General features: G+C 65.4%; 53 protein-coding genes, 2 tRNA genes and 1 pseudogene (2 of these 56 running past the window's edge). 26 read left to right on the top strand and 30 right to left on the bottom strand.

The window, feature by feature from the left end:
• From glpD to aauR, 7 genes are all read left to right on the top strand, one after another.
• Window positions 1-556: the final stretch of a glycerol-3-phosphate dehydrogenase gene (gene glpD, locus ACWKWX_RS11255; RefSeq protein ID WP_483827776.1), read on the top strand. Its footprint begins 971 nt before the window's first position; only the last 556 of its 1527 coding nucleotides appear in the window; the start codon falls outside the window, past its left edge; the stop codon is at window positions 554-556.
• Window positions 557-833: 277 nt separating this feature from the next.
• Entirely contained in the window at window positions 834-1739 is a 906-nt protein-coding gene (locus tag ACWKWX_RS11250; protein ID WP_416426248.1) for a glutamate/aspartate ABC transporter substrate-binding protein, read from the top strand.
• A gap of 97 nt (window positions 1740-1836) precedes the next feature.
• Entirely contained in the window at window positions 1837-2583 is a 747-nt protein-coding gene (locus tag ACWKWX_RS11245; protein WP_416426249.1) for an amino acid ABC transporter permease, read from the top strand.
• Window positions 2584-3249 (top strand): amino acid ABC transporter permease, encoded by a 666-nt coding sequence (locus ACWKWX_RS11240; RefSeq protein WP_416426250.1) that lies wholly within the window; start codon window positions 2584-2586, stop codon window positions 3247-3249.
• On the top strand, window positions 3246-3980 hold the full coding sequence (locus ACWKWX_RS11235) for an amino acid ABC transporter ATP-binding protein (RefSeq protein ID WP_416426251.1): 735 nt from the start codon (window positions 3246-3248) through the stop codon (window positions 3978-3980). The genes ACWKWX_RS11240 and ACWKWX_RS11235 overlap by 4 nt, the downstream gene beginning before the upstream one ends.
• A 58-nt stretch (window positions 3981-4038) precedes the next feature.
• Complete coding sequence (gene aauS / locus ACWKWX_RS11230) at window positions 4039-5958, top strand: two-component sensor histidine kinase AauS (RefSeq protein ID WP_483827775.1); 1920 nt, start codon at window positions 4039-4041, stop codon at window positions 5956-5958.
• Window positions 5955-7277, top strand: coding sequence for a two-component response regulator AauR (gene aauR / locus ACWKWX_RS11225; RefSeq protein WP_416426253.1), 1323 nt, complete (start codon window positions 5955-5957; stop codon window positions 7275-7277). The genes aauS and aauR overlap by 4 nt, the downstream gene beginning before the upstream one ends.
• A 110-nt stretch (window positions 7278-7387) precedes the next feature.
• Here aauR and ACWKWX_RS11220 read toward each other — a convergent pair whose 3' ends face one another.
• On the bottom strand, window positions 7388-8140 hold the full coding sequence (locus ACWKWX_RS11220; RefSeq protein ID WP_476299062.1) for a MipA/OmpV family protein: 753 nt from the start codon (window positions 8138-8140) through the stop codon (window positions 7388-7390).
• Between the two features lie 318 nt (window positions 8141-8458).
• On the opposite strand from ACWKWX_RS11220, the gene ACWKWX_RS11215 reads away from it, so the two are divergent.
• The 5 genes from ACWKWX_RS11215 to ACWKWX_RS11195 all read left to right on the top strand — a co-directional run bounded on the left by ACWKWX_RS11215 (window position 8459) and on the right by ACWKWX_RS11195 (window position 14672).
• The gene (locus ACWKWX_RS11215; protein WP_416426255.1) at window positions 8459-9157 is read left to right on the top strand and encodes an MtnX-like HAD-IB family phosphatase; all 699 of its coding nucleotides are present in this window, start codon (window positions 8459-8461) and stop codon (window positions 9155-9157) included.
• Entirely contained in the window at window positions 9150-10547 is a 1398-nt protein-coding gene (locus tag ACWKWX_RS11210; RefSeq protein ID WP_027978733.1) for an aspartate aminotransferase family protein, read from the top strand. The genes ACWKWX_RS11215 and ACWKWX_RS11210 overlap by 8 nt, the downstream gene beginning before the upstream one ends.
• 17 nt (window positions 10548-10564) lie before the next feature.
• Window positions 10565-11389, top strand: a complete 825-nt coding sequence (locus tag ACWKWX_RS11205; protein WP_416427446.1) for an alpha/beta hydrolase — start codon at window positions 10565-10567, stop codon at window positions 11387-11389.
• 143 nt (window positions 11390-11532) lie between these two features.
• The gene (locus ACWKWX_RS11200; RefSeq protein WP_473004118.1) at window positions 11533-13290 is read left to right on the top strand and encodes a sensor histidine kinase; all 1758 of its coding nucleotides are present in this window, start codon (window positions 11533-11535) and stop codon (window positions 13288-13290) included.
• Window positions 13287-14672: a sigma-54-dependent transcriptional regulator gene (locus tag ACWKWX_RS11195; RefSeq protein WP_416426259.1), complete on the top strand. Its 1386-nt coding sequence runs from the start codon at window positions 13287-13289 to the stop codon at window positions 14670-14672. Before ACWKWX_RS11200 ends, ACWKWX_RS11195 begins: the two co-directional genes overlap by 4 nt.
• 89 nt (window positions 14673-14761) lie before the next feature.
• Here the strand turns inward: ACWKWX_RS11195 and ACWKWX_RS11190 are convergent, their stop codons facing one another.
• Window positions 14762-15754, bottom strand: coding sequence for an alpha/beta fold hydrolase (locus ACWKWX_RS11190; RefSeq protein WP_416426260.1), 993 nt, complete (start codon window positions 15752-15754; stop codon window positions 14762-14764).
• 184 nt (window positions 15755-15938) lie between these two features.
• Window positions 15939-16520, bottom strand: a pseudogene (locus ACWKWX_RS11185) (uroporphyrinogen decarboxylase/cobalamine-independent methonine synthase family protein); the annotation flags it as partial.
• A gap of 120 nt (window positions 16521-16640) precedes the next feature.
• On the opposite strand from ACWKWX_RS11185, the gene metR reads away from it, so the two are divergent.
• A complete protein-coding gene (metR, locus tag ACWKWX_RS11180; protein WP_416426261.1) occupies window positions 16641-17558 on the top strand; it encodes a transcriptional regulator MetR in 918 nt (305 codons plus the stop codon).
• Here metR and ACWKWX_RS11175 read toward each other — a convergent pair.
• Window positions 17542-17949: an NUDIX hydrolase gene (locus ACWKWX_RS11175; protein ID WP_483827774.1), complete on the bottom strand. Its 408-nt coding sequence runs from the start codon at window positions 17947-17949 to the stop codon at window positions 17542-17544. The genes metR and ACWKWX_RS11175 overlap by 17 nt on opposite strands.
• A gap of 189 nt (window positions 17950-18138) precedes the next feature.
• Here ACWKWX_RS11175 and ACWKWX_RS11170 point away from each other — a divergent pair, with 189 nt between their 5' ends.
• Entirely contained in the window at window positions 18139-22425 is a 4287-nt protein-coding gene (locus ACWKWX_RS11170) for a DEAD/DEAH box helicase (RefSeq protein WP_483827773.1), read from the top strand.
• A 67-nt stretch (window positions 22426-22492) separates the two neighbouring features.
• Here ACWKWX_RS11170 and ACWKWX_RS11165 read toward each other — a convergent pair whose 3' ends face one another.
• On the bottom strand, window positions 22493-23818 hold the full coding sequence (locus ACWKWX_RS11165) for an APC family permease (protein WP_483827772.1): 1326 nt from the start codon (window positions 23816-23818) through the stop codon (window positions 22493-22495).
• Window positions 23819-23915: 97 nt separating this feature from the next.
• Window positions 23916-24734 (bottom strand): carbon-nitrogen hydrolase family protein, encoded by an 819-nt coding sequence (locus ACWKWX_RS11160; protein WP_416426267.1) that lies wholly within the window; start codon window positions 24732-24734, stop codon window positions 23916-23918.
• 179 nt (window positions 24735-24913) lie between these two features.
• Here ACWKWX_RS11160 and ACWKWX_RS11155 point away from each other — a divergent pair, with 179 nt between their 5' ends.
• From ACWKWX_RS11155 to ACWKWX_RS11145, 3 genes are read left to right on the top strand one after another with little or no spacing between them, the layout of a single operon-like run.
• Window positions 24914-25705: a helix-turn-helix transcriptional regulator gene (locus ACWKWX_RS11155; RefSeq protein ID WP_473004123.1), complete on the top strand. Its 792-nt coding sequence runs from the start codon at window positions 24914-24916 to the stop codon at window positions 25703-25705.
• Between the two features lie 33 nt (window positions 25706-25738).
• A complete protein-coding gene (locus ACWKWX_RS11150; RefSeq protein WP_416426269.1) occupies window positions 25739-27349 on the top strand; it encodes an FMN-binding glutamate synthase family protein in 1611 nt (536 codons plus the stop codon).
• A 39-nt stretch (window positions 27350-27388) separates the two neighbouring features.
• Window positions 27389-27616, top strand: a complete 228-nt coding sequence (locus tag ACWKWX_RS11145) for a YheU family protein (RefSeq protein WP_416426270.1) — start codon at window positions 27389-27391, stop codon at window positions 27614-27616.
• 87 nt (window positions 27617-27703) lie between these two features.
• Here the strand turns inward: ACWKWX_RS11145 and csrA are convergent, their stop codons facing one another.
• The 3 genes from csrA to ACWKWX_RS11130 form a co-directional block, all read right to left on the bottom strand.
• Window positions 27704-27904: a carbon storage regulator CsrA gene (gene csrA, locus ACWKWX_RS11140; protein ID WP_416426271.1), complete on the bottom strand. Its 201-nt coding sequence runs from the start codon at window positions 27902-27904 to the stop codon at window positions 27704-27706.
• Window positions 27905-28083: 179 nt separating this feature from the next.
• A complete protein-coding gene (locus tag ACWKWX_RS11135; RefSeq protein ID WP_416426272.1) occupies window positions 28084-28416 on the bottom strand; it encodes a YnfA family protein in 333 nt (110 codons plus the stop codon).
• A gap of 73 nt (window positions 28417-28489) precedes the next feature.
• On the bottom strand, window positions 28490-29302 hold the full coding sequence (locus ACWKWX_RS11130; protein ID WP_416427447.1) for an SDR family oxidoreductase: 813 nt from the start codon (window positions 29300-29302) through the stop codon (window positions 28490-28492).
• Window positions 29303-29564: 262 nt separating this feature from the next.
• Here ACWKWX_RS11130 and ACWKWX_RS11125 point away from each other — a divergent pair, with 262 nt between their 5' ends.
• Window positions 29565-30704: an OpgC family protein gene (locus ACWKWX_RS11125; protein WP_416426273.1), complete on the top strand. Its 1140-nt coding sequence runs from the start codon at window positions 29565-29567 to the stop codon at window positions 30702-30704.
• Here the strand turns inward: ACWKWX_RS11125 and nadA are convergent.
• Window positions 30701-31759: a quinolinate synthase NadA gene (gene nadA / locus ACWKWX_RS11120; protein WP_483827771.1), complete on the bottom strand. Its 1059-nt coding sequence runs from the start codon at window positions 31757-31759 to the stop codon at window positions 30701-30703. The genes ACWKWX_RS11125 and nadA overlap by 4 nt on opposite strands.
• Window positions 31760-32221: 462 nt before the next feature.
• On the opposite strand from nadA, the gene ACWKWX_RS11115 reads away from it, so the two are divergent.
• Genes ACWKWX_RS11115 through ACWKWX_RS11085 form a run of 7 tightly spaced genes read left to right on the top strand, consistent with a single transcriptional unit; the run spans window position 32222 to window position 38653 of the window.
• Entirely contained in the window at window positions 32222-33247 is a 1026-nt protein-coding gene (locus ACWKWX_RS11115; protein WP_483827770.1) for a glycosyltransferase, read from the top strand.
• A complete protein-coding gene (locus tag ACWKWX_RS11110) occupies window positions 33247-34371 on the top strand; it encodes an NAD(P)/FAD-dependent oxidoreductase (protein WP_483827769.1) in 1125 nt (374 codons plus the stop codon). The genes ACWKWX_RS11115 and ACWKWX_RS11110 overlap by 1 nt, the downstream gene beginning before the upstream one ends.
• Window positions 34355-35839 carry a hypothetical protein gene (locus ACWKWX_RS11105; RefSeq protein ID WP_416426277.1) on the top strand — a complete coding sequence of 495 codons (1485 nt, stop codon included), beginning with the start codon at window positions 34355-34357 and terminating at the stop codon, window positions 35837-35839. Before ACWKWX_RS11110 ends, ACWKWX_RS11105 begins: the two co-directional genes overlap by 17 nt.
• Window positions 35836-36633, top strand: coding sequence for an NAD-dependent epimerase/dehydratase family protein (locus tag ACWKWX_RS11100; RefSeq protein ID WP_483827768.1), 798 nt, complete (start codon window positions 35836-35838; stop codon window positions 36631-36633). Before ACWKWX_RS11105 ends, ACWKWX_RS11100 begins: the two co-directional genes overlap by 4 nt.
• Complete coding sequence (locus tag ACWKWX_RS11095; protein WP_416426280.1) at window positions 36624-37466, top strand: sugar phosphate isomerase/epimerase family protein; 843 nt, start codon at window positions 36624-36626, stop codon at window positions 37464-37466. Before ACWKWX_RS11100 ends, ACWKWX_RS11095 begins: the two co-directional genes overlap by 10 nt.
• A complete protein-coding gene (locus ACWKWX_RS11090) occupies window positions 37463-37819 on the top strand; it encodes an EamA family transporter (protein WP_416426281.1) in 357 nt (118 codons plus the stop codon). Before ACWKWX_RS11095 ends, ACWKWX_RS11090 begins: the two co-directional genes overlap by 4 nt.
• A 21-nt stretch (window positions 37820-37840) precedes the next feature.
• Entirely contained in the window at window positions 37841-38653 is an 813-nt protein-coding gene (locus ACWKWX_RS11085) for a glycosyltransferase family 2 protein (RefSeq protein WP_473004130.1), read from the top strand.
• Between the two features lie 1182 nt (window positions 38654-39835).
• On the opposite strand, the gene ACWKWX_RS11080 is transcribed toward ACWKWX_RS11085, so the two are convergent.
• Genes ACWKWX_RS11080 through ACWKWX_RS11070 form a run of 3 tightly spaced genes read right to left on the bottom strand, consistent with a single transcriptional unit; the run spans window position 39836 to window position 42704 of the window.
• Complete coding sequence (locus tag ACWKWX_RS11080) at window positions 39836-40717, bottom strand: DMT family transporter (RefSeq protein ID WP_416426285.1); 882 nt, start codon at window positions 40715-40717, stop codon at window positions 39836-39838.
• A 2-nt stretch (window positions 40718-40719) separates the two neighbouring features.
• Window positions 40720-41469, bottom strand: a complete 750-nt coding sequence (locus ACWKWX_RS11075; RefSeq protein ID WP_483827767.1) for a 2OG-Fe dioxygenase family protein — start codon at window positions 41467-41469, stop codon at window positions 40720-40722.
• Window positions 41466-42704 carry an argininosuccinate synthase-related protein gene (locus tag ACWKWX_RS11070; protein WP_483827766.1) on the bottom strand — a complete coding sequence of 413 codons (1239 nt, stop codon included), beginning with the start codon at window positions 42702-42704 and terminating at the stop codon, window positions 41466-41468. Before ACWKWX_RS11070 ends, ACWKWX_RS11075 begins: the two co-directional genes overlap by 4 nt.
• 145 nt (window positions 42705-42849) lie before the next feature.
• Here ACWKWX_RS11070 and ACWKWX_RS11065 point away from each other — a divergent pair, with 145 nt between their 5' ends.
• Entirely contained in the window at window positions 42850-43743 is an 894-nt protein-coding gene (locus tag ACWKWX_RS11065; protein WP_416426288.1) for a LysR family transcriptional regulator, read from the top strand.
• A gap of 76 nt (window positions 43744-43819) precedes the next feature.
• Here the strand turns inward: ACWKWX_RS11065 and ACWKWX_RS11060 are convergent.
• The 17 genes from ACWKWX_RS11060 to ACWKWX_RS10980 all read right to left on the bottom strand — a co-directional run.
• Window positions 43820-43895 (bottom strand) — tRNA-Lys (locus ACWKWX_RS11060).
• Between the two features lie 137 nt (window positions 43896-44032).
• Window positions 44033-44108: transfer RNA gene (locus ACWKWX_RS11055), tRNA-Lys, on the bottom strand.
• A 64-nt stretch (window positions 44109-44172) separates the two neighbouring features.
• Complete coding sequence (gene queC / locus ACWKWX_RS11050; RefSeq protein ID WP_483827765.1) at window positions 44173-44847, bottom strand: 7-cyano-7-deazaguanine synthase QueC; 675 nt, start codon at window positions 44845-44847, stop codon at window positions 44173-44175.
• A 94-nt stretch (window positions 44848-44941) separates the two neighbouring features.
• A complete protein-coding gene (gene queE, locus ACWKWX_RS11045) occupies window positions 44942-45589 on the bottom strand; it encodes a 7-carboxy-7-deazaguanine synthase QueE (protein WP_483827764.1) in 648 nt (215 codons plus the stop codon).
• 163 nt (window positions 45590-45752) lie between these two features.
• Window positions 45753-46577 carry a tol-pal system protein YbgF gene (gene ybgF, locus ACWKWX_RS11040; protein ID WP_416426291.1) on the bottom strand — a complete coding sequence of 275 codons (825 nt, stop codon included), beginning with the start codon at window positions 46575-46577 and terminating at the stop codon, window positions 45753-45755.
• Between the two features lie 6 nt (window positions 46578-46583).
• Window positions 46584-47081 carry a peptidoglycan-associated lipoprotein Pal gene (gene pal, locus ACWKWX_RS11035; RefSeq protein ID WP_027978757.1) on the bottom strand — a complete coding sequence of 166 codons (498 nt, stop codon included), beginning with the start codon at window positions 47079-47081 and terminating at the stop codon, window positions 46584-46586.
• Between the two features lie 52 nt (window positions 47082-47133).
• Window positions 47134-48435, bottom strand: coding sequence for a Tol-Pal system beta propeller repeat protein TolB (tolB, locus tag ACWKWX_RS11030; RefSeq protein ID WP_416426292.1), 1302 nt, complete (start codon window positions 48433-48435; stop codon window positions 47134-47136).
• Window positions 48432-49520 carry a cell envelope integrity protein TolA gene (gene tolA / locus ACWKWX_RS11025; RefSeq protein WP_416427449.1) on the bottom strand — a complete coding sequence of 363 codons (1089 nt, stop codon included), beginning with the start codon at window positions 49518-49520 and terminating at the stop codon, window positions 48432-48434. The genes tolB and tolA overlap by 4 nt, the downstream gene beginning before the upstream one ends.
• Window positions 49517-49969 carry a protein TolR gene (gene tolR / locus ACWKWX_RS11020; protein ID WP_008366529.1) on the bottom strand — a complete coding sequence of 151 codons (453 nt, stop codon included), beginning with the start codon at window positions 49967-49969 and terminating at the stop codon, window positions 49517-49519. Before tolR ends, tolA begins: the two co-directional genes overlap by 4 nt.
• A 14-nt stretch (window positions 49970-49983) precedes the next feature.
• Window positions 49984-50679, bottom strand: coding sequence for a protein TolQ (gene tolQ / locus ACWKWX_RS11015; RefSeq protein WP_027978760.1), 696 nt, complete (start codon window positions 50677-50679; stop codon window positions 49984-49986).
• Window positions 50680-50681: 2 nt separating this feature from the next.
• Complete coding sequence (ybgC, locus tag ACWKWX_RS11010; RefSeq protein ID WP_483827763.1) at window positions 50682-51137, bottom strand: tol-pal system-associated acyl-CoA thioesterase; 456 nt, start codon at window positions 51135-51137, stop codon at window positions 50682-50684.
• Window positions 51138-51273: 136 nt separating this feature from the next.
• Entirely contained in the window at window positions 51274-52332 is a 1059-nt protein-coding gene (gene ruvB / locus ACWKWX_RS11005) for a Holliday junction branch migration DNA helicase RuvB (RefSeq protein WP_416426295.1), read from the bottom strand.
• Window positions 52333-52941, bottom strand: coding sequence for a Holliday junction branch migration protein RuvA (ruvA, locus tag ACWKWX_RS11000; protein ID WP_416426296.1), 609 nt, complete (start codon window positions 52939-52941; stop codon window positions 52333-52335). It lies immediately after the preceding gene.
• Window positions 52942-53037: 96 nt separating this feature from the next.
• On the bottom strand, window positions 53038-53562 hold the full coding sequence (gene ruvC / locus ACWKWX_RS10995) for a crossover junction endodeoxyribonuclease RuvC (protein ID WP_476295378.1): 525 nt from the start codon (window positions 53560-53562) through the stop codon (window positions 53038-53040).
• 109 nt (window positions 53563-53671) lie between these two features.
• Window positions 53672-54418: a YebC/PmpR family DNA-binding transcriptional regulator gene (locus ACWKWX_RS10990; RefSeq protein WP_416426299.1), complete on the bottom strand. Its 747-nt coding sequence runs from the start codon at window positions 54416-54418 to the stop codon at window positions 53672-53674.
• Between the two features lie 196 nt (window positions 54419-54614).
• Entirely contained in the window at window positions 54615-56390 is a 1776-nt protein-coding gene (aspS, locus tag ACWKWX_RS10985; RefSeq protein ID WP_416426301.1) for an aspartate--tRNA ligase, read from the bottom strand.
• Window positions 56391-56484: 94 nt separating this feature from the next.
• Window positions 56485-56510: the final stretch of an FmdB family zinc ribbon protein gene (locus tag ACWKWX_RS10980; RefSeq protein ID WP_027978767.1), read on the bottom strand. The gene runs 196 nt beyond the window's last position; only the last 26 of its 222 coding nucleotides appear in the window; its start codon lies off the right edge, out of view — the gene reads right to left on this strand; its stop codon occupies window positions 56485-56487.

The raw sequence follows: 56510 nt of genomic DNA, 5'->3' as shown, positions 1-56510 counted from the left end.
GGGCGTGCGCCCGCTGTGCAACGACGAGTCCGACAACCCGTCGGCGGTGACCCGCGACTACACCCTGTCGTTGTCCGGCGGCGCCGATGACGCACCGCTGCTGTCGGTGTTCGGCGGCAAGCTGACCACCTACCGCAAGCTGGCCGAGTCGGCCATGGCGCAGCTGGCGCCGTTCTTCAAGCAGATGAAAGGCAGCTGGACCGGCACCGCTACCTTGCCCGGTGGCGAGCAGATGACCACCCCGCAGGCGCTGGCCGAGGCGCTGGTGGCCAGGCACGGCTGGTTGCCCAAGGACCTCGCCCGGCGCTGGGCCATCACCTACGGCAGCCGCAGCTGGCAGCTGCTGGACGGCGTGCAAGGCCTGGCAGATTTGGGCGACCTGATCGGCGCCAACCTGTACAGCCGCGAAGTGGACTACCTGCGCCAGCAGGAATGGGCCGTGGACGCCGCCGACATCCTGTGGCGCCGTACCAAGCTGGGCCTGTTCACCACGGCGGCCGAGCAGCAGAAGCTGGTGGATTACCTCGCCAAGCCGGCCCACACCCAGGCCGCGTGAGGACGCCGTACCCCCGTAGCAGCGGCCGCAGGCCGCGTCCAAACCCGGTCGGCTTTCCGAATGCTCAACGTGCCATCATTCGGCCAGCCGACCGATCAGCCTCGCCACATACCCTTCACCAAAGTTTAATCCCCTTGCCAATCAAGGCCTTGGACCATCGTCCCGGTTTTGGCACGACTCATGCTCTACACTCTCCATCGGAATCAGCGGCACAGACTGCTGAACGAATGAGCCACCAGACGGCTCCATAAAAAAAACAAAGGTCGAGGAGACATAGATGCGCATCATTCACACCCTGTTGGGTGCAGCCATCGCTGCAGCACTGATCAGCAGCCCTGCCATGGGCGAAGAGCTGACCGGCACCCTCAAGAAGATCAAGGATTCGGGCACGATCACCCTGGGCCATCGTGACGCCTCCATCCCGTTCTCCTACATCGCCGATGCATCGGGCAAACCGGTCGGCTACTCCCATGACATCCAGCTGAAAATCGTCGAGGCCATCAAGAAAGACCTCGACATGCCCAACCTGAACGTCAAGTACAACCTGGTCACCTCCCAGACCCGCATCCCGCTGGTGCAGAACGGCACCGTCGACATCGAGTGCGGCTCCACCACCAACAACGCCGAACGCCAGCAGCAAGTGGACTTCTCGGTGGGCATCTTCGAGATCGGCACGCGCCTGTTGGCCAAGAAAGACTCGCCCTACAAGGACTTCCCGGACCTGAAGGGCAAGAACGTGGTGACCACCGCCGGCACCACCTCCGAGCGCCTGCTCAAGGCCATGAACGCCGACAAGCAGATGGGCATGAACGTGATCTCGGCCAAGGACCACGGCGAATCCTTCCAGATGCTGGAATCGGGCCGCGCCGTCGCTTTCATGATGGACGACGCCCTGCTGGCCGGCGAAATGGCCAAGGCCAAGAAGCCCGACGACTGGGCCGTGACCGGCACCGCGCAGTCCCACGAGATCTATGGCTGCATGGTGCGCAAGGGTGACCCGGCGTTCAAGAAGGCCGTGGATGACGCCATCGTCGCCGTGTTCAAGTCCGGCGAGATCAACACCATCTACAACAAGTGGTTCACCCAGCCGATCCCGCCGAAGGGCCTGAACCTTATGTTCCCGGAAAGCGACGAACTGAAGAACCTGATCGCCAACCCGACCGACCAGCCTGCCAAGGACTGATCCGCCCGCACCGTCTAACCTTCAATCATCCACTGGCGCCCTTGCGCCGGTGGATGACTGCAGGTGCCCGTGAATCGCAACTCAAGGGGAGACCCTGATGAATTACAACTGGGACTGGGGCGTGTTCTTCAAGTCCACCGGCATTGGCAACGAGATCTACCTGGACTGGTACATTGCCGGCCTGGGCTGGACCATCGGTATCGCCGTCGCCGCCTGGATCATTGCCTTGCTGCTGGGCTCCGTGCTCGGCGTGATGCGCACCGTGCCCAACCGCTGGGTATCGGCCATCGCCACCACTTACGTGGAAATCTTCCGCAACGTGCCGCTGCTGGTGCAGCTGTTCATCTGGTATTTCGTGATTCCCGACCTGATGCCCCAGGGCTTCCAGGACTGGTTCAAGCAAGACCTCAACCCCACCACCGCCGCCTTCCTCAGCGTGGTGGTGTGCCTGGGCCTGTTCACCGCCGCACGCGTCTGCGAGCAGGTGCGCACCGGTATACAGGCGCTGCCAAAGGGCCAGGAATCGGCCGCCCGGGCCATGGGCTTCAAGCTGCCGCAGATCTACTGGAACGTGCTGCTGCCCCAGGCCTACCGCATCATCATTCCGCCGCTCACCTCGGAATTCCTCAACGTGTTCAAGAACTCCTCGGTGGCCTCGCTGATCGGCCTGATGGAGCTGCTGGCACAGACCAAGCAGACCGCCGAGTTCTCCGCCAACCTGTTCGAGGCCTTCACCCTGGCGACGCTGATCTACTTCACCCTGAACATGAGCCTGATGCTGCTGATGCGCCTGATCGAGAAGAAAGTCGCGGTACCCGGCCTGATCTCCGTGGGGGGCAAGTAAATGGACTTCAGTGGCATCATTCCCGCCCTGCCCGGCCTGTGGAACGGCATGCTCATGACCCTGCAACTGATGGTCATGGGTATCGTCGGCGGCATCGTGCTGGGCACCCTGCTGGCGCTGATGCGCCTGTCGTCGAGCAAGCTGCTGTCGCGGGTGGCGGGCGCCTACGTCAACTACTTCCGCTCCATCCCGCTGCTGCTGGTGATCACCTGGTTCTACCTGGCGGTGCCCTACGTGCTGCGCTGGATCACCGGCCAGGACACGCCCGTGGGCGCGTTCACCTCCTGTGTCGTGGCCTTCATGATGTTCGAGGCGGCGTACTTCTGCGAGATCGTGCGTGCCGGCGTGCAGTCCATTCCCAAGGGCCAGATGGGCGCCGCCCAGGCCATGGGCATGACCTACGGCCAGACCATGCGCCTGATCATCCTGCCCCAGGCGTTCCGCAAGATGACCCCGCTGCTGCTGCAGCAGAGCATCATCCTGTTCCAGGACACCTCGCTGGTGTACACCGTGGGCCTGGTGGACTTCCTCAACGCGGCACGGGCCAATGGCGACATCATCGGCCAGTCCAACGAGTTCCTGATCTTCGCCGGGCTCGTCTACTTCGTCATCAGCTTCTCCGCCTCGCTGCTGGTCAAGCGTCTGCATAAAAGGTTAGCCGTATGATTTCCATCAAGAACGTCAACAAGTGGTACGGGGACTTCCAGGTGCTGACCGACTGCAGCACCGAAGTCAAGAAAGGTGAAGTGGTGGTGGTGTGCGGGCCCTCGGGCTCGGGCAAGTCCACGCTGATCAAGTGCGTCAACGCCCTGGAGCCCTTCCAGAAGGGTGACATCAACGTCGACGGCACCTCCATCGCCGACCCCAAGACCAACCTGCCCAAGCTGCGCTCGCGGGTGGGCATGGTGTTCCAGCATTTCGAGCTGTTCCCGCACCTGACCATCACCGAGAACCTGACCATCGCGCAGATCAAGGTGCTGGGCCGCAGCAAGGAAGAGGCCACGGCCAAGGGCCTGAAGCTGCTGGAGCGCGTCGGCCTGTCGGCCCATGCGCACAAGCACCCCGGCCAGCTGTCCGGCGGCCAGCAGCAGCGCGTGGCCATCGCCCGGGCGCTGGCCATGGACCCGATCGTCATGCTGTTCGACGAACCCACCTCGGCGCTGGACCCGGAAATGGTCAACGAAGTGCTGGACGTGATGGTGCAGCTGGCCCACGAAGGCATGACCATGATGTGCGTGACCCACGAGATGGGCTTTGCGCGCAAGGTGGCCAACCGGGTGATCTTCATGGACAAGGGCCAGATCGTCGAAGACTGCCCCAAGGAAGAGTTCTTCGGTGACGTGAGCGCGCGTTCGGAACGTGCGCAGCAATTCCTCGCCAAGATCCTGCAACACTAAAAGCCCTGCCCGGGTGCCCTCACCGGCACCCGGCGCTGGCAGGCCCCAAGGCACTGTGATGAAATGCGACCCTGATCACTCCCGTGCGACCTCGCCTGCCCTAGCCGTGAAACCCCGTCTGATTCGCCACCTGTTCCTGCCCCCCCTGATCCTGCTGCTGACCGTGGGCCTGGGCTATGCCGGCTATCGTGCCAGCCTGTACAACGGCATCCGCACCCTGGGCGAGAGCGGCGAGCGCCAGCTGGAACTGAACGGCCGGGCGGTGGAAAGCGAGATCAACAAATACACCTTCCTGCCCAGCCTGCTGGAGCTGGAAGGCAGCGTCTCGACGCTGCTGGGCGACCCCGACGGCGAAGGCCACCGCCAGGCGGTCAACGACTACCTGGAAGGCCTCAACCGCCGCAGCCACAGCAGCGCCATCTACGTGCTGGACACCACCGGCCGGGTGCAGGCCACCAGCAACTGGCGCGATGCCAACAGCTACCTGGGCGAGGACCTGTCCTTCCGCGCCTACTTCCAGGACGCCGTGCGCGGCCAGGACGGGCGCTTCTACGGCATCGGCACGACCACCGGCGAGCCCGGCTACTACCTGGCCCATGGCCTCGAAGAGCACGGCAAGATCGTCGGCGTGGCGGTGGTCAAGGTGCGCATGGAAAGCCTCGAGGAGCGCTGGCAGAAGGCGCAGCTGGAGGCCTTCGTCAGCGACGAGAACGGCATCATCATTCTCTCCAGCGACCCGGCGCGGCGGCTGAAATCGGTCCGCCCACTGACCCCGGACATCAAGGAGCGCCTGGCCCGCAGCCTGCAGTACTACTGGTTCTCGCTCACCGAACTGCAACCCCTGGAGCGCGAGACCCTGGCCGAAGGCGTGGAGCGCCTGAGCTTCCCCGGCCCCGCCACCCGCACCGGCAGCCCCCGCCAGGTCAGCTACCTGGCGCAGACCCGCGAGCTGAAAGACACGCCCTGGCACTTTACCCTGCTCACCCCCCTGCAGGACCTGCGCCGCGAGGCCATGGTCCAGGGCGTGCTGGTAGCGGTGGCGTTTGCCTTCCTGGCGTTCCTGCTGATTGCCTGGAACGAACGGCGCAAGGTCATCGCCACCCGCCTGGCGGCGCGCGAGGCGCTGGAAGAGGCGAACAGCCAGCTTGAGCGGCGCATCGCCGCGCGCACCGAGAACCTGCGCGCCAGCAACGAACGGCTGAAAAGCCAGATTCGCGAACGCCGCCAGGCCGAGGAAACCCTGCGCCACGCCCAGGACGAACTGGTGCAGGCCGGCAAACTGGCGGCCATCGGGCAGATGTCCACCAGCATCGCCCACGAGCTGAACCAGCCGCTGGCGGCGCTGCGTACGCTGTCCGGCAACACCGTGCGCTTCCTCGAGCGCGGCGCCCTGGACACGGCCAGCACCAACCTTGCCACCATGAACCAACTGATCGACCGCATGGGCCGCATCACCGCCAGCCTGCGCTCGTTCGCCCGCCGCGGCGAAGACCGTGGCCGCGCCTCGCTGACCCAGGCCGTGGACGCCACCCTGCAGGTGCTGGCCGCGCGCCTCAGCGACCAGGGCGTGCAGGTACACCGGCAGTTCAGCGAGGTACAATTGCCCATGGGCCAGACGCGCCTGGAGCAGATCCTCGGCAACCTGGCCGGCAACGCCCTGGACGCCTTGCAGGGCATCGCCCAGCCGGCGCTGTGGCTGCACGGCGAAACCCTGGACGATGGCCGCTACCGCCTGCGCGTGCGCGACAACGGCCATGGCGTGCCCGCGCAGACGCGCCAGCACCTGTTCGAACCGTTCTTTACCACCAAACCGGGCGAGCAAGGCCTGGGCCTGGGCCTGACGCTTTCCGCCAGCCTGGCGGCCGCCGCCGGTGGCAGCCTGGGCGCCGAGCACCCCGACGACGGCGGCACCGCCTTCGTGCTGACCTTGCCTGCACTCAATGCCCAACCGCCCACTTCACCAGTCGAGCCGTCATGAACACCTCGCTTACCGTTCTGATCGTCGAGGACGATCCCCATGTGCTGCTCGGGTGCCAACAGGCCCTGAGCCTGGAAGACATCCCGTGCCAGGGCGTGGGCAGCGCCGAGGAAGCGCTGGCGTTGATCGGCGACGACTTCGCCGGCATTGTCGTCAGTGACATTCGCCTGCCGGGCATCGACGGCCTGGAGCTGCTGAACCGCCTCAAGGCCCGCGACCCGAGCCTGCCGGTGGTGCTGATCACTGGCCACGGCGACATCAGCATGGCGGTGGGCGCCATGCGCAGCGGCGCCTACGACTTCATGGAAAAGCCCTTCTCCCCCGAGCGCCTGGTGGACGTGGTACGCCGCGCCCTGGAACAGCGCGGCCTGGCCCGCGAGGTCAGCTCGCTGCGCCGCCAGCTGGCCGGGCGCAGCAGCCTCGAGGGGCGCATCATCGGCCGCTCGCCGGCCATGGAGAACCTGCGCGAGCTGATCGCCAACGTCGCCGATACGTCGGCCAACGTGCTGATCGAAGGCGAGACCGGCACCGGCAAGGAACTGGTAGCGCGCTGCCTGCACGACTTCAGCCGCCGCCAGCCGCAGCCCTTCGTGGCACTGAACTGTGGCGGCCTGCCGGAGAATCTGTTCGAAAGCGAGATCTTCGGCCACGAAGCCAACGCCTTCACCGGCGCCGGCAAGCGCCGCATCGGCAAGATCGAGCACGCCAACGGCGGCACGCTGTTCCTCGATGAGGTGGAAAGCATGCCGCTGAACCTGCAGATCAAGCTGTTGCGGGTGTTGCAGGAGCGCACCCTGGAGCGCCTGGGGTCGAATCAGAGCATCGAGGTGGATTGCCGGGTGATCGCCGCCACCAAGGCCGACCTCGACGAACTGAGCCGCAGCAACGGTTTCCGCAGCGACCTCTACTACCGGCTCAACGTGGTGACCCTGGAGCTGCCGCCGCTGCGCGAGCGCCGCGAGGACATCCTGCAGCTGTTCGAGCACTTCCTCGAACAGTCGGCCCTGCGCTTCGACCGCGAGGTGCCCGAACTGGACAGCCAGACCCTGTCGCGCCTGATGAGCCACGACTGGCCCGGCAATGTGCGGGAGCTGCGCAACGTCGCCGAGCGCTACGCGCTGGGCCTGCCGGCGTTCAAGAAAAGCGGCGCCCAGGCCGTGCCGGGGGTGGGCTTCGCCGAGGCCGTGGAGGCCTTCGAGCGCAACCTGCTGAGCGACGCCCTGGCGCGCAACAACGGCAACCTCAGCCAGGCCAGCCAGGACCTGGGCATGGCCAAGACCACCTTGTTCGACAAGGTGAAGAAGTACGGGCTGTCATAAGCTGCACCATCAACCTGCATTGTGGGAGCTGGCTTGCCAGCGAGCTTTTAGGGCCTCAACAGCTCGCTGGCAAGCCAGCTCCCACAAAAACAGCTTCGCCCCCAGGCACCTCAGAACTTGTAGGCCACCGCCGTCTGCACTTCGCCCTGGTTCACCCGCCCGCGCTGGCTGACGATGCTGCTGTCCGCTGCCGAGCCACTCAGGTGCACCCACTCCACGTTGGCCAGCAACGACCAATGGGGCGCCAACGGGAATTGCGCGCCCTGGCTCAGGGTCCAGTTCTGCAGCCCGCCGCTGGCGCGGTAGGCGCCGATGCCGCTGGCCTGGGCCTCGCTGGCATCAACGCCGAAGAAGGTCTGGTTCATGCGCTGGTCGGCGAAATGCGCCACCAGTTCGGTGGCGCCGAACACCCCGCCGCCCAGCGGGTAATCCAGCTCGGTGCCCAGCCGCCCCAGCAGGCCGCCCTGGCCATGGCCACCCCCTTCGGCCCGGCCGGCCTGGGCGTATACGCGCCAGAAGTCCACAGGGCTGTACTGCACGAAGCCGCCCAGCTCGACCATGTCCGGCACGTCCCGCAGGCCACGCAGGCGGTCGTTGCCGTCGCGCCCTTCCACCAGGTTGGCCAGGGGCCCGGCGCTCCAGCCGTTGCCGGTCTTCAGCGCGGCCCAGGTCAGGCCTTCATCGGAGTCGATGCCGATGTTGCCCCAGGTCAGGTCCAGGTACGGCATGGGCTTGGTTTCGTAGCGGCTGCCGGAAGGTTCGCTGGGCTGGTAGGACAGGCCCACGCCGGCATCGCCGGTCAATGGCGTGGCCCAAACAGGGCTGGCCACAGCCAGGGCCAGCAACAACAGAATGCGTGACATGAAAAGCGCTCTCGATAGCTGTAGCCGCTGCCGCCAGGCTGCGCTGGCCCTCGCGTTCACAGGAGATCTGCAGCGAGACTGATGGCCAGCGCAGCCTGGCGGCAGCGGCTACGGGTGTACTCAGTACGCGCATGAACGCGCACGCGAGGCTGCCGGCGCAAGCACTCATGTTCTTTGTAGCAACCTACAAAAATTGTAGCTTCGCGCTTACCAAGCAGCGCCAGAGCCCGCAGAACAAGGGCTCCACCGGGTTGGCACGCTCCCTGCTCTACCGCTGGGCAAGCGCGAACTGCGCTGCTGACCCATAGGTAACTGCAGATGATGCACTGGCATATCGTGTGTGACTTCGACGGGACCATCACCCCGAGCGATGTCATCGACAACATCCTGGATCGCTTCGCCGATCCACGCTGGGAAGCCATCGAAGCGCAATGGCTGGCCGGTGAAATCGGCTCGCGTGAATGCCTGAGCCAACAGCTGGCCCTGGTGAAAGCCCAACCCGCCCAGCTGCTGGAATACTTCGACAGCGTCACCATCGACCCGGCGTTCACCGCCTTCGTCGAGCTGGTGCTGGAGCGCGGCGCCAGCCTGGCGGTGGTCAGCGACGGCCTGGAGCAGGCCATCGCCCGCATCCTGGCGCGCAACGGCGCGCCGCTGCTGCCGATCATCGCCAACCAGCTGCGCCAGGTCGACGCCGACAGCTGGCGCATCGTGTTCCCCCACGCCAGCGATGCCTGCCGTGCCGCTTCCGGCAACTGCAAATGCAAGTCCACGCCCGGCAGCAAACGCATCCTGGTGATCGGCGACGGCAAGTCCGACATGTGCGTGGCCGGCACCGCCGACTTCGTGTTCGCCAAGGGCAGCCTGGCCGACCACTGCGAACGCAATGGCATCGCCCACGCCCGCTTCGATTCGTTCGCCGAGCTGCCAGCCCTGCTGGCCGCCCTGCCGCAAGACACCCGCAACACCGTTCCACACCTCAATTCAGAACAGCAGGAACTCTTCCACCATGTCTAACACCCCGCGTATCACCAGCGAAGAAGACCAGATCCTTCTGGACAAAGAATCGCGCTACTGCTCGTTCGGTGACACCGTTCACTACATCGAGCCACCGCGCATTTTCAGCCGCTGCGAAGGTTCCTACGTCTACGACACCAATGACCAGGCCTACCTCGACCTGCAAATGTGGTACTCGGCGGTCAACTTCGGCTACGCCAACCCGCGCCTGAACAACGCCCTGAAGCAGCAGATCGACACCCTGCCGCAAATCGCCAGCCAGTACCTGCACAAGGGCAAGATCGAGCTGTCGGAAATGATCGCGGTCGATGCCAAGAAGAAATTCGGCATGGACGGTCGCGTGCACTTCAACGTCGGCGGTTCGCAGTCCATCGAAGACTCGCTGAAAGTGGTGCGCAACGCCTCCAACGGCAAGAGCCTGATGTTCGCCTTCGAAGGCGGCTACCACGGCCGTACCCTGGGCGCCTCGTCCATCACCTCCAGCTACCGCTACCGTCGCCGCTACGGCCACTTCGGCGAGCGCGCGCAGTTCATCCCGTTCCCGTACCACTTCCGCGGCCCCAAGGGCATGAGCAAGGAAGAGTACGGCAGCTACTGCGTGAAGCAGTTCGCCCGCCTGTTCGAGACCGAATACAACGGTGTGTGGGACCCGAAAGTCGGCCAGTGCGAATACGCAGCCTTCTACGTCGAGCCGATCCAGGGCACCGGCGGCTACGTGATCCCGCCGATGAACTTCTACAGCGAGCTGAAGCAGGTCCTGGACCAGCACGGCATCCTGATGGTGGTCGACGAAATCCAGATGGGCTTCTACCGCACCGGCAAGCTGTGGTCCATCGAGCACTTCGACGTCAAACCCGACGTGCTGGTGTTCGGCAAGGCACTGACCAACGGCTTGAACCCGCTGGGCGGCATCTGGGCCCGTGAAGAGCTGATCAACCCGGGCATCTTCCCGCCAGGTTCGACCCACTCCACCTTCGCCTCCAACCCGCTGGGCACCGCCGTGGGCCTGGAAATGTTCAAGATGACCAGCGAAGTGGACTACGGCGCCATGGTCATGGCCAAAGGCAAGTACTTCCTGGCCGGCCTGGAAGACCTGAAGAAGCGCTACAAGATCGTCGGCGACGTAGACGGCCTGGGCCTGGCCCTGCGCATGGAAATCTGCGGCGAAGACGGCTTCACCCCGGACAAGGCCAAACTCGACGAAATGGTCGAGGAAGGCATGAAGGGCGACATCGAGATCGACGGCCGCCGCCTGGGCCTGATCCTCGACGTGGGCGGTTACTACAAGAACGTGATCACCCTGGCACCGTCGCTGGAAATCAGCTACCCGGAAATCGACCTGGCCATTGCCCTGCTCGACCGCCTGCTGCACCGGGTCACCCAGAAGTGAGTGCCGCGCAGATCGATATGGGTGTTGGCGACGCCAGCTTCGTGCTCGGCAACGGCCCGGTGGCCGTGCTGCTGATCCACGGGCTGACCGGCACCCCCACCGAGCTGCGCAAGGTTGCCCAGGGGCTGGCCAAGGCGGGGTACACGGTGTACGTGCCCACCCTGGCTGGCCACTGCGGGGACAACGCCGATCTGCAGGCCACCACGTGGCGCGACTGGTACGCCAGCGCGCTGAGCACCTTCGAGGGCATCCGCAAGGTGCACGAGCAGGTGTTCGTCGGTGGGCTGTCGATGGGCGCGGTCCTGTCGATGCACCTGGCCGCCCAGCGGCCAGGTGAAGTGGCAGGGTTGCTGCTGTATTCGACCACCTTGCGCTATGACGGCTGGAACATGCCTTGGGTGGCGCGCATGACCAACATCTTCATGGCCATCCCGTTCGGCGTGCACATCTGCCGCTTCAACGAGAAGTCACCCTACGGGATCAAGAACCCGCGGTTGCGTGCCATCGTCGAGAAGCAGATGAAAGCCGGCGAGAGCGCCAACGCAGGGCTGCTGACCATGTCGGGCATCAGCGTGCGCGAACTGCACCGCCTGGTAGCCGAAGTGAAACGCGGCATGCCTACCATCAAGGCGCCGGCGCTGGTGCTGCATTCCAGCGAAGACGACATCACCAGCCGCTGGAACGCCGACTACATTGAAGCGCACATCGGCGGCCCGGTGACCAAGGTACTGCTCGACGACTGCTATCACATGATCACCGTGGACCTGCAATACCCGAAAGTGATCAGCCTGAGCGCAGAGTTCATCCAGCTTCACGCCCCGGGCCTTGCCCAGGCATCCTGATAGCCGCATGCTCTACCCCTGTAGCCGCTGCCGCAGGCTGCGCTGGCCCTTGCGTACACTGAAGATCTCGAGCGTACGCAAGGGCCCGCGCAGCCTGCGGCAGCTGCTACGAGGATTTGCGACCTGGCCATAAGCGAGTATCGATGACGCCCCCTGCCCCGAAACCGTCCGCCTTTCGACTGTCGCGCTGGAACCTGCAACGCAAGTTGATCCTGGCGTTCTGGCTGGTCAGCGTGGTGCCGACGATGATCGCCTCCGAACTGGCCGCCACCACCCTGGCCGAGATTTTTGACAGCAACGTGCGCGTCTGGCTGCAGGAATCGACCAAGATCGTCGAGGACGAAATCAGCGAGATCCTGCGCGACAACGCCCGCGTCGCCCAACTGTTCCTGCGCTACGCCCGGGCCGAGGCACCCACCGAGAAACGCGCGCAGCACCAGGACAAACTGATCGGTGACATCGCCGATGCCATGGGCATCGACGTGGTGGCGCTGATCCGCAGCCGTGACCACAAGGTGGTGTTCTCCACCGCCGCCGCCGACGTGGTGGAACAGATCAGCCTGGCGCCCGATGCCGTGCTGCAGACCATCCACAACGGCAGCGCACGCATCGGCACCGTGGTCTCCACCTTCCCCACCCAGCAGAACGGCGAAGACTACCAGCTGCTGGTCGCCACCTTCCTCGACGCCAGCTTCCTGACCAGCGTCGCCGACGTGCACACCCTCGACCTGCGCCTGTACCTGTCCAGCGACCAGGGCTACGCCGAGGTGTTTTCCAGCCAGCGCTTCGAAAACCACCCGCCCCTGTTGCCACAACGCATCGAGCAGGTGCTGCGCGACACCAAGAGCCCCACCGAACAGTTCACCAGCCAGTACAGCGGCCTGTACCGGCCCCTGCTCAATGACAAGGGCAACCTGCAGGGCGTGGTGTTCAGCGGCCTGCTGCGCCACAGCAACCTGCTGGGGCTGGTGAACCAGAGCAACCTGTTCGTGCTGATTTTCCTGCTCAGCTCGGCGCTGTCCCTGGGTGTCGGCACCCTGGTGACGCGGCGGTTCACCCGGCCGATGCGCGCCCTGTCCGAAGGCGTGCGCGCGGTGACCGCCGGCGACTACAGCCAGCAGGTGGAAGTGCTGGGCAACGACGAGCTGGCCGAGCTGGGCGTGACCTTCAACCACATGACCAAGGGCTTGCAGGCCCTGCAGCACCTGGAGGCGCAGATGCGCCGCCGCGACCGCCTGCACACCATGGGCGAAGTGGCCATGGGCCTGGCCCACGAAATTCGCAACCCGCTGGGCATCATCAAGACCGCCACCCAGCTGCTGCACCGCCGCGCAGCCCTGCCCGAGGCGGACATGCGCCACCTGGAATACGTGATCTCGGAAGTCACCCGCATCAACGAACTGATTACCGAGTTCCTCGATTTCGCCAAGCCCAGCCCGCCAATCCGCACGGTGATGTCGGCGCGTGCGCTGCTGGAAGACATACTCGGCTTCTGCGCGCCGGAGCTTGCCACCCACGACATTCACGCGCTGATCGAAGACCAGGCCCCCGGCGCTACGCTGTACGCCGACAGCCGCCAGCTCAAGCAGGCCTGCCTGAACCTGGTGCTCAACGCCATCGACGCCATGCCCGACGGCGGCCACCTGGTGCTGGGCATCGGCACCGACGGCGCCAACACGCGCCTGAGCGTGGAAGACGACGGCCAGGGCATCTCCAGCGACCTGATGGAGCGCATCTTCAACCCGTTCGTCACCACCAAGGCCTCGGGCACCGGCCTTGGGCTTGCAAAAGTGTTCTCGATCATGGAAAACCATGACGGTCGCGTGGAGTGCATCAGCACCCCGGGCCAAGGCGCCACGTTCAACCTGTACATCCCGGCCCGCGAAGGAGAGCCTGCTTGAGCCATAACGTCCTGGTAGTCGACGATGAGCCTAAACTCTGCGACCTGCTGGTCTCGGCGCTCAGCCAGGACCAGGTGCAGGTGTTCACCGCCGGCAACGGCCTGCTGGCGCTGGAGGTGATGGAGCAGGAAAGCATCGACCTGGTCATCAGCGACTGGCGCATGCCCGGCATGGACGGCCCGCAGCTGCTGGCCGAGATCAAGCAGCGCTTTCCCCAGGTGCCGGTCATTGTCATGACTGCCTACTCCACGGTGAAGAACGCCGTGAAGTCCATGCGCGACGGGGCCTTCGACTACATCGCCAAGCCGTTCGACATCGACGAGCTGGACATCACCGTGCACAAGGCGCTGCAGTTCCGCGACATCCTGCGCGACAACGCGCGCATGCGCGCCGAGCTCGACAACCATCACCAGTTCGACAACCTGGTGGGCGAAAGCCCGGCCTTCCGCCGGGTGTTGCAGGCCATCGATTCGGTGCGCGAGAGCAGCGCCACCATCCTGCTGACCGGCGAGAGCGGCACCGGCAAGGAAATGGTCGCGCGCGCCATCCACCAGCACGGCAACCGCGCCGACCAGCCGTTCGTGGCGGTGAACTGCGCGGCCATTCCCGAGGGGCTGCTGGAAAGCGAGATGTTCGGCCACCGCAAGGGCGCGTTCACCGGTGCGGTCAGCGACCGCATCGGCCGTTTCCAGCAGGCCGACAAGGGCACGCTGTTCCTCGACGAGGTGGGCGACATGCCCCTGGCGCTGCAGGCCAAGATCCTGCGCGCGCTGCAGGAGCGGCTGATCGAGCCGGTGGGCGACAGCCGCGAGCGCAAGGTGGACGTGCGCGTGATCGCCGCCACCCACAAGAACCTGGTGGAAGCCGTGGCGCGCAAGGAGTTTCGCGAAGACCTGTATTACCGCCTCAACGTTTTCCCCATCCCCCTGCCCGCCCTGCGCGAGCGCAGCGAGGACATCCCCGGCCTGGCCCACCACTTCGCCGGCCTATTGGGCGCCGAGGCGGGCAAGCGCATCACCGGCTTCAGCCCGCAGGCCATGCAGTCGATGCTCAACTACCCGTGGCCGGGCAACATCCGCGAGCTGCAGAACTGCGTGGAACGCGCAACCATCGTCGCCCAGGGCGCGCTGATCGAACAGCAGGACCTGCCCGCGTACCTGTTCGAGGCCGCTGCCGGGCAGGCCGACGAGGCCGTGCCCAGCGGCGTGCCCAATGACCTGGACGGCAAACTGGCCGAGGTGGAAAAGGCCTGGATCCTGGCCGCCCTGCAGCAGACCAACGGCGTGCAGGCCGCAGCGGCGCAGTTGATGGGCATTACCGAGCGCAGCCTGTGGTACCGGCTGAAGAAGCTGGCGATTCAAGTCAGCAAGTTCGCCCGGTAGGGCTTGATAAAAGCGTGTGGGAGCTGGCTTGCCAGCGAGCTTTTGGCGGCCTGGACAGCTCGCTGGCAAGCCAGCTCCCACCCGGGTTTCTACAACCCCGCCACCGGCGCGTCGTGCAGTTTCTGTGCATCCAGGTAGGGCAACACCGCCGCCAGCAACGGCGCCTTGAACGCTTCCTGGAACCGGTGCGCCAACCCCGGAATCAGCTTCAGCTCGCTGCCACGGATATGCGCCGCCAGGTGCACGCCGTGCATCACCGGCAGCAACGGGTCGGCCGTGCCATGCACCACCAGGGTCGGCACCCGCAGGCTGTCCAGCAGCGTCACCCGGCTGGGCTCGGCGAGTATCGCCAAAATCTGCCGCTTCACGCCCTCGGGGTTGAACGCGCGGTCGTAGGACACCGCCGCCTGGTGCAGCAGCACCTGGCGGTCGTCCACCACGTCCGGGCTGCCCAGCGCCGCCAGCAGGTCGGCCTGCTGCTCGATGGCCACCTCGCGGTTCGGCGCGCCACGCCGGGCCAGCAGTTGCAGCAGCGCCGGGCTGGGCATGGGCAGGCCGGGGTCACCGGAGCTGCTCATGATCAGCGTCAGGCTCTCGACCCGCTGCGGCGCCATGGCCGCCATGTGCTGGGCGATCATGCCACCCATGCTCGCGCCCAGCAGGTGAAAGCGGCCCACGTGCAGCGCGTCCATCAGGCCCAGGCCGTCGTTGGCCATGTCGGTCAGGCTGTAGGGCGCCGACACCGGCAGGCCGAGCTTGTAGCGCAGCACCTCGAAGGTCAGGTTGACGCTGTCGGGGGCCTGGGCCCAGCTGGACAGGCCGACGTCGCGGTTGTCATAGCGAATCACCCGGAAGCCCTGCTCGCACAGCGCCACCACCACCTCGTCGGGCCAGTGGATCAGTTGCCCACCCAGGCCCATCACCAACAGCAACGCCGGGTCGGAGTCGCGACCGATGCTCTGGTAGGCCAGGTTGACGTCCTTGAGCAGTGCGTGACGCACCGGGACGTTTACATCACAGCTAGACGCCGCGAAAGAAGAAAGGCTGCACAACAGCGCCGCCAGAAACAAAATTGCCCGCATGAAAAACACCACAAACGCAGATCCCCAGTAGAGCGCGAGTGTGATGAACTTCGTGCGGGCGCGCTGCCACAGTTCAGTGACAGTTTGATGAACCTCGCTGAATGGTCGCTCAGCTGGTGATGTGGCAGGCATGCCCGGCGGGGCGCAGGTCGGGCAGCAGGGCGCCCAGGTCGGCCAGCCAGCGCGCACCTGACAGCCACAGGTTTTCGCCGAAGCGCCGGCGGGCGGGCTGCAATTGTGCCTGCACCGCTTCCAGCTCGCAGCACCACAGGTCGGCGCCATCGATGGCCACCGCCAGGGACAGCACCTTGTAGCTGGGCACCCGGTCCAGCACCGCGGTCAGCTGCTCGGGGGCGCTGGCCAGGTCCACGTGCAGGCCGTCCACCGGCAGGTGCGCGGCCAGGCCAAGGTTGTCCTGCAGCGCGCCGCCGTAGGTGGCCAGCAGCTTCTTCAGCGGCGAGTACTGGAGAATGTGATAGGCGCGCTCGAAGGCGCTCTTCCAGGCCTGGGGCAGCGCCTGGGTGAGGATCGGCTCATCGATCTGCACCCATTCCACGCCCAGGCGCGCCAGGCGCACCAGGATCTCGCCGTACACCGGCAGCACCACTTCCAGGCGGCTCAGCGCGCGCACGTCGCTGCCGTTGGCCTGGTCCAGCCACAGGTAGCTCAGCGGCCCCATCAGCACCGGCCGTGGCATCTCGCCGCGCGCCCGGGCCTGTTCGACCTCGTCCAGCAGGCGTTGGGTGTAGAACGACAGGTCGTGTGGGGTGGCGTTGGCCATGGTGCGGTACTCCGTATTCGATGGGCGCATTATCGACATCCGGCACAACATGAGACAAACTCAATCTATTCGTGTTGATCACAAGAAATTTTCATAGAGGCGCTCATGCTGGAAATCCGACACCTGAAAACCCTGCACGCCTTGCGCGAGGCCGACAGCCTGGTGGAAGCGGCCGAGCGCCTGCACCTGACGCAATCGGCGCTGTCGCACCAGTTCAAGGAGCTGGAAGAGCGCCTGGGCCTGCCACTGTTCATGCGCAAGACCAAGCCCATCCGCTTCACCAGCGCCGGCCTGCGCCTGCTGCAATTGGCCGACGCCACCCTGCCGCTGCTGCGTGGCGCCGAGCGCGATATCGCGCGGCTGGCCGGCGGCACCGCCGGGCGCCTGCACATGGCCATCGAGTGCCACAGCTGCTTCCAGTGGCTGATGCCCACCATCGACCAGTTCCGCGACGCCTGGCCGGAAGTGGAACTGGACCTGGCCTCGGGCTTCGCCTTCGCGCCGCTGCCGGCCCTGGCCCGTGGCGACCTGGACCTGGTGGTGACCAGCGACCCGCTGGAGCTGCCGGGCATCACCTACGTGCCGCTGTTCACCTACGAGGCCATGCTGGCGGTGGCCAACCAGCACGCGCTGGCCAGCAAGCCGTACATCGTGCCCGATGACCTGGCCAGCGAGACCCTGATCACCTACCCGGTGGAGCGCGACCGCCTGGACATCTTCACCCGCTTCCTGGAGCCGGCCGACGTCGAGCCTGCCCAGGTGCGCACCTCGGAGCTGACGGTGATGATGATGCAGCTGGTGGCCAGCGGCCGCGGCGTGTGCGGCATGCCGCACTGGGCGCTGCATGAATACAGCTCGCGCGGCTACGTGAAGGGCAAGCGCCTGGGCGAGAAAGGCCTGTTCGCCACGCTGTACGCGGCGGTGCGCGCCGACATGCTCGACGCGCCGTACATGCGCGACTTCCTGCTGACGGCCAAGGACACCTCGTTCTCGACCCTGGATGGGGTCAGCGCGGTGCGCTAGCGGCGTACAGGGGCAGAATGTGGTCGCGGGTGAGCGGCGCCAGTTCCAGCTGGGCATGGCTGTCGCCATCCACCCAGACCGCCTCTTCGATCTCGGCGGCAATGGTCACCGGCCCCGCCACGTCGACGCGAAACAGCTCGCAGCGCACCTCGAAGCCCGGCTCGTTGGCCGCCGGTGCGCTGAAGGCGCCCAGGTACTGCGCCTGGGCGGGGTCGATGCGCACGCCCAGTTCCTCGTCCAGTTCGCGGGCCAGGGCATGCACCGGCTGCTCGCCGGGCTCGATCTTGCCGCCAGGCTGCATGAACGCCAGGGTGTTGCGCTTGCGCACCAGCAGGGTCTTGCCGTCGGGGCCGATCAGCAGGGCGGCGGCGATGTGGATGGTACGGTTCATGGCGGCTCCCGGGAAAAATCGCGAAGTATACGCGGCTCGTCTCGGGACTCAATCACGGCGACTACCGGCCGCCCGCGCGGCCTTTCGCGGGTAAACCCGGCTCCTACATTTTATTGCAACGTGCCATGGCCTGTTGGAAAGGTGTCGGCGGTGGTTGCAACTTGCAGCCAGCGAGGGCATCAATACTGAATGAACCTGCCTGCCTCCGACGACCCGGCGCTCGACGGTTTCCACCCCGCCGTGCGTGCCTGGTTCCAGCACACCTTCCCGGCCGTGACCCCGGCCCAGGCGCGCGCCTGGCCATTGATCAAGGCCGGCGAATCGCTGCTGGTGGCCGCGCCCACCGGTTCGGGCAAGACCCTGACGGCGTTCCTGGCGGTGATCGACGACCTGGTGCAGCTGGGCGACGCCTTGCCCGAGCAGACCCTGGTGGTTTACGTGTCGCCGCTCAAGGCGCTGTCCAACGACATCCAGATCAACCTGCAACACCCCCTGGCCGGCATCGGCGAGCAACTGCAGGCCATGGGGCTGCCACCGGTGCCGATCCGCACGGCGGTGCGCACTGGCGACACCCCGCAGAAAGAGCGCGCGGCCATGCGCAAGCAGGCGCCGCACATCCTGGTCAGCACTCCGGAATCGTTGTATGTGCTGCTGGGCTCGGCCTCGGGGCGCAAGATGCTCGGCAACGTCGGCACGGTGATCGTCGACGAGATCCACGCCGTGGCCGCCAGCAAGCGCGGCAGCCACCTGGCGCTGAGCCTGGAGCGCTTGCAGGCGCTGTGCCCGGCGCCGCTGCGGCGCATCGGCCTGTCGGCCACCCAGCAACCCATCGAACGCGTGGCACGATTCCTGGTGGGGCACGAACGGCCGTGCGCCATCGTCGACATCGGCCATGCGCGGCCGCGCGACCTGGCCATCGAGGTGCCGCCAGTGCCGCTGGGCGCGGTGATGGCCAACGACGTATGGCTGCTGGTCTACGACCGCCTCGCCGAGCTGAGCCGCCAGCACCGCACCACGCTGATTTTCGTCAACACCCGGCGCCTGGCCGAACGCCTGGCGCGGCATTTGAGCGACCGCCTGGGCCGCGACGCGGTGGCCGCCCACCACGGCAGCCTGGCCAAGGAACAACGGCTGGACGCCGAACAGCGGCTCAAGCGCGGCGAGTTGCGGGTGCTGGTGGCCACCGCCTCGCTGGAGCTGGGCCTGGACATCGGCGACGTCGAGCTGGTGTGCCAGATCGCCTCGCCGCGCTCGATCTCGGCGTTCCTGCAAAGAGTAGGACGCTCGGGCCACCAGGTGGGCGGCACGCCCAAGGGCCGGCTGTTCGCCACCTCGCTGGACGACCTGATCGAATGCGCGGCGCTGCTCGACTGCGTGCGCCGCGGCGAGCTGGATGTGCTGCACGTGCCCAGGGCGCCGCTGGACGTGCTGGCCCAGCAGATCATCGCCGAGGTCAGTTGCCAGGAATGGCACGAAGACGCGCTGCTGGCACTGATGCAGCGGGCCATGCCCTATGCGCAGCTGGACCCGGCCCATTATCAGGCGCTGCTGCGCATGCTCGCCGAGGGCTACAGCGGCCGCCAGGGCGTGCGCGCCGCCTACCTGCACCGCGACGCGGTCAGCGGCACCCTGCGTGGCCGCCGCGGCGCGCAGCTGACCGCGGTCACCAGCGGCGGCACCATCCCCGACAACGCCGACTACAGCGTGGTCCTGGAACCCCAGGGCCTGAACGTGGGCAGCGTCAATGAAGACTTCGCGGTGGAAAGCATCGCCGGCGACATTTTCCAGCTCGGCAACACCTCGTACCGCATCCTGCGCATCGAGACCGGCCGGGTGCGCGTGGAAGACGCCCAGGGCCAGCCGCCGAACATTCCATTCTGGCTGGGCGAGGCGCCGGGGCGCAGCGACGAACTTTCGCTGGCGGTGGCGCGCCTGCAAGGGCACATCGACGCCCGCCTGGGCGCCCTCGACGGCCAGTTGCCGGCGCTGGTCCAGCAGTTGCAGGCCGAGCTGGGCCTGGGCGCCGACAGCGCCGAACAACTGGTGGATTACCTGGCCCGCACGCGCAACGCCCTGGGCGCCCTGCCCTCGCGCGACACGCTGATCATGGAGCGTTTCTTCGACGAGTCCGGCGGCACCCAGCTGATCATCCACACGCCGTTCGGCAGCCGCATCAACCGCGCCTGGGGCCTGGCGCTGCGCAAGCGCTTCTGCCGCACCTTCAACTTCGAGCTGCAGGCGGCCGCCAGCGAGGACGCCATCGTGCTGTCGCTGTCCACCAGCCACAGCTTCGCCCTGGACGAGGTGTGGCGCTACCTCAACAGCAACAGCGCCGAACACCTGCTGATCCAGGCCGTGCTCGACGCGCCGCTGTTCGGCGTGCGCTGGCGCTGGACCACCGGCGTGGCCCTGGCGCTGCCGCGCTACACCGGCGGGCGCAAGGTGGCGCCGCAGGTGCAGCGCATGAAAAGCGAAGACCTGATTGCCACAGTATTTCCCGACCAGATCGCCTGCCTGGAAAACATCGTCGGCGAGCGCGAGATTCCCGACCACCCGCTGGTGGAACAGACCCTCGACGACTGCCTGCACGAGGCCATGGACAGCGAAGGCTGGCTGGCCCTGCTGCGGCGCATGGAACAGGGCCAGGTGCGGCTGATCAGCCACGACCTGCCGGCACCCTCGCCGCTGGCCGCGGCGATTCTGAATGCCCGACCCTATGCGTTTCTCGACGACGCGCCGCTGGAGGAGCGCCGCACCCAGGCGGTGCTCAGCCGCCGCTGGCACGAACCCCAGGCCGCCGACGACCTGGGGGCGCTGGACGCCGAGGCGATCACCGCCGTGGCCGCCGAAGCCTGGCCTGCGCCCCACAGCCTTGACGAGATGCACGAAGCGCTGATGCAACTGGCCGCCATCAACAGCCACGAAACCGCCGGCCAGCCCGAGTGGCAAGGCTGGCTGCAGGCCCTGGCGGCGGGCGGCCGCGCAACGCTGATGGACGCCGGCAACGGCCAGCTGCTGTGGCTGGCGGTGGAGCGCCTGCCGCTGCTGCAGGCGCTGTACCCCGCCGCACACTGCACGCCGGCCTTGCAGCCGCTGCCCGGCTTCGACGAGCCCTGGGCCAACGACGCTGCCTGCCAGGAACTGCTGCGCGCGCGCCTGAGCGGTTTCGCGCCGCTGCGCCTGGGGGAAATCGCCGGGCCGCTGAACCTGCCGCTGCCCCAGGTGGAGCAGGCGCTGGCGCGGCTCGAAGGCCAGGGCTACCTGCTGCGCGGCCAGTTCCGCCCCGGGCTGCGCGACAGCCAGTGGTGCGAGCGCCACCTGCTGGCGCGCATCCATCGCTACACGGTCAAGCGCCTGCGCCGGGAGATCGAGCCGGTCAGCCTGCAGGACTTCATGCGCTTCCTGCTCGACTGGCAGCACCTGGGCAGCAGCACCCGCCTGCAAGGCCAGGCGGCCCTGGGCCAGGTGCTCGACCTGCTGGAGGGTTACAGCGCGCCGGCCGGCGCCTGGGAAAGCGACCTGCTGCCCTGCCGCCTCAAGGGCTACAGCGGCCAATGGCTGGACGATGCCTGCCGCACCGGCAAGACCCTGTGGACGCGCCTGGCCGCCAGCGGCAAGGCGCTGACCGCGACCTTGCGCAGCACGCCCATCGTGTTGCTGCCGCGGGCGCGGGCCAACCTGTGGCGCGGCCTGTCGCCGGCAGTGGGCGTGGATGAACTGTCACCGCGGGCGCGCAAGGTGCACGAGGTGCTGGGGCAACACGGCGCACTGTTCTTCGACGAACTGGGCAGCGACGCGCACCTGCTGCGCAGCGAGCTGGAAACCGCCCTGCAGGAGCTGGTGTCGGCGGGCATGGTGAACGCCGACAGCTTCGCCGGCCTGCGCGCGCTGATCACCCCCGCCAGCAAACGCCAGGCCCGCAGCCCCCGGCGCGGGCGCGGCGCGTTCATCGGCGGCATGGACGACGCCGGACGTTGGGCGCTGCTGCGGCCAGTGGGCAACGACGAGCGTGACCCGCTGGAAGAGGTGGCCATGACCTTGCTGCGCCGCTATGGCGTGGTGTTCTGGCGGTTGCTGGAGCGCGAGGCCGACTGGCTGCCCAGCTGGCGCGAGCTGCTGCGCACCTACCATCGGCTGGAGGCGCGCGGCGAGATACGCGGCGGGCGTTTTGTCAGCGGCCTGGCGGGTGAGCAGTTCGCCCTGCCCGAGGCCATTCCGGTGCTGCGCGAGGTACGCAGGCGGCCGCTGGACGACAGCCTGGTGGCCATCAGCGCCAGCGACCCGCTGAACCTGGCCGGCACCTTGCTGCCCGGCGCCAAGGTGCCGGCCATCAGCGGCAACCGCCTGGTGCTGCGCGACGGCTTGCCGGTGGCGGCGATCGTCGCCGGCAAGCCGCAATATTGGGAACCCGAAACCCCAGCGCTGCGCGCCGCGTTGCTGCACAGTGTGGGAGCTGGCTTGCCAGCGAGCTGTTGAGGCCCGGAAAATCTCGCTGGCAAGCCAGCTCCCACAAAGCCGCGGTATTTGTCATGAACGGGGCGTGTCAAGCCGCTTCCTGGAAATCCATCTCCGGCGGCTGGCGGCGCAGGCCGCCGGTCAGCACCAGCAGGTACACGCAGCCCAGCGCCAACCAGCTGACGCCGAGGATGATCGCCAGGTGGTCGAGGCTGATCATCAGCCACAGGTCCGCCAGCAGGCCGATCAACGGGCACAACAGGAACAGCAGCACTTCTCGCGGCCCGCGTTTGTCGCCGTTGATCCAGTAATGGAAGATCACCGACAGGTTCACCAGGCTGAAGGCCAGGAAGGCGCCGAAGTTGATGAACGAGGTGGAGGTGGTCACGTCCATTTTCAGCGCCAGCAACGCCACCACGCCGCACAGCAGGATGCTGTTGACCGGCGTGCCGAAGCGCTCGCTGAGCCTGCCGAAGAACGCCTTGGGCAACACGCCGTCGCGGCCCATGGCAAACAACAGCCGCGAACCGCTGGCCTGGGCCGACAGCCCCGAGGCGAACTGGCCGACGATCAGGCCAATCATGAATATCGACACGAACAGGTCGCCACCGATGTTGCGGGCAATCTCATAGGCCGCCGAGTCGACGTTGTAGAACACGAACGAGGGGTGCGCCAGCTGCACGAAGTACGACACCGCCACGAAGATCAGCCCGCCAATCAGGGTGATGAGCATGATCGCCCGCGGGATGGTGCGGCGCGGGTCACGGGTCTCCTCGGTGAGGGTGCTGACCGCATCGAAGCCCAGGAACGAGTAGCAGGCGATGGCCGCGCCGCTCATCACCAGGGGCATCTGCATGTCGCCGTTGAAGAACGGCGCCAGGGTCCACAGCGGCGTGCTGGCGTCACCGGCGACGTAGTGCACGGCCAGCGCGACGAAGGCCACCAGCACCAGGAACTGCACCAGCATCAGCAGCGCGTTGACGGTGTTGGCCAGCTTCAGGCCCACGCAGTTGATCAGGCTGGTGACGCCGATGAACGCCAGCACCCACAGCCACTGCGGCACGGCGGGGAACGCCGAACCCAGGTAGGCGGCGCCGATCAGCCAGATGGCCATGGGCAGGAACAGGTAGTCCAGCAGCACCGCCCAGCCAGCGAGGAAGCCCAGCTTGGGGCTGATGGCCTTGCGCACGTAGCTGTAGGCCGAGCCGGCCACCGGGAAGGCCGCGGCCATGCGCCCGTAGCTCATGGCGGTGAAGAACATCGCCACCAGCGCCGCCAGGTAGGCGGCCGGCACCATGCCGGCGGTGGACTGGGCGAGGATGCCGAAGGTGCCCAGGACGATGATCGGGGTCATGTAGGCGATGCCGAACAGCACTACCGAACCCAGGGAAAGGGTGCGTTGCAAACGAGCCATGTACGACTACTCCGCGAATTATTGGATTTATGGCAGAACCGAGGTCGGCAAAAACAGTGGGCGGCGGGCCTCTGCGGGCCCGCGCGCCAAGGGTGGATCAGCGTGGGATCAGCAGCTCGCGCAAGCCGTTGGCATGCTCTACCACCTCACCGGGCAGGCGTAGGCGCTGGTCGTCCAGGTAGCGGTAGTCCTTGCGCGCGGCTTGCAGGCGGGCCAGGTCCAGCTCGACGCTGAACTGCTGCTCGTCGCGCCCGGCTTCTTCAAGCAGGGTGCCGAATGGGTCCACCAGGGCGCTGCCACCGGCGAACACCAGGCCGCCGTCGCCGTTGCCGACACGGTTGACCATCAGCGCGAACGCCTGGTTTTCCTGGGCGCGGGCCATGATTGCGGTGCGGTGGGTGGGCCCGTAGGGGTCCATGTTGCCGTTGGTGACGATGATCAGCTCGGCGCCCAGTTGCCCCAGGGCGCGGGCGCTTTCCGGGAACTCGATGTCGTAGCAGATCAGCAGGCCCACGCGCACGCCCTGCCACAGGGTGGTGGCGAAGCGGTCACCGGCGCTGAACACGCCACGGTCCGAGGCCCAGAGGTGGGTCTTGCGGTACTTGAGGGCGATGCCTTCGGGGGTGATCAGCAGCGTGGTGTTGTAGAACCTTCCCTGGTCGTGCTCGGCCACGCCAATCACCACGGCGATGTCGCGCTCGCGGGCAGCCTGCTCGATGGCGCGCACGGTGGGGCCGTCCAGCGGCTCGGCGACGGCGGCCACGGTGTGGGCGGAGGGGAAGCCCATCAGGTGGGTTTCCGGGAACACCACCAGGCGAGTATCCTCGGCGCACGCGGCAATGGCCGCCAGGGCGCGCTCCAGGTTGTACGCGGTGGCATTGTCCTGGCCCGCCAGCTGGGCAAGTTCGACCTTCATGGGTTCTCCTTGTTGAATAACGAATTCCCCGTAGCAGCGGCCGCAGGCCGCGTCACTGCCAACGCCGTGGTAGCGCCGGACGCCGCCTGGCGGCAGCTGCTACGGGATTGAGCCAGTATGCGCAGCACAACCCCGCCAGGGGAATTACGCAGCCGGGGTAACCCGATAGGGGTAGTTGCATGAGTCTTTCGCTGGACGACGTGGCCTGGCACCGGGCCGTCGGGCAATTGATCGAGGGCCTCGACAAGGCTAATTTCTGGACCCGCCTGGTGCGCCTGCTGGGCGAGTACGTCAGCTTCGACAGCTGGGTGGCGCTGCTTTTCAGCAGCAACCAGCGGCCGGTGGTGTTCGCCGAGTGCCCGGGCGAGGACGGCAGCCCCGACCAGCTGTTCCAGGACTACCTCAAGGGCCTGTACCTGCTGGACCCGTTCTACATCGCCAGCCGCGAGCCTACCCCCGACGGCCTGTACCGCCTGGCCGAGGTGGCGCCCGAGCATTTCGAGCTGACTGAATACTACCAGCGCTACTTCCGCCTGAACGTGGTGGCCGACGAGATTCAGTTCAACTGCCGCATCGACGCCGACCGCACCCTGTGCCTGTCCCTGGGCAGCACCCAGCGCTTCGGCAATGAGCAGATTGCCCTGCTGTCGCTTGTCCAGCCGTGGGTGCTGGCGCTGCTGCGCCAGCGCCTGGCGTTCGAGGACAGCAACCCGCCCGCGGTGGCCGCCGCCCCGGACTGGCGGGTGCAGCTGGAGGCCTCGGTGCAGCAGCTCAAGGGCGCGCAGCTCACCGCGCGCGAGCTGGACGTGGGCCGGCTGATGCTCAGCGGCTGCTCCAGCAAGGAGATCGCGCGCAAGCTGGATATTTCGGTGGAAACCGTGAAGGTGCACAAGAAACACATGTACAGCAAGCTGGGCATCAAGTCGCAATCCGAGCTATTTTCCATATTCCTGCAGGCCCAGAACACCTGAGCCTGACATGTACTGGTCACCCGGGGATATTGCATGAGCCTGTCGCTGCTGAGCCGCTACGCCTTCTTTGCCGCCTGTGTCCTGTTCACCCTCGCCTGCATGCCGTTCATGCAGCACGACTGGCTGTGGCCGTTCGCGTTCGGCAGCGGCGTGCTCAGCCTGATCGGCATTTTCGACCTGCTGCAGACGCCGCACGCGGTGCGCCGCAACTACCCCATCCTGGGCAATATCCGCTACCTGGTGGAGGGCATACGGCCGGAGATCCGCCAATACCTGCTGGAGTCCGACAGCGACGCCCTGCCCTTCTCCCGCGCCCAGCGCTCGCTGGTGTACGCCCGGGCCAAGAACGAGACCGCCGACAAGCCCTTCGGCACCCTGATCGACGTGTACCACCCCGGCTTCGAGTTCATCGGTCACTCCATGCGCCCGGCGCCGCTCAGCGACCCGGCCAGCTTCCGGGTGATCATCGGCGGGCCGCAGTGCACCCAGCCCTACTCGGCGTCGATCTTCAACATTTCCGCCATGAGCTTCGGCGCCCTCAGCGCCAACGCCATCCGCGCGCTGAACCAGGGCGCCAAGCTGGGCAACTTCGCCCACGACACCGGCGAGGGCAGCATCAGCCCATACCACCGCGAGCACGGCGGCGACCTGACCTGGGAGCTGGGCAGCGGCTACTTCGGCTGCCGCACCAGCAGCGGCCTGTTCGACCCGGAGAAATTCGCCGTGCAGGCCCGCGAGCCGCAGGTGCGCATGATCGAGATCAAGATGAGCCAGGGCGCCAAGCCCGGCCATGGCGGCATCCTGCCCAAGCACAAGGTCACCCGCGAAATCGCCGACACCCGCGGGGTGATGATGGGCGAGGACTGCGTGTCGCCGTCACGCCACTCGGCGTTCTCCACGCCCATCGAGATGATGCATTTCATCGCCCAACTGCGCGAACTGTCCGGCGGCAAGCCGGTGGGGTTCAAGTTCTGCATGGGCCACCCGTGGGAGTTCATGGGCATCGCCAAGGCCATGCTGGAGACGGGCATCCTGCCGGACTTCATCGTGGTGGACGGCAAGGAAGGCGGCACTGGCGCCGCGCCCGTGGAGTTCACCGACCACATGGGCACGCCCATGCGCGAGGGCCTGCTGTTCGTGCACAACACCCTGGTGGGCATGAACCTGCGCGACAAGATCAAGCTGGGCGCCAGCGGCAAGATCGTCAGCGCGTTCGACATCGCCAGCGTGCTGGCCATCGGCGCCGACTGGGCCAACTCGGCGCGCGGCTTCATGTTCGCCATCGGCTGCATCCAGTCGCAGAGCTGCCACACCAACAAATGCCCCACCGGCGTCGCCACCCAGGACCTGCTGCGCCAGCGTGCGCTGGTGGTGCCGGACAAGGCCAACCGGGTGCTCAACTTCCACCACAACACCCTCAAGGCGCTGGCGGAAATGCTCGCCGCCGCCGGCCTGGTGCATCCCTCGCAGCTGGAAGCCAAGCACCTGGTGCGGCGCATGTCGGCCACCGAGGTGAAGCTGTTTTCCCAGCTGCATGTGTTCCTCAAGCCCGGTGAGCTGCTGAGTGGCGAGGTCAGCGGCGAGTTCTACCAGCGCATGTGGGCCATGGCCCGCGCCGACAGCTTCGAGCCGAATGCCATCTGAGCCGCGTGGTAACATGCGTGACATTTTGCGAGAGCTGCCATGCTGATTCCCCACGACCAACTGTCGCCCGAGACCCTGACCCTGCTGATCGAGGATTTTGTCACCCGCGACGGCACCGACAATGGCGACGAGACGCCGTTGCAGACCCGCGTGGAGCGGGTCCGCCACGCCCTGGCGAAGGCCCAGGCCTTCATCGTGTTCGACCCCGAGAGCCAGCAGTGCACGCTGATGCTCAAGCACGATATTCCCAAGGAGCTGTTCGACTGAACAGCCGTGCCGGCCATGTGGGAGCCGGCTTGCCGGCGAGCTTTTAGCGCCTCAACAGCTCGCTGGCAAGCCAGCTCCCACAGGCTGTCAACCTGGGTGCATCACCGCCGCTGCTTCGCGCGCCGTCTGCGCCATGATGCGCCGGTACACTTCGGCACGGTGAATCTCGATGTGCTTGGGCGCCTGGATGCCAAACCGCACCTGATTGCCCCGCACCTCGATAATTTTTACCCAGATGTCATCGCCTATGGCAATGGCCTCGCCCACCGATCGCGTCAATACCAGCATCGTCCAACCCTCACGCTCATTGAATGAACCCTGAGACTGCGCCGGGTATTGACCGCTATCAATGCTTACGGATCAAAACAGGATCGCCCTACAAGCTTTGTCGACTTTGCCTACAGAAAAGTCTGAGGAAACGCCGTAGGAACGAACCAAATCACACCAATTCGAACGCCATTCAACCCTTATGAACTGTGCAGTTTCGGGCCCCACAGGATGATGCTCGCGCCGATCACGCACAGCACCGCGCCGAGCCAGTCGCTACCGGCCGGGCGCACCCGCTCCACCAGCGCCAGCCAGGCCAGCGAGGTCACGATGTACAGGCCACCGTAGGCGGCGTAGGCACGCCCGGCGTAGGCAGCTTCAACGCGGGTGAGCAGCAGCGCGAAGCAGGTCAGGCTGAGCAATGCGGGCACCGTCCACCAGGCGCTCTTGCCCAGGCGCAGCCACATATAGAAGGCGTAGCAGCCGGCGATTTCGAAGACCGCCGCCAAAAAGAACCACAGATAGTTGAGCACAGCGCCTCCCGGGTAGAAAAAAGCCCGGGCGTCTGGCCCGGGCTTTTCAAGGATACTCAGGATAGCGCCGTGGTTACGAGCCCTGCCGCGCCTTGGCGCGCATTTTCTCCGCCATGCTCGCCATCTCGTCGTACAGCGCCTGCGGGTGCTGCTGCTTCAACGCCCAGGCCTGGCGCCCCTGCTCATGTGGCAGGATCATGAACACACCCTGCGCCACCTGCTGGTAAACGTAATCGGCAATGTCGGCCGCGGTGATCGGCGAGCTTTCCAGCAGCTTGCCCACCTGCACCTTCATGGCCGGGGTAGGCCCGCGGAACGAGTCGAGCAGATTGGTCTGGAAGAACGACGGGCACACCACGTGCACCCCCACTTCCTGCTGGCGCAGTTCCACCAGCAGGCTTTCCGACAGCGCCACCACGCCCGCCTTGGCGACGTTGTAGTTGCTCATGGCCGGCCCCTGCATCAGCGCGGCCATGGAAGCGATGTTGATGATCGTGCCCTTGCTCTTCTCAAGCAGCGGCAGGAAGGCCTTGCAGCCCTTGACCACGCCCATGAGGTTGATTGCTATCTGCCAGTCCCAGTCTTCCAGCTGCAGCTCGCTGAAGAAGCCGCCCGACGCCACGCCGGCGTTGTTGACGATGACGTCGATGCCGCCCAGTTTCTCCTCGCAGGCCTGGGCCAGGGCCGTGAGCTGGCTATAGTCGCGCACGTCGCAGCGTTGCACGAAGCCGTCGCCACCCGCCTCGCGCACCAGCTTCAGCGTTTCTGCCAGGCCCGCCTCGTTGACGTCAGCCAGCGCCAGGTGCCAGCCCTCGCGGGCCCAACGAAGTGCGATCTCGCGGCCCAGGCCCGAGCCGGCGCCAGTGATCATCATGCGATTGTGCATAGCCAATGCCCTGTGTTCCTTGAATGGTAGAGGCCAGTCTAGTGAAGGAAGCGGCCAGGCTCATGCACCATCAGGTTAGTGAATGGGTGATGCAAACATTCGTTTTGCGACGCTTTTGTGACATTCGGTAATAACCCGGTTTTGCATTCGCCGGCAAAAAACGCGACCCTCCCCGCCGCTGATCGGTCGTCATGCTTCACGCGGAACCTGCCTGCCGAATGCCTATCCTTATTCCATCACCTTTCGTTCAAGGCCACTCATCATGATCACTCGCCGCGACCACCGCATCGACTTCTATCGAGGGCTGGCGTTGATCTTCATTTTCTGGGATCACATACCGCAAAACCCGCTCGCCAACTTCACCGCGCGCAATTTCGGCTTCAGCGACGCGGCGGAGATCTTCGTGTTCCTGGCTGGCTACGCGGCGGTGCTGGCCTACGGCAAGATCGCCCTGCGCAGCGGCTACCTGATCGCCACGGTGCGCATCCTGCGCCGCGCCTGGGTGCTGTACATCGTGCACATCTTCCTGCTGGTGCTGCTGATGGGCATCATTTTCGTCGCCAACAGCCATGTCGAAACCCGCGACATGATCCAGGAGATGAACCTCAACTACTTCATCCTCAACCCCCAGCAGGCGCTGGTGGATGAGCTGCTGCTGCGCTTCAAGCCCAACCTGATGGACCCGCTGCCGTTGTACATCGTGTTGCTGGCGGGGCTGCCGCTGGTGCTGCCGGTGCTGATCAAGCACACGGGGCACGCGGTGGGCGTGTCGCTGGCGGTGTATGGCCTGACCCAGTGGTTTGGCTGGAACATTCCCGCCCACGGCAACGGCCTGTGGTATTTCAACCCCTATGCCTGGCAGGCGCTGTTCGTGCTGGGTGGCGCCGCGGCCCTGCACGCCCAGGCGCCGCAGGTGGCCGCTACCCGGCCGCTGCGCCAGCAGCCGCTATTCATGGCCTGCGCCATCGCGCTGGGCGTCAGCGCGGTGGTTGCGCTGAGCTGGAAGTGGCCGGCGTTGCACGACGCCTTCATGCCCACCTGGATCGCCGAGCGCCTGTACCCCATCAGCAAGACCAACCTGGCGCCGGTGCGCCTGCTGCACTTCCTGGCGCTGGCCTATTGCGTGGGCAAACTGGTGCCGGACGGTGCGTGGGTGCAGCACTGGCTGGTGCAGAGGGTGGCGATGATGGGCCGCTATTCGCTGGAGATCTTCTGCCTGAGCGTGCTGCTGGCGCCGCTGGCGGACATGGCCAACGCACTGGGCGATGACCGCCTGCCCATGCAGGTTGCCACCGCGTTGGCGGGCCTGGGCCTGATGCTGGCCCTGGCGCAGTGGCTGGACTGGAACAAGCGGCTGACCAGCCCGGCGCCGGTGGCGACGGGCGTGCCCAGCCGGGCTTAGGCGTTGCCGGACAGTTTCATCCGCGCCGCCTGGGTGAAGTCGAGCATGCGCTTGAGCGGCCGGATGGCCTGGGGAATCAGCGCCGGGTCGACGAAGATTTCATTGCGGCCCTCGCGCAGCGCCGTCAGCGTGCGCTCCAGGGTGTTCATGGCCATCCACGGGCAGTGCGCGCAGCTGCGGCAGGCGGCGCCGTTGCCGGCGGTGGGGGCTTCGACGAAGATCTTGTCCGGGCACAGCTGCTGCATCTTGTAGAAGATGCCGCGGTCGGTGGCGACGATGAAGGTCTTGTTCGGCAGGCGCTGGGCGGCGGCGATCAGCTGGCTGGTGGAACCCACCGCGTCGGCCAGTTCGATCACCGATTCCGGCGACTCGGGGTGCACCAGGATGGCGGCGTCCGGGTACAGGGCCTTCATGTCGGCCAACTGGCGCCACTTGAACTCTTCGTGAACGATGCACGAACCGTCCCACAGCAGCATGTCGGCGCCAGTCTTTTTCTGGATGTAGCGGCCCAGGTGCTTGTCCGGCCCCCAGATGATGGTCTCGCCGTTGTCCATCAGGCTTTCGACGATTTCCAGCGCGCAGCTGGAGGTCACCACCCAGTCGGCGCGCGCCTTCACGGCAGCCGAGGTGTTGGCGTACACCACCACGGTGCGCTCGGGGTGCTGGTCGCAGAACGCCGAGAAATCCTCCACCGGGCAACCCAGGTCCAACGAACAGGTGGCGTCCAGCGTGGGCATCAGCACGCGCTTTTCCGGGGTAAGAATTTTCGCCGTCTCGCCCATGAAGCGCACGCCGGCCACCACCACGGTCTTGGCCGGGTGGTTCTTGCCGAAGCGGGCCATTTCCAGGGAATCGGACACGCAACCGCCGGTTTCCTCGGCCAGGGCCTGGATCACCGGGTCACAGTAGAAATGCGCGACCAGCACGGCGTCCTGAGCCTTGAGCTCGGCGGCGATGGCGGCACGGTAGTCGGCTTCCTGCTCGGCTGTCAGCGGCTTGGGCTGCTTGGCATCGAGGTGGGCCTGGACCAGAAGGCGTTCGGAAATCTGCGTCATTATTGTCAAGACCTGCAGGCGCTTGTGCGCGAAAGTCGAGTATACCACCCGGGCTTACGCGAGCCTGGGCGTTGTTTCCCTGGTGGTACAAACCGCCGGGCCGGGGAAGGCTACAGCCAATGATGTGATTTCCAAAGATTTTTTTACCGGGTGCGGGCACCCTTGGCCGCCGCTGACGACGGATGGTGGCAGCAGCCTGGCACTTTTCATCTTGCCCCTGTAGCCAAGGGCCCGCCACTTGCGCTAGCCTCGGCTGTAACAGGATGTTTAATCAAGGGCTCCCTGCCCTGCTGCGTTACGCCCATGACAGGCGCCCGGGCACTCCCCCGCCGCTGCGCGTCGTGGGTTGCCATGGCGGTAGCTTGCCTGCCTCGCCCTTCGCCTGCGTCCCCCCCACTCTGCCTTCGCCCAGCCCATTCCCCGGGCTGTTTTCGTCGTCCTGTCGAAAAGAGAACCTCCATCATGGCCCAGGCCCCAAGCTTCCTGTCGGTGGTGTTTGTCGTGCGCAACCACGCCGACGCACTCGAAACCTTGCTGCTGGACGCCACCGCCGTGGTCAGCACCATGGTGCGCGACTACGAGCTGATCGTGGTCGACAACGCCTCCATGGACGCCAGCATCGCCATGCTCAAGACCCTGACGGCCGAGGCCGGTATCGCTAACCTGCAGGTCTACGCCCTGACCAAGGAGGTGGACCTGGACACCGCCTCATGGGTGGGGGTAGAGAACGCCCTGGGCGACCACGTGGCGGTGATCGACCCCATGACCGATGACATTCACTACCTGCCCCACCTGTTGGACCAGGCGCGCCAGGGCGCCGACGTGGTGTTCGTCTACAACGAGCAGCGGCCGCGCCAGGGCCCGCTCTACCGCCTGGCGTTCCGGGCGTTCCACTGGTGGTACCAGCGCTTCAACGGCATCAACCTGGCCCGGGAGGCGCCGCCCTATCGATTGATGTCCCGGGAAGTCATCAACTTCATCCTGCAGCACCCCAAGCCGGTGATCGGCTACCGCCACCTGCCGGCCACCGGCGGCTTCGCCCGCGCCAACCTGCGCTACAGCGAACCGCCCAGGCCCCAGCGGCGCAAGCGCCTGCGCGACAACGTCGACCGCGGCGTGGGCCTGTTGCTGTCCACCACACGCGCGCCCATGCGCGTGGTCACCGCCTTGTCGTTGTTCGGCGCGGTGACCAACCTGATGTATTGCGTGTACGTGGTGGGCATCGGTTTCTTCAAGGCCGACGTCGCCCCGGGTTGGGTGAGCCTGTCGTTGCAGCAGTCGGGCATGTTCTTCCTGATATCCCTGGTGCTGATGGTGCTGGGCGAGTACCTGATGAACATGGCCGGGGCCGCCCAGCAGGGGCCCGTGTGCCACGTGGCGCAGGAATTCACCAGCGCGCGCATGACCCGCCGCGACCACCTGAACATCGAGGAAGCCGTGGCCGGCCCCGCCGAGAACACCGTGGTCGTCAGCGGACGGTTTTCCTGATGGCGGGCGACGACGAGGCGTTCGATGCGGTGGTCATCGGCGGCGGTTTCTACGGTTCGGCCATTGCCGTGTACCTGGCGGCCCAGCGCGGCCTCAAGCGCGTGCTGCTGGTGGAGCGCGAGGCAGCGCTGATGCAGCGCGCCTCGTACAACAACCAGGCGCGGGTGCACAACGGCTATCACTACCCGCGCAGCTACACCACCGCCTACCGCAGCCGGATCAACCTGCCGCGCTTCGTGCAGGACTGGCCCGGCGCGGTCCGGCAGGACTTCACCAAGCTCTACGCCATCGCCCGGCAGAACTCCAAGGTCACTGCGCGCCAGTTCGAACGCTTCTGCCACGACATCGGCGCGGCCATCGAGCCGGCGCCCGCGCAGCTGCGCGGGCTGTTCGAGCCGCGCCTGATCGAGCAGGTGTTCAAGGTGCAGGAGTACGCGTTCGACACCCGCCACCTGGCCGATTGGGCGCTGCACGAACTGCAGCGCCAGGCCGTGCAGGTGCACTACCGCACCCGTGCCACGGCCATTGAGCGCCAGCCCGGGCCGGCCCTGCGGGTGCACTTGCACCACCACGGCGGCACCGGCAGCAGCGTACGCTGCCGCTACGTATTCAACTGCACCTACAGCGGCACCAATCAACTGGGCGGCGACTTTCCCGGGGTGAGCACCGGGCTCAAGCAGGAAATCACCGAAATGGCGCTGATGGCCATGCCACCTGTGCTGGCCGGGTTGGGCATCACGGTGATGGACGGGCCGTTCTTCTCATTGATGCCGTTCCCCGCGCGCGGGCTGCACACCCTGTCCCACGTGCGCTTCACCCCGCACCTGCACTGGCAGGACCAGGCCGGGCTGGACCCCTACGGCAAGCTGCACGACTACCAGGCCGTGAGCCGCGTGGAACGCATGGTGCGTGACGTGGGGCGCTACATCCCGGCGGTGTTCGACGCCCGGCCGGTGGACTCGCTGTACGAGGTCAAGACCGTGCTGCAGCGCAACGAAGGCGACGACGGCCGGCCGATCCTGTTCGAACGGCACGCCACGTTGCACGGCTGCTACTCGGTGCTGGGCGGCAAGATCGACAACCTCTACGACGTGCTGGAGAAGCTCGATGACGAAATACTTTGACCTGCCCAGGGTGTGCACGCTGCTGGCCCTGCTGGTGCTGGCGAGCATCTTCCTAACGCTGGCGAGCCGCTCGGTGTGGCTGGACGAGGCGATGCTGCTGAAGAACATCATCGCCATCGACAACCCGGCCGATTTCGCCGCGCCCCTGCCCTATTACGACCAGGCTGAGCCGGTGCTGGCGTCGGTGTTCTTCAAGGCGATGACGGCGGTCTTCCATTACGACATCCGCGCCCTGCGCCTGTCCGTGCTGGGGCTGTCGCTGTTGCTGGTGGCGCCGGTGGCGCTGCTGTTTCGCCAGCAGCGCTGGGGGTTGTTCGTGTTCCTGGTGGCGCTGATCGGCAACTCGTTTTCCACCGGTTTCCACTTCACCGAGCTCAAGTTCTACTTCCTGGAAATGAGCGGCAGCTTCCTCGCCATCCTGGCGATCCGCGAGGCCGAGGAGCACCAGGACATCTACTGGACGCTGCTGGTGGCCGCGCTGGTCAGCCTGCTGGGGTTCTCCACGCTGATCATCGCCGGTGGCCTGCTGGCCTATGCCTGCCTGTGGTTCGTGACCCGCGACGACGGCCGCCAGCGCGGCTACAAGATCGGCGGCTTTCTGCTGGCCAGCGCCTGCGTGGCGCTGTCGTACCTGTACATGAAGTACCTGACCATGTACCAGTTGGGCAACTACAACAGCTACGCCGCCAGCAGCCACCTGGACGCCCTGAAGGATGTGGTGCGCGCGCTGCTGGGCGCCTACGGCAAGGCGCTGATGACGGTCTCGGTGGTGGCCAGCCTGGCCCTGCTCAGGTACGGCCAGCGCGACTACCTGTACCGGGTGAACCAGTTCTTCTGCGCCCTGGTCGTGGTGGTGCTGGTAGGCAAGGTGGCGGGCTTCTACCCTGCCGTCTACCCGCGCCACGTGATCTGGCTGGTGCCCCTGAGCCTGGTGATTTCCACCTTCGCCATTGTCCGCTTCAGCACAAGCTCGCGCCTTGGCCTGAAAGTGCTGGGCTGGGCGCTGTTCGCGGTGCTGGGGCTGCAGGCCGCCAAGGCCTGCTACAACAACCTGGAGGGCGAGAACTACCAGTACACCGACAACAACCGCCTGTACCAGTACATCTCCGGCATGCCGCCCAGCGATATCCTGGTGCACCCCAACGCCGAGCCGTCGCTGGAATACTACCGGTTGATCGACCCCGGCCTGAACCAGCAGCGCTTCATCACCAGCCTCGACGAGAGCACCCACCGCCGCGACCCCAACCAGGAGATGGTGGCCATGGCCGCCGACGTCGACCGCCTGTTCGCCGAGCGCCCCGGCGACTCGGTGTACTTCCTTACCTCGCACCTGGACCTGCAGCCCGGCGAGACCGGGGTAGGCAACCTGATGCAGCGCGCCCTGGACCGCTACCACTGCAGCTACACCTCGGTGCTCAGCGTCACCGATGCCGAGCTTCTTCACCTCAACTGCCGAGGTACTCCATGAACAGCACCCGCCACGGGCTGATCGGCCATACCGGTTTCGTCGGTTCCACCTTGCTGCGCCAGGCCCGCTTCGACGCCTGCTACCGCTCCACCACCATCGCCGATATCGAGCATGAGCAATTCGATACCCTGGTGTGCGCCGGCGCCCCGGCGCAGAAGTGGCTGGCGAACCGCGACCCCGCAGGCGACCTGCGGGCGATCGATACCTTGATCCACCACCTGTGCACCGTGCGCTGCAAGGTGTTCGTGCTGATCAGCACCGTGGATGTGTTCGCCCATCCCATCGGCGTGGATGAAGGCAGCCCGGTGGACGAGCAGGGCCTGCAGCCCTACGGCCTGCATCGGCGGCGCCTGGAGACCTTCGTGGCCGGGCACTTTCCCCGTCACCTGATCGTGCGCCTGCCTGGCCTGGTCGGGCCAGGGCTGCGCAAGAACGTGGTGTACGACCTGCGGCACGATAACAACCTGGCGGCCGTGGACAGCCGCGGGGTGTTCCAGTTCTACCCCATGGTCAACCTCTGGCACGACATCCAGGTGGCGCTGCAGGCCGGGCTGTCGCTGGTGCACCTGTGCGCCGCGCCCATCAGCGTGGCGGACCTGGCGTGGCAAGGCTTTGGCCGCGCGCTGGAGCAGCACCTGCCGCCGCCGCCGGCCCGCTACGACCTGCGCAGCCGCCACGCGCAACTGTACGGCGCCAACGGCCCCTACCCCTACAGCGCCCGCGATACCCTGCTGGCCGTGCGCGCCTATGCGCAATCCGAACCGTCCCTGGTGGCGAGCGAGGCATGCCCATGAGGCTGGCCATCTCCAACATCGCCTGGGACCGGCCCCACGACAACGCCGTCAGCCTGTTGTTGCAGCGCCTGCAGGTGGATGCCATCGACGTGGCGCCCGGCAAGTACTTTGCCGACCCGGCACGCACCAGCGAAGCCCAGATCGCCCAGGTGCGCCGCTGGTGGCGCGCCCGTGGCGTGCAGATCACCGGCATGCAATCGCTGCTGTTCGGCACCCAGGGCCTGAACCTGTTCGGCGGGCGCGACAGCCAGGCAGCGATGCTGTTGCACCTGGCGGCGGTCTGCCGTATCGCCGCGGGGCTGGGCGCCAGGCGCCTGGTCTTCGGTTCGCCGAAGAACCGCGACCGCAGCGGCCTGGACGACCAGCAGAGCCTGGAGATTGCCTGCGACTTCTTCTGCCGCCTGGGGGATATCGCCCACGACCACGGGGTGATCATCTGCCTGGAGCCGAACCCCGCCTGCTACGGCGCCAACTTCATGCTCACCAGCGCCGAGACGGCGCGCGTAGTGCGGCGCGTGGCCCATGGCGCCATCCGCATGCAACTGGATACCGGGGCCCTAACCCTCAACGGCGAGGACCCGGCGCAGGTGCTGCACGACTGCGCCGACTTGATCGGCCATGTGCACGCCAGCGAACCCCACCTGCTGCCCCTGGGCGATGGCACTACCGACCACGCACGGATGCGCCAGGCCTTGCGCACTCACCTGCCCGGGCACGTGGTGACCATCGAGATGCTGACCCAAGCCGGCGCGCCACCGCTGCCGGCGATCGAACGCGCGCTGCTGGCGGCGAGCCGTCATTACCGCCACATGGGAAACGGGGTGAGCGCATGAAATGGGCAATTTTGATCCTGGGCATCCTGTCCAACGCCTCGGCCAGCGTGCTGGTGAAGATGGCGATGATGCCACCGCGGCGTTTTCCGTCCCTGGCCGAGCCGCTGCAGGCGCTGGCCAACTGGCCGTTCTGGCTGGGCCTGGCGCTGTATGGCAGCGCCTTCCTGCTGTATGCCGCAGCCCTGGCGCGCCTGCCGTTGAATGTGGCGCACCCGGTGTTGACGGCCGGCGCGGTGGCCACCGTGGCGCTGTCCTCGGTGCTGTTCCTGCGCGAGCCTTTTCATTGGACCACCGGTGCCGGGGTCTTTCTGGTGATCGCCGGCGTGGCGCTGATTACCGCGCGCGTGGCCTGAGTCGTACAGGAGATCCACCCCATGAGTTCAGCTGAACTGATCCCCGCCGACCTGGCGCCGCGGCAGGTGCCGCGCTTCGACACGCCGCTGTGGCTGGGGCGCCAGCACGCCTGGTGCGTGGTGATCCCGGTGATCAACGAAGGCCCACGGATTCGGCGGCTGCTGGAGCGCATGGCCAACCTGGCCCTGGATCGCCTGGCCGACATCATCATCGTCGACGGTGGCAGCCAGGACGGTTCGCTGTCGCCAGGGCTGCTGCAGGCCACGCGGGTGCGCGGGCTGCTGGTCAAGACCGGGCCCGGCCAGCTCAGCGCCCAGTTGCGCTGCGCCTACGCCTTCGCCCTGGACCAGGGTTACGAGGGCGTGGTCACCATCGATGGCAACGACAAGGACGACCCCCAGGCCATTCCCGACTTCATCCAGGCCTTGCGCCACGGCGCGGATTTCGTCCAGGCGTCGCGCTTCATCGCCGGGGGCGTGGCCGAGAACACCCCGGCCGCGCGGGACCTGGCCATCCGCTTTATCCATGCGCCGCTGCTCAGCTGGGCCTCGGGCTTCGCCTGGACCGACACCACCCAGGGTTTCCGGGCCTATAGCCGGCAGCTGTTGAGCGACCCCAGGGTAGCGGTCTTTCGCGATGTGTTCATGACCTACGAACTGCTGGCGTACCTGTCCTACAAGGCGCCGCGCCTGGGCTACAGCTGCATCGAACTACCCACGGTGCGCCGTTACCCCAAGGGCGAGGTGCCGACCAAGATCAGCAGCGTGCGCGGCAACCTGGCCGTGCTGGCGGTGCTGGTACGCGCCTGCCTGGGGCGCTACGACCCAACGTAACGCCGCCCCCGTACAGGTCGCGTAACGGCGCCCCCGGACGCGGCCTCGCGGCCGCTGCTACAGGTCGCGTGCCCAGACGCGGCCTGGCATGAGGAACTGCATCATGAACGCCTTCCTTCCGGCCCGCGCCTTCGCAGCGCCCGGGCTGCTGGCTTTGCTCTACCTGTGCCTGTGTTTCGCCCCGCTGGGCAGCGGCCTGCCGTTCTCGGTGGTCTCCCTGCGCCTGTGGGCGCTGGCGATCGCCGTGCTGCTGGCCGCCGCGCTGGGCCAACTGCTGGCGCCCTGGCGCGGCGCGCGCTGGTTGCTGGCCGTGGGCCTGGCAGGCCACTGCCTGGGCAGCCCGGTGCTGTTCCCCGAACTGACCTTCCACCTGCTGGCGCTGAGCAGCGGCCTGCTGTTGATACTGGCGGTTGCCGCCAGCCAGGCAGGCCGGCGGATCGAGGGCGGCCTGTGGCTGCTGAGCGCGTTGTTGTCCTGGCGCTACATGCAGCCACACAACCTGGCCGACACCGACGCCCTGGCCGCCGCCATGGGCGCCTATGGCCTGCCCCTGCTGGTGATTTCGCTGGCCGCCCACCTGGCGCTGCTGGCAGGTTTCGGCCAGGGCCTGGCGCGCAGCCTGAACCGCGCGTTCGTACTGGCCCTGTGCGTGCTGCTGTTCACCCACGCAACGGGCCTGTTGCCGTTAGGCAACCCCCGGCAATGGCTATGGCTGGTCGCAATGAGCCTGGTAATCGACGCTCTGGTAATCGCCGAGCTGCTGGGGCAACCGGGGCGGCTGCCCAAGCTGCTGGCCTGGACCCTGGCCGGGGTGCTGATGCTGCAAGGCTGGCCGTTCGCCGAGCACAGTGCCTACCGGCTGTCTCGCGCGCCCGGCGTGTATGAATGGCTGGCGGCCTGCCGCCCAGCAATATCCTGGTGCAAGGCTGGGCCGCCGCGGCGGTGTCGCGCTACCGCGAGCTGGACCCAGCGCTGGCAAGGCATCGATTTTTCACCGACACCGCCGACCCGGGCCCCGCCAGCACCGCCTACCTGCTGGGCCCGCCCCTGGACCTGGCACACAACCCCAGCGGCCTGGACGCGCCCTTGCAGCAACAGGTCGACCGCCACCGCTGCCGCTACACCTGGCAGGCGGCAATCACCGATGCCGGCGTGCTGCGCCTGTCATGTGGATGACCCGGCTCAGGCCACTGCCGGCGCTTTGACGACTTTCTCCGGGCGCCCGCCTACCAGCGCAGCAATCAGGATCAGGCCACCACCACACCACGCCAGCGGAGTCAGTTGCTCGTTGAGCCACAGCACCGCGAAGCAGGCCCCGAACAGCGGCTCGGAGCCCATCAGCAAGGACGCACGAGTGGGGCTGGCGTGTTGCAGCGCATAGTTCTGGGCGAAGAAGGCGAACAGCGTGCAGAACAGCACCAGGTACACCGTGGCCGTCCAGAACGACCATTCGGTGGGCAGCGCCGGCACGCCGCCGGTGGTCACCAACAGGATCAGCAGGCTGCCGAACCCCACCACCCCGACCTGCACCGCGGTCAGCGCCAGGGCTGGCACCTTGACGTTCTGCAGCAGGTACTTGGTGGAGCAGACCATGAACGCGCGCAGGACGGCCGCGACAATCATCAGCCAGTCGCCGGTGTTCATTTCCACCTGGGACGCGCCCGTCAGCATCATCGCCCCCACCACCGACAGGCACGCAATGCCAATGGCCTCGGCGCTGGGCCTGCGGCGGAACACCGCCCACTCCACCAGCGGCGTCAGCACCACGCACATGCTGATCAGGAAGGCCGCGTTGCTGGCGGTAGTCAGGTGCACGCCATAGGTCTCGCTGAGGAAGATACCCAGCAGGATGGTGCCCAGCGCCAACCCTGGCAGCAGCGCCGTTTTCAGGTGGCCGCGAAGCGCCGGCAACAGCAGCACGAAGGTCATGATGAAGCGCACGCACAGGAAGCCCATGACCGGGTAGAACACCAGGGCGCCCTTGGCCACGCCGTAGCTGGTGCCCCAGATGCAGGCCACCAGCAGCAGCATGATCTCGGCGATGCGCATTTTCGATAGAGACATGTTCAGCTCCCCTTGCGGGTAAAGGCAATGACCAGCGCGTCGCGATGGCCCTGGCGCCCGATTTCCAGGCTATTGATGGGGGACACTTCGTGCATGATCTGGTGGTCGTCACCCAGGATCATGTCCAGGCCATTGGCCAGGGTTACTTCGCACAGCGTCTTGTTCAGCGGCGTGGACACCCGTGTCGTGCCGCCCGTGATACCCACCCGGCGAATCAGCAGCATGACGATGTAGTCCACGCCGTCACGGTGGCGGCCCTCGGGCGTCGGCTTGCCCTGCTCCTCGTCATTGCTGACGATGCGATACGGGTGCAGGCGGATGTTCCAGTCGCAGGTGGTGCCTTCGGCGGCGTCGAAGATCCGCGCCATGCCGCTGAGCAAGGCGTTGAAGAACGGATGCTCGACCATGCCTTGTTCCAGCGGCAGGAAATGCCGCGCCACGCCGCCGTTGAGGGTATTGATGTACCTGGCCTGCTCGTAGGGTGCGTGGGGCAGCTTGTGCAGGCTGCCACCGTCCCTGAAGTCGAACTCGCTGTAGCGGCGGTAGCGGTAGGTGCCGCGGTCAGCCATGTACTCGTCCAGCACCAGGCCGTCCCAGTAGCCGGCGAATTCGGCCCAGCTCTCGGCGTCGAGGTTGAAGTGCCGGGCCAGGCCGTCGCCGTCCCGGTACGCCCAGCCCTGCTTCTTGATGTCGTCGCTGATCGCCTGCACGGCAGGCGCGTCCAGCTCGATGTCGGCACAGACGAGGCTCATGGGTGCACTCCTTCTGCCACGCTGGCGCCACGCAGCGGGCGGCGGCCATGCTGCTCGGCGAGGCTGCGGCTGCCCCGCTCCCGAGCAATGTCCTTTTCCCATTGGTCGCGGTCGGTCAGGTACAGCGCCGCAGGGGCCTTGATGGCAGCCAATTGCGCACTGCCCTCGCTGAGCTGCAGGGTGACCTTGCCAGTCACCGCGGTAGCCGTTTGCGCGATGAACGCGCTGGCCGCGCCATGCAAGGCGCCATACCAGCGACCCTCGATGGCCTCGCGCACCCACACCTGTTCGAGGCTGATCTTCTCGCGGATCAGCTCGGCGTCCAGCACCGCGGTTTCAAGGGTGCGATACGCCTGCAGCAGGATGGCCGCGGCAGGTGCCTCGCGTACTTCCAGCACCTTCTCGCCGCCTTCCAGGTGCTCAAGCCCGCTGTAGCGGCCAATCTGGAAACAGCCAGCCAGATGGTTGACCTGGTGGATCAGTTCGATCAGCGGCAGGATCTGCCCGTTCAAGGCAAACGGCCGGCCGCTGCGGAATTCGATTTCCAACTGGTCGACCTCACGGGGCTGGCGAGGACGAGTCCAGCGGTAGATGTCGGGCGAGACCTTGAAGTCTTCCGGGTTGTCCAGGCTGCCCGACTCGTATTCGCGCACCCACAGGTTGGCGTCGCCGCTCATGCCCCGGGCTTGAAAGCCGCTCAGGCCGACCTCGCTCAGTTGCGCCACCTTTTCCTGACGGCTCAGCGCCGAATATTCGTACGGGCTGCCGGTAAACCCGGTGTAGCCCAACTGCTTGATGGCACCGTTGAGGCGGCGCAGGCTGTTCTGCGACTGGTTGGCGGTGTGCAGCAGTGCCCCGCAGCCCAGCTTGTGCGCAGTCTCCACCGCGAAGCGGGCAATGATCGGACGTGACAGCGACGAGCTGACCGGGTACATGCCCAGGTACTGCGCCTGGGCCTGGATGGCCGGCAACACCGCCTGTTCGACGAACGCAGAGCGGCCATCGACCACCATCAGCGTGGCCCCGAAGAAATTTGTGATGCGTTCCAGTTCCGCGTAATCTGCCCCTTCATCCAGATCCACTGCCAGTGCAGTGACCTTGCAGTCCAGTTTCGACAGGTGGTGCAACAGGTAGCTGCTGTCCAGGCCACCGCTGAACAGGGTCAGCACGTGGGGCGTGCGCTCGGCGACAAACGCCAGGTCGTCCAGGCTTCGAACATCCATTTCTCGGGTCATGCAGCGGGCTCTCCTTGGGCCAATCAGTGGGAATGCAGCGAGTGCCCGCGGATTATCGATGGCCCGGAGGCTGGCTATTAGCCCACCTTTGGGGACAACAGTTTTGCGCCACGAGAACGAATCAACCAATCGGCTGATGCCGTATATGTCGGTGTTTGTGAAGGTGGTTGAGCTGGGCAGTTTCTCTGCGGCGGCCGAACAGATAGGCCTGACGGCCTCGGCGGTAAGCCGGCAGATCGCGACCCTGGAAAGCGCACTCAGCGTCAAGCTGTTGGAACGCACCACCCGCAAGCTGCGCCTCACCGAGGTCGGCACCCAGGTGTTCGCCCGCTGCCAGGAGATGGTGGATTCGGCGCGCGCCGTGCAGGAAATAGCCGAGCGCTTTGTCAGCAGCCCCCAGGGGTTGATCAAGGTCAGCGCGCCCAAGGCACTGGGCAAGATCATCATCAGCCCGTTGATTCCGCAATTCCTGCGCCTGTACCCACAGGTCGACGTGCAGTTGATGCTCAGCGACCAGCCCAGCGCCCTGATCAGCGACGACTTCGACCTGCTGATCCGCATCACCGACACCCCGCCCCTGGGCCTGGCAGCCCGGCCGCTGCTGGACGTGCATCACGTGCTGTGCGCCACCGAGCACTACCTGGCCCAGGCCGGCACGCCACAGCACCCTGACGACCTGGCGCGCCACAGCTGCATCTACCTGGGCGAAACCCCGAGCGACAACCGCTGGCAGCTGCGCCATGGGCCCAGCGGCGAAAAGGTCACGGTGAACGTCAAGGGCCGCTTCGTCAGCAACCACAGCGAGGTGCGCCTCAATGCGGTGCTGGCCAACCTGGGCGTGGGTTGCCTGCCGTACTTCACCGCTGCCCAGGCGCTGGCGAACCAGCAGATCGTGGAGGTGCTGAGCGACTGGCGCTACGAGACCACCTACCACGGCAGGGCCTGGATCCTGTACCCGCCCAACCGCTACCTGCCGCCCAAGTGCCGGGCGCTGATCGACTACCTGGCCGAGCACATCAGCCAGCCCTCGATGCCCTAGCCTGGCAGGGCAAAAAACCGGGACGAAAAAAAGCCGGAGAGCACTGAGTGCTTTCCGGCTTTTTTCTTCTTGCATATGGTGGGTCGTGTGGGACTCGAACCTACGACCAATTGGTTAAAAGCCAACTGCTCTACCAACTGAGCTAACGACCCGCTGTGTTGGGGTGCGCATATTACTGGTTTATGGCGCGAATTCAAGGTTTTTTTTCATTGATTGCTCCACGACAAAATCGAGGGCGAAAAAAAGCCGGAGAGCACTGGGTGCTTTCCGGCTTTTTTCTTCTTGCATATGGTGGGTCGTGTGGGACTCGAACCTACGACCAATTGGTTAAAAGCCAACTGCTCTACCAACTGAGCTAACGACCCGCTGTGTTGTGGTGCGTATAATACTGATTTATAACGAGAATTCAATACCTAATTTGAAAAAAGATCAAAAATACCTGGTTGGGTCGCTGACACCAGCCGCGGCGAAGCCTTCGGCGCGCAGGCGGCAGCTGTCACATTTCCCACAGGCACGGCCCTGGTCGTCCGCCTGGTAGCAGGAAACGGTCAGGCTGTAGTCCACGCCACGGGCGATGCCGGCCTTGACGATATCGGCCTTGCTGAGGTTCTGCAGCGGCGCCTGGATGGTGAAGCCCTGCCCTTCCACGCCAGCCTTGGTGGCCAGGTTGGCCATGCGCTCGAACGCTTCGACGAATTCGGGACGGCAGTCCGGGTAGCCGGAATAGTCCACGGCGTTGACGCCGATGAAGATGTCACGGGCACCCAGCACTTCCGCCCAGCCCAGGGCCAGGGACAGGAACACGGTGTTGCGCGCCGGCACGTAGGTGACAGGAATACCTTCGGTAGGCGTCTCGGGCACGTCGATACTGCTGTCGGTCAGGGCCGAGCCACCAATGCCATTGAGGTTCAGACCAATGACCTTGTGCTCCACTGCACCCAGGTCCTTGGCGACGCGGGCAGCGGCGTCCAGCTCGGCGCGGTGGCGCTGGCCGTAGTCGAAGCTCATGGTGTAGACGCTGTAGCCCTCGGCCTTGGCCATGGCGACGACAGTGGCCGAGTCCAGGCCGCCGGAGAGCAGGATTACCGCTTTTTTGTCAGTCATGTCTGGTGTCCTTGAAGAAAATCGACCTGTAGCAGCGGCCACCAGGCCGCGTCACAAGCGCCGCGGTGGGCCTGACGGCCGCTGCTACGGGACCTTAGCGGCCGGGTTCGTCGTTCCACAGCAGTTTATGCAGTTGCACCTGGAAGCGTACCGGCAGGTTGTCGGCGACGATCCAGTCGGCAAGGTCGATGGCGTTCAACTGGCCCTTGCTCGGCGAGAACAGCACATCGCTGACGCGACGGTCGAGGCCATACTGGATCAGCTTGGAGACCGCCCAATCGTAGTCGTCCCGCGAGCAGATCACGAACTTGACCTGGTCATTGGGGGTCAGCAGTTCGATGTTCTCGTAGCGATTGCGGTGCGACTCTTCCGACGCCGGGGTCTTGAGGTCCAGCACGCGGCTGGCGCGGGTGTCGACCTTGGAGATGTCCAGCGCGCCGCTGGTTTCCACCGACACTTCATAGCCGGCGTCGCACAGCTGCGCGATCAACGGAATAGCGTTGGGCTGGGCCAGCGGTTCGCCGCCGGTGACACAGACGTAGCGCGGCTTGAAGCCGGCCACCTGCTCCATCAGCGAATCGAGGGTGCGAATGGTGCCGCCGGTAAAGGCGTAGGCGCTGTCACAGTACTGGCAGCGCAGGGGGCAGCCGGTCAGGCGCACGAAAACCGTGGGCAGTCCCGTCGTACGAGTCTCCCCCTGCAGCGAGTAGAAGACTTCGGTAATGCGTAGTGTGTCTTGCATAGGGTCCAAGGGCGTGACAGCTAAACAGGCTGACCGCCTCCGTTGGGCACTTCGATGAACCCGCAAACGCGTAGTCCAGGAAAGCGTGTTCGAATAAAAGGGAAACAATTCTAACGAAAAAACCCGCGACAAGCGCGGGTTTCTTCAAGTTGGCAGTGCCAGACTACATTTTCTGCAGGTCGCGCTGGGCCAATTGCGCAGCGGAAGTACCAGGGTACTGGCTGACAACCTGCTGAAGGATGCCCTTGACCCGGTCGGTATGACCCAGGCGGCGCTCGACATCGGCCAGCTTGTACAGCGAATCAGGCACCTTGGCGTGCTTCGGGTACAGCTGGCTGACCTTGGCGAAGGCCTGGCCGGCGCCTTGCAGGTCGCCCTTGGCCAGGTTCACCTCACCCAGCCAGTACTGGGCGTTGCCCGCGTACTGGCTGTTGGGGTATTTGCGCAGGAAGGCGGCGAACGCCAGGCTGGCCTTGTCGAAGTCCTTGGCCTTGATCAGGTCGAAGGCGGCATCGTAGTACAACTTTTCTTTTGCCGGGTCACCCGGCTCGGTGCTTGCGGCAGGCGCCTGGGCGGCTGACGGAGGTACCGGCGAACCAGCGGCGTTGATATCGCCACCGGCTGGAGAATTCTCGGAAGGTGCGGCGGCTGCAGGTGCAGTGCCGGTTCCAATGCGACGATCGAGATCCTGATAACGCTCCAGGCTCTGCTGTTTCAGCTGCTGGATATCGTTTTGCTGGACTTCGACCTGTCCGCGCAGACGCGCGATGTCTTCCTGCATTTGTTGCAGCTGCATGAACAGCTGGCCCTGCGCGGAAACCGGGGCTTGCGCCCCGGCATCAGCGTAGGCGCCGCTCGTGCCATAACCCGATGGCGGAGTACTGCTGGTACCGTTGGTACCATCACCATCAACCACAGGAACCTCTGCCCAGGCCACGAGTGGCAGGGCAAGAGCCAGAATAGTTACAGCACGGCGGCACGTTCGCATATCGAATTACTTACGCAGTTCGACGCGACGGTTCTGAGCCCACGACTGCTCGTCGTTGCCAGTTGCAACTGGACGCTCTTCGCCGTACGAAACGATTTCCAGCTGAGCTGGCGAAACGCCTTGCAGGACCAGGTAGCGTTGAACGGCTTTCGCACGACGCTCGCCCAGAGCCATGTTGTACTCGCGGGTACCGCGTTCGTCGGTGTTGCCTTCCAGTACGACGTGAGCGCCATTGGCTTTCAGGTCTTTAGCGTGGACGTCCAGAGCGCGCATGGCTTCTGGTTTCAGGTCCGAGCTGTCGTATTCGAAGTAGAAGGTGGTGATTGCGCGCAGAGCAGCTTCTTCGCTCAGGGAGCCATCAACGGCACCGGTGTTTGCGCCGTAACCAGCGTTAGGGTCAACAGCTGCTTGACCAGCGTTGTCGCCGCCTTTCGAAGAGCAACCTACAGCTACGGCCATGGCCAGAGCCAGCGCAGCAAACTTACCAAACTTCAGCATTTCCATCGTGAAACTCCTAATGAACCCCAATGTGTTAAGTAAAACGTGTAGCGCCGCGTCAGTTCAGGTAAGGGGACCAGGACGGTTCTCTGACTTCGCCTTGAGCGGTAGGAAGCGGGAGCCTCACGCGGCCGTTTAGCGACACGAGCATCAAGACTCCCCGGCCCTGCTGGCGGGTGGCGTAGATTACCATGGTGCCGTTGGGCGCAACAGTAGGCGACTCATCAAGACTTGAATCTGTGAGGATCTTTACAGTTCCGCGTTCCAGGTCTTGCGAGGCCACCTTGAAGTTGGTGAAACCATCCTGACGGTGGATCATCACCAGGGTCTTTTCATCAGCCGACAGTTTCGGGTTGGCGTTGTAGTTGCCAATGAAGGTCACGCGAGTTGCACCACCACCGCCCAGCGACTGTTTGTAGATCTGTGGCTTGCCACCACGGTCGGAGGTGAAGTAGATGGTCGAGCCATCCTTGCCCCAGAACGGTTCGGTGTCGATGGCCGGATCATTGGTCAGGCGGGTGAGGTTACGCGAGGCCAGGTCCATCACGTAGATCTCCGGGTTGCCGTCCTTGGACAGCACGAACGCCAGCTTGCTGCCGTCAGGCGAGAACGCCGGGGCACCGTTGAGGCCTTCGAAGTTGGTGATCTGCTGGCGGGCACCGGTGTCGACGTTCTGCACGAAGATGCGCGGACGCTTCTGTTCGAACGACACGTAGGCAATGCGCTTGGCATCCGGGGCGTAGCGTGGCGACAGGATCGGCTCGCGCGATTGCAGCAGGGTCACGGCGCGGGCGCCGTCATAGTCCGAGCGCTGCAGGGTGTAGCGGGTGCTGTTGGTGCTGAAGCGTTCGGCCGTTACATAAAGGAGGCGAGTGGAGAACGCGCCCTTCACGCCGGTCAGCTTCTCGAACGACTGGTCGGAGATGTAGTGGGCCATGTCGCGCAGCTGGTCCACGCTACCCGACACGCTGCCGGTCAGCACGGGCTGCTGGCTGCTGACGTTGAGCAGTGCATACGACACCTGCAGGCGGCCGCCGGCGGGCACGATGCTGCCGACCATCACGTACTGGGCGCCCAGGGCCTGCCAGTCGCGCCATACCACTTCGCTTGGCTGCGACGGGGTGCTGATCATGTTCTGCTTGTCGATCGGCGAGTAGTAACCCGAGTTGCGCAGGTCGTTGGCGATGATCTGGCCCATGTCCTCGGGCAGCACGGAGCCGCCCTGGAAGCCGAACGGCACGACGGCGATCGGGGTGGCCCGGTCGCTGCCGCTGGTGACCAGAATGTTCTTTTCATCTGCCTGGGCAACGGCTGCGACGCAGCACAGTGCAACCAGCAGTCCTCGAAGAAGGTTAATCACAAGGCAAGGTCCTCAGGGGTGAATGTCATCTTGAAATTGCGGTAAGGGTTGAAATCACTGGGTTTCAGGCCCTGCATTTCGGTCAAACGACCAATGTTCTTGACCGCTGCCACTGCCGACGCATCGAACGGACCGTCACCGCTGGACTTGGCCACGGTCACGTTGGTCACGGTGCCGTCAGGCAACATGTTGATCTGCAGCACGACCGTCATGTTCTTGCGCGCGGACGGCGGACGGGTCCAGCCTTCGGCGGCACGGGAACGGATCAGGTCATCGAAGTTGCCGGCAGTCTGGTCGCCCTGCTCGTCCGCCAACGCCTGCTGACGCTGCGGCGTATCGGACAACAGGTCGGCCAAGGCCTGCGCCTTCTTGTCTTCAGCGGCCTTGCGGGCTGCTGCCTGGGCCTTCTTCTTGGCGTCGTCGGCCGCAGCCTTCTTCGCATCCTCGGCGGCTTTCTTCTTCGCCTCTTGCGCAGTTTCGGCGGCTTTCTTGGCGTCGTCAGCGGCTTTCTTCTTGGCGTCCTCGGCGGCTTTCTTCGCAGCCTCGGCAGCCTTCTTCGCATCCTCCTCGGCCTTTTCCTTCGCCGCTTCCTCGGCTTTCTTCTTGGCTATGTCGGCCTGCTCGGCTTTCTTGGCTTCAGCAGCCTTCTTGGCGTCGTCGGCTTTCTTGGCAGCGTCCGCCGCGGCCGCCTTGGCCTCGTCGGCAGCAGCCTTCTTGGCGTCATCGGCCTTCTTGGCTTCCTGGGCCTTTTGAGCGGCTTCTTCCTGCTTTTGTTCCGCGGCCTTCTCAGCTTGCTCCTGCTTCTCCTGCTCGACCTTCTTCTGCTCCATCTGCTCGACTTCGGTCTGCTTGGCAGCCGACTTCTTGGCCTCCCCGGCAATCTTCTGATTGGTCTGGGTGGTGGCCTGGCTCTTGGACTTCAGCTGATACAGCGTAGCCTGAACGATGGGCCTGGCAGGGGGCAGATCCGGGGTCATGGCGAAGCTGACGAACAGCATGCCAAAAATCAGGATATGCAGCGCAATGGCCCAGACACTGGGCCAGAAATAGCTTTCCGAGGCGGAGGGCTCTCGTTGTCGCATCAGGGCGCCTCGGTAATCAGGCCAACGTTACCGACACCCGCCTTCTGCAACCCACCCATGGCACCCATCACGGCGCCGTAGTCCACGGACTTGTCGCCGCGGATGAACACCTGGGTGCGCTTGCCGCCTTCGTTGCCGGCGCGAATGATCTTGGTGACGGCGTCGGTCATGGCAGGCAGGGTCATCGCCTTGTCCTGCACCTTGTCGGCGTCGACTTCGCTGCCAAGGTTCCAGTAGTAGGTCTTGTCGGCCTTGATCGAAATGGTCAGGACCTGGGTGTTGTTGTCCTGCGGCAAGGCTTCGCTGGAAACCTTGGGCAGGTCAACCTTCACGCCCTGGTTGAGCATCGGTGCGGTGACCATGAAGATAACCAGCAGTACCAACATCACGTCGATGTAGGGCACCACGTTCATCTCGGCGACCGGCTTGCGTTTCTGGCGAACTCGGGCCATGGGTAATTACCTGCTCACTCTTCGCTGGTGTGCACTTTACGGTGCAGGATGGCCTGGAACTCGTCAGCGAACGTGTAGTAACGGCTGATCAAGGTTTCGCTGCGGGCGGCGAAGCGGTTGTAGGCGATAACCGCCGGAATGGCCGCGAACAGGCCGATGGCGGTGGCCACCAGGGCTTCGGAAATACCCGGGGCAACGGTGGCCAGGGTGGCCTGCTGGGCGCCAGCCAGGCCGCGGAAGGAGTTCATGATGCCCCACACGGTGCCGAACAGGCCGATGTAGGGGCTGACCGAACCCACGGTGGCCAGGAACGGCAGGGTCTGCTCGAGCTTTTCTTCCTCGCGGGAGATGGCCACGCGCATGGCACGGCCGACGCCGTCCATCACGGCGTCAGGGTCGACGCCGGGCTGCTGGCGCAGGCGCGAGAACTCCTTGAAGCCGGCGCGGAAGACCTGCTCCACACCCGAATCCGGGTCCGGGTTGCTGCCCGCCTGGCGGTACAGCTTGGACAGGTCGATGCCCGACCAGAAACGCTCCTCGAAGGTGTCCAGGGCCCGGCGGCCGGCACGAATCAGTGCGCTGCGCTGGAAAATCATGACCCATGAAGTGACCGATGCGGCTACCAGAATCAGCATCACCAGCTGTACAACCACGCTGGCATTGCTGACCAGGCTCCACATGGAGGTATGGTCGACGACGTTAGCTTCCACGCTTAATCTCCTGCTTTTGAGTGTGTACCCAGGCCGTCTGCCGCGGCGAAGGCCGCGCGCAGAGCTTCGGGAATGGCCCGGGGTTTGAAAGTATCGGCGCGCACGCAGGCCACCAAAAACTGCCCTTCGCAGAGCAGCGTCATATCCGCTGCGCGCCAGACCTGCTGCTTGAAGCGCAGGCTGGCACGGTTCAATTCAATTACTTGCGCAGTGACGAGCAACTCGTCGTCCAGACGGGCCGGCACCAGGTAGCGCGCCTCGCTGGAATGCACCACGAACAGCAGGTTCTCGCGTGCCAGAACCGACTGCACGTACCCCAGCTCACGCAGCCTTTCGGTGCGTGCCCGCTCCATGAACTTGAGATAGTTGACGTAATAAACGACGCCGCCCGCATCGGTGTCCTCGTAATAGACGCGACAGCGATGTGCGAACGACTCAACCCCATTTTGCGCGCGCATACTCTAGTGCTTACTCCTCAGGTTGCCAATCCGGCCAGGCAACTGTTTTTTCATCGTTTTTGCGCCGTTCAGGTAGGGCAAAACACTGCTCGCACCCTAGGACCGCAAAAACTCCAATTAAATCGCCACCATGGCGTTATTCGTCAGCCGGATCGACGAACTGCTCGCTGGCCGGCATTTCACCCAGGCGGTTGGGAATGTTCAGGCCGAAATGCAGGTACGCATGACGGGTGACCACCCGGCCGCGCGGGGTGCGCATGATGTAGCCCTGCTGGATCAGGTACGGCTCCAGCACGTCCTCGATGGTGTGGCGCTCCTCGCTGATGGCCGCGGCCAGGCTGTCGACGCCCACCGGGCCACCGTCGAACTTCTCGATCATGGTCAGCAATAGACGCCGGTCCTGGTGGTCGAAGCCACGTTCGTCGACGTCCAGCAGGTTCAGCGCCAGGTCGGCGATGGGCTTGGTGATATGGCCCTTGCCCCGCACCTCGGCGAAGTCGCGCACGCGGCGCAGCAGGCGGTTGGCGATACGCGGGGTGCCGCGGGCACGACGGGCGATTTCGAAGGCGCCCTCGTCTTCCACCGGCAAGCCGAGGATATTGCCCGAGCGGCTGACGATGGTGGCCAGGTCCGCGGTGCTGTAGAACTCCAGGCGCTGGACGATGCCGAAGCGGTCGCGCAGCGGGTTGGTGAGCATGCCGGCGCGAGTGGTTGCACCCACGAGGGTGAACGGCGGCAGGTCGAGCTTGATGGAGCGCGCCGCCGGCCCTTCGCCGATCATGATGTCCAGCTGGAAGTCTTCCATGGCCGGGTACAGCACTTCCTCGACGATGGGCGACAGGCGATGGATTTCATCGATGAACAGCACGTCGTGCGGTTCGAGGTTGGTGAGCAGCGCGGCCAGGTCACCGGGGCGCTCGAGCACCGGGCCCGAGGTGCTCTTGATCGACACGCCCATTTCCTGGGCAATGATGTTCGCCAGGGTGGTCTTGCCCAGGCCCGGCGGGCCGAAGATCAGGGTGTGGTCCAGGGACTCGTTGCGCCCGCGGGCGGCCTGGATGAACAGTTCCATCTGCTCGCGCACGGTAGGCTGGCCGATGTAGTCGGCCAGGCTGAGCGGGCGAATGGCCCGGTCCTGCTGTTCTTCCCGGTCGCGGCCACTGGTGGCGGCAATCAGGCGGTCGGCTTCGATCACTTAAATCATTCCCTTCAGGGCGTGGCGGATCAGCTCTTCGCTGCTCAGGCCTTTGGTCTTGATGGCGGCAACGGCCTTGCTGGCCTCCTGGGGCTTGTAGCCCAGGGAGATCAGCGCGCTCACGGCATCGCTCTCGGCACTTGGCACCGGCGCCGCAGTGTTGGGCCCGGTAGGCATCAGTTCGAACATCGCCGGCGCGGTTTCCCAGGCCTTGAAGCGGTCCTTGAGCTCGACCAGCAGGCGTTCGGCGGTTTTCTTGCCCACGCCCGGCACCTTGGTCAGCGCCGACGCATCCTGGGCCTGCACGCAACGCACCAGCTCATCCACGTCCAGGCTCGACATCAGCGCCAGGGCCAGCTTGGGGCCCACGCCGTTGAGGCGGATCAGCTCGCGAAACAGCTCGCGCTCGCGCTTCTCGAAGAAGCCGTAGAGTAACTGAGCATCCTCGCGCACCACCAGATGGGTATGCAAAGTCACCGCTTGCCCGACCGGCGGCAGGCGATACAGCGTGGTCATCGGCACTTCCAGCTCGTAGCCCAGGCCGTTGACGTCGAGAATCAGGTGCGGCGGCTGCTTTTCCGCCAGGGTGCCGCGCAAGCGTCCAATCACGTTTCAATCCTATGTTCGATACCAGGCAAGCAATGCTCGCCATCATTGCAGGCCCGGCGGGCCATGCAAGTCAAAAATCTTCAGCAGATGATGCTATTAGAGCCGCAGGCGCCCACCGCGGCTGCGGGCGCTGCCCAGGCCGTGGGGAATCAGGCTGGAACGGGTATGCGCGTGGGTCAGGGCAATGGCCAGGGCGTCGGAGGCGTCGATCTGCGGCTTGGCCACCAGTTTCAGCAGGTGCATGACCATCATCTGCACCTGTTCCTTGTTGGCGCCGCCAGTGCCGGCCACGGCTTGCTTGACCTGGGTGGCGGTGTACTCGGCCACTTCCAGGCCCTCCTCCATGGCCGCGACGATGGCGGCGCCACGGGCCTGACCCAGCTTCAGGGCGGAGTCGGCGTTGCGCGCCATGAACACCTTCTCGATGCCCATGGTCACCGGCCCGTAGGTCTGGATCACCTCGCGCACGCCACGGAAGACGATCTGCAGGCGCTCCTGCAATTCGCCGCTGCCGGTGCGGATGCAGCCCGAAGCCACGTACTCGCACCCGCGCCCGGTGTCGCGCACCACGCCGTAGCCGGTAATGCGCGAACCGGGGTCGATACCAAGAATTAACGTCATAAAGCCTGCAGCTCGAAGGGTGCCGAAAAAGCAGAAACCGGAGCGGCAAAGTCGCGTTGTTCAACGCGATTCTGCTTCTCCGGCCTCAAGAGTAGAACGTGGCGCGGGATCAGCCGAGCTTTTCCATTACCTCGTCCGGGATCTGCGCGTTGGAATAGACGTTCTGTACGTCATCCAGGTCTTCGAGCATGTCGATCAGCTTGATGACCTTTTCCGCGCCATCCAGGTCCAGCTCGGCGCTGGTGCTCGGCACCATGACGATCTCGGCGTCGGTGGACTTGAAGCCCGCCGCTTCGAGGGCGTTGCGCACTGCGTAGAAGCTGGCGAACGAGGTGAACACGTCCATGGAGCCGTCTTCGTGGGTGGTCACGTCGTCGGCGTCGGCTTCCATCGCCGCTTCCATCAGCGCGTCTTCGTCGGTGCCGGTGGCAAAGCTGATCTGGCCCTTGCGCTCGAACAGGTAGGCCACCGAACCGTCGGTACCCAGGTTGCCGCCCGACTTGCTGAACGCATGGCGCACGGCTGCCGCGGTGCGGTTGCGGTTGTCGGTCATGCACTCGACCATCACCGCCACGCCGCCCGGGCCGTAGCCTTCGTAGGTCAGCTCGACCACGTCGTCGCTGGCCGCGGCGCCCGTGCCGCGCGCTACCGCGCGGTCAATGATGTCGCGGCTCATGTTGGCGCCCAGGGCCTTGTCCAGGGCCAGGCGCAGGCGTGGGTTGGAGCCCGGATCGCCGCCACCCTGACGGGCAGCGACGGTCAGCTCACGAATCCACTTGGTGAAGATCTTGCCTCTCTTGGCATCCTGACGCTCTTTGCGGTGCTTGATGTTCGCCCACTTGGAATGGCCAGCCATAACAACTCCGAAATTCTTTTTTCAAAACACCTGGAGGTGTTTTTTGTGGGAGCTGGCTTGCCAGCGAGCTTTTTGGAAAGCCCTGAAAACTCGCCGGCAAGCCAGCTCCCACAGGAACAGTGCCCCACTTTGGATGGGGAGGCAGAACCCTCTGCCATGTAAAAAGCGCATCCGAAGATGCGCTCTGGTGCAGCTCTTACTCAGCCTTGGGCTGTTCGCGCAGGCGGATGTGCAGCTCGCGCAGGGCCTTGGCGTCGACCAGGCCAGGGGCCTGGGTCATCACGCACGCGGCGCTCTGGGTTTTCGGGAAGGCGATCACTTCGCGGATCGACTGGGCGCCGGTCATCAGCATCACCAGGCGGTCCAGGCCGAAGGCCAGGCCACCGTGCGGCGGTGCGCCGTACTTCAGGGCGTCCAGCAGGAAGCCGAATTTCTCTTCCTGTTCGGCTTCGTTGATACCCAGCAGGCGGAACACGGCCTGTTGCATTTCCTTGCGGTGGATACGGATCGAACCGCCACCCAGCTCGGTGCCGTTCAGCACCATGTCGTAGGCGCGCGACAGGGCGGTGGCCGGGTTGGCCTCCAGCTCTTCAGGCGAGCACTTCGGCGCGGTGAAGGGGTGGTGCAGCGCGGTGAAGCTGCCGTCTTCGTTCTCTTCGAACATCGGGAAGTCAACGACCCACATCGGTGCCCATTCGCAGGTGTGCAGGTTGAAGTCGTTGCCAACCTTGATACGCAGCGCGCCCAGGGCCTCGCTGACGATCTTGGCCTTGTCGGCGCCGAAGAAGACGATGTCGCCATCGACCGCGCCAACGCGGTCCAGGATGGTGTTCAGCGCAGCTTCAGGGATGTTCTTGACGATTGGCGACTGCAGGCCTTCGACGCCTTTGGCGCGCTCGTTGACCTTGATGTACGCCAGGCCCTTGGCACCGTAGATGCCGACGAACTTGGTGTAGTCGTCGATCTTGCTGCGCGGCATGCTTGCGCCACCAGGCACGCGCAGGGCGGCAACGCGGCATTTAGGGTCGTTGGCGGGGCCGCTGAACACCTTGAATTCAACGTCCTTCAGCTGGTCGGCAACGTCAACCAGCTCCAGCGGGTTGCGCAGGTCCGGCTTGTCGGAACCGTAGCGGCGCATGGCCTCTTCGAAGGTCATGTGCGGGAATTCACCGAATTCCAGGTCCAGCACTTCCTTGAACAGGTTGCGGATCATGCCTTCGGTCAGGCCCATGATGTCTTCCTCGTTGAGGAAGCTGGTCTCGATGTCGATCTGAGTGAACTCAGGCTGACGGTCGGCACGCAGGTCTTCGTCGCGGAAGCACTTGGCGATCTGGTAGTAGCGGTCGAAGCCGGCCACCATCAGCAGCTGCTTGAACAGCTGGGGCGATTGCGGCAGGGCGAAGAAGCTGCCGGCGTGAGTACGGCTAGGCACCAGGTAGTCGCGGGCACCTTCAGGGGTGGCGCGGGTCAGGATCGGCGTCTCGACGTCGAGGAAGCCGTTCTCGTCCAGGAAGCGACGGATGCTGGTGGTCATGCGCGAACGCAGGCGCAGCTTCTCGGCCATTTCCGGACGACGCAGGTCGATGAAGCGGTAGCGCAGGCGGGTTTCCTCACCGACGTCGGAGTATTCGTTGAGCGGGAACGGCGGGGTTTCCGCTTCGTTCAGCACTTCCAGCTCGTAGCCCAGCACTTCGATCATGCCCGAAGCCATGTTGGCGTTGCCGGCACCGGCCGGGCGCAGGCGCACCTTGCCGGTGACCTTGACCACGTATTCGCTGCGCACGCGGTCGGCGGCGGCGAAAGTCTCGGCGCGATCCGGGTCGAAGACCACCTGGGCCAGGCCCTCACGATCACGGATATCGAGGAAGATAACCCCGCCATGGTCACGACGGCGGTGGACCCAGCCGCAAAGGGTGATTTCCTGACCGTCCAGGGTCTCGTTCAGTTGGCCGCAATAATGGCTGCGCATCATGATGGTGGTTTCGCTTCTCGTATTCGGTATTCGGGGAAGGCCTTGCAAGCCTTGGCTGGCCTAATAGTGCAAGACCCTGCGGGTGCAGTTCAACTCAATCGGCTTTGTCGCCACCCGCCA

The organism is Pseudomonas imperatae (genome assembly GCF_057128625.1).
This window is presented reverse-complemented; position numbering and strand designations above follow the sequence as displayed.

Coding starts and splice junctions, on each gene's coding strand:
- ybgF (WP_416426291.1), bottom strand. CDS start 46,577: ATGCGAACGTGCCGCCGTGCTGTAACTATTCTGGCTCTTGCCCTGCCA.
- ACWKWX_RS11105 (WP_416426277.1), top strand. CDS start 34,355: ATGACGAAATACTTTGACCTGCCCAGGGTGTGCACGCTGCTGGCCCTG.
- ACWKWX_RS11215 (WP_416426255.1), top strand. CDS start 8,459: ATGATGCACTGGCATATCGTGTGTGACTTCGACGGGACCATCACCCCG.
- aauS (WP_483827775.1), top strand. CDS start 4,039: ATGAAATGCGACCCTGATCACTCCCGTGCGACCTCGCCTGCCCTAGCC.
- ACWKWX_RS11130 (WP_416427447.1), bottom strand. CDS start 29,302: ATGCACAATCGCATGATGATCACTGGCGCCGGCTCGGGCCTGGGCCGC.
- ACWKWX_RS11090 (WP_416426281.1), top strand. CDS start 37,463: ATGAAATGGGCAATTTTGATCCTGGGCATCCTGTCCAACGCCTCGGCC.
- ACWKWX_RS11125 (WP_416426273.1), top strand. CDS start 29,565: ATGATCACTCGCCGCGACCACCGCATCGACTTCTATCGAGGGCTGGCG.
- aspS (WP_416426301.1), bottom strand. CDS start 56,390: ATGATGCGCAGCCATTATTGCGGCCAACTGAACGAGACCCTGGACGGT.
- ACWKWX_RS11150 (WP_416426269.1), top strand. CDS start 25,739: ATGAGCCTGTCGCTGCTGAGCCGCTACGCCTTCTTTGCCGCCTGTGTC.
- ACWKWX_RS11065 (WP_416426288.1), top strand. CDS start 42,850: ATGTCGGTGTTTGTGAAGGTGGTTGAGCTGGGCAGTTTCTCTGCGGCG.
- ACWKWX_RS11250 (WP_416426248.1), top strand. CDS start 834: ATGCGCATCATTCACACCCTGTTGGGTGCAGCCATCGCTGCAGCACTG.
- ACWKWX_RS11075 (WP_483827767.1), bottom strand. CDS start 41,469: ATGAGCCTCGTCTGTGCCGACATCGAGCTGGACGCGCCTGCCGTGCAG.
- ACWKWX_RS11085 (WP_473004130.1), top strand. CDS start 37,841: ATGAGTTCAGCTGAACTGATCCCCGCCGACCTGGCGCCGCGGCAGGTG.
- csrA (WP_416426271.1), bottom strand. CDS start 27,904: ATGCTGGTATTGACGCGATCGGTGGGCGAGGCCATTGCCATAGGCGAT.
- ACWKWX_RS11200 (WP_473004118.1), top strand. CDS start 11,533: ATGACGCCCCCTGCCCCGAAACCGTCCGCCTTTCGACTGTCGCGCTGG.
- ACWKWX_RS11110 (WP_483827769.1), top strand. CDS start 33,247: ATGGCGGGCGACGACGAGGCGTTCGATGCGGTGGTCATCGGCGGCGGT.
- ACWKWX_RS11145 (WP_416426270.1), top strand. CDS start 27,389: ATGCTGATTCCCCACGACCAACTGTCGCCCGAGACCCTGACCCTGCTG.
- queE (WP_483827764.1), bottom strand. CDS start 45,589: ATGCAAGACACACTACGCATTACCGAAGTCTTCTACTCGCTGCAGGGG.
- ACWKWX_RS11245 (WP_416426249.1), top strand. CDS start 1,837: ATGAATTACAACTGGGACTGGGGCGTGTTCTTCAAGTCCACCGGCATT.
- ACWKWX_RS11095 (WP_416426280.1), top strand. CDS start 36,624: ATGCCCATGAGGCTGGCCATCTCCAACATCGCCTGGGACCGGCCCCAC.
- ACWKWX_RS11190 (WP_416426260.1), bottom strand. CDS start 15,754: ATGCGGGCAATTTTGTTTCTGGCGGCGCTGTTGTGCAGCCTTTCTTCT.
- ACWKWX_RS11235 (WP_416426251.1), top strand. CDS start 3,246: ATGATTTCCATCAAGAACGTCAACAAGTGGTACGGGGACTTCCAGGTG.
- ACWKWX_RS11240 (WP_416426250.1), top strand. CDS start 2,584: ATGGACTTCAGTGGCATCATTCCCGCCCTGCCCGGCCTGTGGAACGGC.
- metR (WP_416426261.1), top strand. CDS start 16,641: ATGCTGGAAATCCGACACCTGAAAACCCTGCACGCCTTGCGCGAGGCC.
- ACWKWX_RS11210 (WP_027978733.1), top strand. CDS start 9,150: ATGTCTAACACCCCGCGTATCACCAGCGAAGAAGACCAGATCCTTCTG.
- ACWKWX_RS11160 (WP_416426267.1), bottom strand. CDS start 24,734: ATGAAGGTCGAACTTGCCCAGCTGGCGGGCCAGGACAATGCCACCGCG.
- ACWKWX_RS11205 (WP_416427446.1), top strand. CDS start 10,565: ATGGGTGTTGGCGACGCCAGCTTCGTGCTCGGCAACGGCCCGGTGGCC.
- ACWKWX_RS11080 (WP_416426285.1), bottom strand. CDS start 40,717: ATGTCTCTATCGAAAATGCGCATCGCCGAGATCATGCTGCTGCTGGTG.
- ACWKWX_RS11165 (WP_483827772.1), bottom strand. CDS start 23,818: ATGGCTCGTTTGCAACGCACCCTTTCCCTGGGTTCGGTAGTGCTGTTC.
- ACWKWX_RS11170 (WP_483827773.1), top strand. CDS start 18,139: ATGAACCTGCCTGCCTCCGACGACCCGGCGCTCGACGGTTTCCACCCC.
- nadA (WP_483827771.1), bottom strand. CDS start 31,759: ATGACGCAGATTTCCGAACGCCTTCTGGTCCAGGCCCACCTCGATGCC.
- aauR (WP_416426253.1), top strand. CDS start 5,955: ATGAACACCTCGCTTACCGTTCTGATCGTCGAGGACGATCCCCATGTG.
- ACWKWX_RS11070 (WP_483827766.1), bottom strand. CDS start 42,704: ATGACCCGAGAAATGGATGTTCGAAGCCTGGACGACCTGGCGTTTGTC.
- tolR (WP_008366529.1), bottom strand. CDS start 49,969: ATGGCCCGAGTTCGCCAGAAACGCAAGCCGGTCGCCGAGATGAACGTG.
- ACWKWX_RS10990 (WP_416426299.1), bottom strand. CDS start 54,418: ATGGCTGGCCATTCCAAGTGGGCGAACATCAAGCACCGCAAAGAGCGT.
- queC (WP_483827765.1), bottom strand. CDS start 44,847: ATGACTGACAAAAAAGCGGTAATCCTGCTCTCCGGCGGCCTGGACTCG.
- ybgC (WP_483827763.1), bottom strand. CDS start 51,137: ATGCGCGCGCAAAATGGGGTTGAGTCGTTCGCACATCGCTGTCGCGTC.
- pal (WP_027978757.1), bottom strand. CDS start 47,081: ATGGAAATGCTGAAGTTTGGTAAGTTTGCTGCGCTGGCTCTGGCCATG.
- ruvC (WP_476295378.1), bottom strand. CDS start 53,562: ATGACGTTAATTCTTGGTATCGACCCCGGTTCGCGCATTACCGGCTAC.
- ACWKWX_RS11100 (WP_483827768.1), top strand. CDS start 35,836: ATGAACAGCACCCGCCACGGGCTGATCGGCCATACCGGTTTCGTCGGT.
- ACWKWX_RS11155 (WP_473004123.1), top strand. CDS start 24,914: ATGAGTCTTTCGCTGGACGACGTGGCCTGGCACCGGGCCGTCGGGCAA.
- ACWKWX_RS11115 (WP_483827770.1), top strand. CDS start 32,222: ATGGCCCAGGCCCCAAGCTTCCTGTCGGTGGTGTTTGTCGTGCGCAAC.
- ACWKWX_RS11175 (WP_483827774.1), bottom strand. CDS start 17,949: ATGAACCGTACCATCCACATCGCCGCCGCCCTGCTGATCGGCCCCGAC.
- ACWKWX_RS11220 (WP_476299062.1), bottom strand. CDS start 8,140: ATGTCACGCATTCTGTTGTTGCTGGCCCTGGCTGTGGCCAGCCCTGTT.